General features: G+C 74.5%; 47 protein-coding genes and 1 pseudogene (2 of these 48 running past the window's edge). 15 read left to right on the top strand and 33 right to left on the bottom strand.

What is annotated here, in order from left to right; all coding sequences use genetic code 11:
- The 3 genes from IE265_RS10265 to IE265_RS10255 all read right to left on the bottom strand — a co-directional run.
- A protein-coding gene (locus tag IE265_RS10265; protein WP_190035112.1) for an ATP-binding protein crosses the window boundary here: on the bottom strand, positions 1–870 show its 5' portion. Its footprint begins 192 nt before the window's first position; 870 of the gene's 1,062 nt are visible here — the first part of the coding sequence; it begins with the start codon at positions 868–870; its stop codon lies off the left edge, out of view.
- A 241-nt stretch (positions 871–1,111) separates the two neighbouring features.
- Positions 1,112–3,211, bottom strand: a complete 2,100-nt coding sequence (locus IE265_RS10260) for a phage holin family protein (RefSeq protein ID WP_190035111.1) — start codon at positions 3,209–3,211, stop codon at positions 1,112–1,114.
- Positions 3,212–3,377: 166 nt separating this feature from the next.
- On the bottom strand, positions 3,378–3,803 hold the full coding sequence (locus IE265_RS10255) for a recombinase family protein (protein WP_190035110.1): 426 nt from the start codon (positions 3,801–3,803) through the stop codon (positions 3,378–3,380).
- Positions 3,804–3,887: 84 nt separating this feature from the next.
- Here IE265_RS10255 and IE265_RS10250 point away from each other — a divergent pair, with 84 nt between their 5' ends.
- Together IE265_RS10250 and IE265_RS10245 are read left to right on the top strand one after the other, a co-directional pair.
- The gene (locus IE265_RS10250) at positions 3,888–4,724 is read left to right on the top strand and encodes an MBL fold metallo-hydrolase (RefSeq protein WP_229916113.1); all 837 of its coding nucleotides are present in this window, start codon (positions 3,888–3,890) and stop codon (positions 4,722–4,724) included.
- On the top strand, positions 4,721–5,347 hold the full coding sequence (locus IE265_RS10245; protein WP_190035109.1) for a DedA family protein: 627 nt from the start codon (positions 4,721–4,723) through the stop codon (positions 5,345–5,347). Before IE265_RS10250 ends, IE265_RS10245 begins: the two co-directional genes overlap by 4 nt.
- Positions 5,348–5,465: 118 nt before the next feature.
- Here the strand turns inward: IE265_RS10245 and IE265_RS10240 are convergent, their stop codons facing one another.
- The 7 genes from IE265_RS10240 to IE265_RS10210 all read right to left on the bottom strand — a co-directional run bounded on the left by IE265_RS10240 (position 5,466) and on the right by IE265_RS10210 (position 13,300).
- Complete coding sequence (locus IE265_RS10240) at positions 5,466–6,668, bottom strand: MBL fold metallo-hydrolase (RefSeq protein WP_229916112.1); 1,203 nt, start codon at positions 6,666–6,668, stop codon at positions 5,466–5,468.
- The gene (locus IE265_RS10235) at positions 6,665–7,906 is read right to left on the bottom strand and encodes an aminotransferase class I/II-fold pyridoxal phosphate-dependent enzyme (protein WP_190035108.1); all 1,242 of its coding nucleotides are present in this window, start codon (positions 7,904–7,906) and stop codon (positions 6,665–6,667) included. Before IE265_RS10235 ends, IE265_RS10240 begins: the two co-directional genes overlap by 4 nt.
- A 150-nt stretch (positions 7,907–8,056) precedes the next feature.
- Positions 8,057–8,632 (bottom strand): hypothetical protein, encoded by a 576-nt coding sequence (locus tag IE265_RS10230; RefSeq protein ID WP_190035107.1) that lies wholly within the window; start codon positions 8,630–8,632, stop codon positions 8,057–8,059.
- 759 nt (positions 8,633–9,391) lie between these two features.
- Entirely contained in the window at positions 9,392–10,186 is a 795-nt protein-coding gene (locus tag IE265_RS10225; RefSeq protein ID WP_190035106.1) for an RNA polymerase sigma factor SigF, read from the bottom strand.
- A 313-nt stretch (positions 10,187–10,499) separates the two neighbouring features.
- The gene (locus IE265_RS10220; protein ID WP_190035105.1) at positions 10,500–10,751 is read right to left on the bottom strand and encodes a hypothetical protein; all 252 of its coding nucleotides are present in this window, start codon (positions 10,749–10,751) and stop codon (positions 10,500–10,502) included.
- 506 nt (positions 10,752–11,257) lie between these two features.
- On the bottom strand, positions 11,258–11,494 hold the full coding sequence (locus IE265_RS10215; RefSeq protein WP_190035104.1) for a DUF6158 family protein: 237 nt from the start codon (positions 11,492–11,494) through the stop codon (positions 11,258–11,260).
- A gap of 186 nt (positions 11,495–11,680) precedes the next feature.
- The gene (locus IE265_RS10210) at positions 11,681–13,300 is read right to left on the bottom strand and encodes an ABC-F family ATP-binding cassette domain-containing protein (RefSeq protein ID WP_190035103.1); all 1,620 of its coding nucleotides are present in this window, start codon (positions 13,298–13,300) and stop codon (positions 11,681–11,683) included.
- A gap of 249 nt (positions 13,301–13,549) precedes the next feature.
- Here IE265_RS10210 and IE265_RS10205 point away from each other — a divergent pair, with 249 nt between their 5' ends.
- The 3 genes from IE265_RS10205 to IE265_RS10195 all read left to right on the top strand — a co-directional run bounded on the left by IE265_RS10205 (position 13,550) and on the right by IE265_RS10195 (position 16,419).
- A complete protein-coding gene (locus IE265_RS10205) occupies positions 13,550–15,040 on the top strand; it encodes a bifunctional phosphatase PAP2/diacylglycerol kinase family protein (RefSeq protein ID WP_190035102.1) in 1,491 nt (496 codons plus the stop codon).
- 350 nt (positions 15,041–15,390) lie between these two features.
- On the top strand, positions 15,391–16,206 hold the full coding sequence (locus IE265_RS10200; protein WP_190035101.1) for a methyltransferase domain-containing protein: 816 nt from the start codon (positions 15,391–15,393) through the stop codon (positions 16,204–16,206).
- Between the two features lie 42 nt (positions 16,207–16,248).
- Entirely contained in the window at positions 16,249–16,419 is a 171-nt protein-coding gene (locus IE265_RS10195) for a hydrophobic protein (RefSeq protein ID WP_190035100.1), read from the top strand.
- A gap of 198 nt (positions 16,420–16,617) precedes the next feature.
- Here the strand turns inward: IE265_RS10195 and IE265_RS10190 are convergent, their stop codons facing one another.
- From IE265_RS10190 to IE265_RS39470, 3 genes and pseudogenes are all read right to left on the bottom strand, one after another.
- Positions 16,618–17,361, bottom strand: a complete 744-nt coding sequence (locus IE265_RS10190) for a GvpL/GvpF family gas vesicle protein (RefSeq protein WP_190035099.1) — start codon at positions 17,359–17,361, stop codon at positions 16,618–16,620.
- Positions 17,362–17,459: 98 nt separating this feature from the next.
- Positions 17,460–18,383 (bottom strand): non-homologous end-joining DNA ligase, encoded by a 924-nt coding sequence (gene ligD / locus IE265_RS10185; protein WP_190035098.1) that lies wholly within the window; start codon positions 18,381–18,383, stop codon positions 17,460–17,462.
- A 254-nt stretch (positions 18,384–18,637) separates the two neighbouring features.
- A pseudogene (locus IE265_RS39470) lies at positions 18,638–18,835 on the bottom strand (FAD-dependent oxidoreductase); the annotation flags it as partial.
- A 588-nt stretch (positions 18,836–19,423) separates the two neighbouring features.
- On the opposite strand from IE265_RS39470, the gene IE265_RS10175 reads away from it, so the two are divergent.
- Positions 19,424–19,777 (top strand): VOC family protein, encoded by a 354-nt coding sequence (locus tag IE265_RS10175; protein ID WP_190035096.1) that lies wholly within the window; start codon positions 19,424–19,426, stop codon positions 19,775–19,777.
- A 3-nt stretch (positions 19,778–19,780) separates the two neighbouring features.
- Here IE265_RS10175 and IE265_RS10170 read toward each other — a convergent pair whose 3' ends face one another.
- The 18 genes from IE265_RS10170 to IE265_RS10085 all read right to left on the bottom strand — a co-directional run bounded on the left by IE265_RS10170 (position 19,781) and on the right by IE265_RS10085 (position 43,097).
- Positions 19,781–21,763 carry a DUF5107 domain-containing protein gene (locus IE265_RS10170; protein WP_190035095.1) on the bottom strand — a complete coding sequence of 661 codons (1,983 nt, stop codon included), beginning with the start codon at positions 21,761–21,763 and terminating at the stop codon, positions 19,781–19,783.
- A gap of 40 nt (positions 21,764–21,803) precedes the next feature.
- Positions 21,804–22,712, bottom strand: coding sequence for an arginase family protein (locus tag IE265_RS10165; RefSeq protein WP_190035094.1), 909 nt, complete (start codon positions 22,710–22,712; stop codon positions 21,804–21,806).
- The gene (locus tag IE265_RS10160; protein WP_190035093.1) at positions 22,709–23,254 is read right to left on the bottom strand and encodes a GNAT family N-acetyltransferase; all 546 of its coding nucleotides are present in this window, start codon (positions 23,252–23,254) and stop codon (positions 22,709–22,711) included. The genes IE265_RS10165 and IE265_RS10160 overlap by 4 nt, the downstream gene beginning before the upstream one ends.
- Positions 23,255–23,318: 64 nt before the next feature.
- Positions 23,319–24,242: a S66 peptidase family protein gene (locus tag IE265_RS10155; RefSeq protein WP_190035092.1), complete on the bottom strand. Its 924-nt coding sequence runs from the start codon at positions 24,240–24,242 to the stop codon at positions 23,319–23,321.
- On the bottom strand, positions 24,239–26,218 hold the full coding sequence (locus tag IE265_RS10150; protein ID WP_190035091.1) for a prolyl oligopeptidase family serine peptidase: 1,980 nt from the start codon (positions 26,216–26,218) through the stop codon (positions 24,239–24,241). Before IE265_RS10150 ends, IE265_RS10155 begins: the two co-directional genes overlap by 4 nt.
- Positions 26,219–26,225: 7 nt before the next feature.
- Positions 26,226–27,545, bottom strand: a complete 1,320-nt coding sequence (locus IE265_RS10145) for a M20/M25/M40 family metallo-hydrolase (RefSeq protein WP_190035090.1) — start codon at positions 27,543–27,545, stop codon at positions 26,226–26,228.
- Positions 27,538–28,374 (bottom strand): M55 family metallopeptidase, encoded by an 837-nt coding sequence (locus IE265_RS10140; RefSeq protein WP_190035089.1) that lies wholly within the window; start codon positions 28,372–28,374, stop codon positions 27,538–27,540. Before IE265_RS10140 ends, IE265_RS10145 begins: the two co-directional genes overlap by 8 nt.
- A 46-nt stretch (positions 28,375–28,420) precedes the next feature.
- A complete protein-coding gene (locus IE265_RS10135; RefSeq protein WP_190035088.1) occupies positions 28,421–30,214 on the bottom strand; it encodes an immune inhibitor A domain-containing protein in 1,794 nt (597 codons plus the stop codon).
- A 90-nt stretch (positions 30,215–30,304) separates the two neighbouring features.
- Positions 30,305–30,982: a GntR family transcriptional regulator gene (locus tag IE265_RS10130; RefSeq protein ID WP_190035087.1), complete on the bottom strand. Its 678-nt coding sequence runs from the start codon at positions 30,980–30,982 to the stop codon at positions 30,305–30,307.
- 39 nt (positions 30,983–31,021) lie between these two features.
- Positions 31,022–32,023, bottom strand: a complete 1,002-nt coding sequence (locus tag IE265_RS10125) for a proline racemase family protein (protein ID WP_190035086.1) — start codon at positions 32,021–32,023, stop codon at positions 31,022–31,024.
- A 155-nt stretch (positions 32,024–32,178) separates the two neighbouring features.
- Complete coding sequence (locus IE265_RS10120) at positions 32,179–33,075, bottom strand: dihydrodipicolinate synthase family protein (protein WP_190035143.1); 897 nt, start codon at positions 33,073–33,075, stop codon at positions 32,179–32,181.
- Positions 33,066–34,634 carry an NAD(P)/FAD-dependent oxidoreductase gene (locus IE265_RS10115; RefSeq protein ID WP_190035085.1) on the bottom strand — a complete coding sequence of 523 codons (1,569 nt, stop codon included), beginning with the start codon at positions 34,632–34,634 and terminating at the stop codon, positions 33,066–33,068. Before IE265_RS10115 ends, IE265_RS10120 begins: the two co-directional genes overlap by 10 nt.
- The gene (locus IE265_RS10110; protein ID WP_190035084.1) at positions 34,627–34,935 is read right to left on the bottom strand and encodes a (2Fe-2S)-binding protein; all 309 of its coding nucleotides are present in this window, start codon (positions 34,933–34,935) and stop codon (positions 34,627–34,629) included. The genes IE265_RS10115 and IE265_RS10110 overlap by 8 nt, the downstream gene beginning before the upstream one ends.
- Positions 34,932–36,206, bottom strand: a complete 1,275-nt coding sequence (locus IE265_RS10105; RefSeq protein ID WP_190035083.1) for an NAD(P)/FAD-dependent oxidoreductase — start codon at positions 36,204–36,206, stop codon at positions 34,932–34,934. The genes IE265_RS10110 and IE265_RS10105 overlap by 4 nt, the downstream gene beginning before the upstream one ends.
- A gap of 195 nt (positions 36,207–36,401) precedes the next feature.
- Complete coding sequence (locus IE265_RS10100) at positions 36,402–37,124, bottom strand: class I SAM-dependent methyltransferase (RefSeq protein ID WP_190035082.1); 723 nt, start codon at positions 37,122–37,124, stop codon at positions 36,402–36,404.
- Between the two features lie 154 nt (positions 37,125–37,278).
- A complete protein-coding gene (locus IE265_RS10095) occupies positions 37,279–39,813 on the bottom strand; it encodes an ATP-binding SpoIIE family protein phosphatase (protein WP_190035081.1) in 2,535 nt (844 codons plus the stop codon).
- 181 nt (positions 39,814–39,994) lie between these two features.
- The gene (locus IE265_RS10090) at positions 39,995–42,424 is read right to left on the bottom strand and encodes an MFS transporter (RefSeq protein WP_373302923.1); all 2,430 of its coding nucleotides are present in this window, start codon (positions 42,422–42,424) and stop codon (positions 39,995–39,997) included.
- A gap of 229 nt (positions 42,425–42,653) precedes the next feature.
- Positions 42,654–43,097 carry an SRPBCC family protein gene (locus IE265_RS10085; protein WP_190035079.1) on the bottom strand — a complete coding sequence of 148 codons (444 nt, stop codon included), beginning with the start codon at positions 43,095–43,097 and terminating at the stop codon, positions 42,654–42,656.
- Positions 43,098–43,257: 160 nt separating this feature from the next.
- Between IE265_RS10085 and IE265_RS10080 the strand changes: the two genes are divergently transcribed.
- The 4 genes from IE265_RS10080 (at position 43,258) to IE265_RS10065 (ending at position 47,216) form a co-directional block, all read left to right on the top strand.
- A complete protein-coding gene (locus tag IE265_RS10080; RefSeq protein ID WP_190035078.1) occupies positions 43,258–44,295 on the top strand; it encodes an Rv2578c family radical SAM protein in 1,038 nt (345 codons plus the stop codon).
- 236 nt (positions 44,296–44,531) lie between these two features.
- Positions 44,532–46,115: an alpha/beta hydrolase gene (locus tag IE265_RS10075; RefSeq protein ID WP_190035077.1), complete on the top strand. Its 1,584-nt coding sequence runs from the start codon at positions 44,532–44,534 to the stop codon at positions 46,113–46,115.
- 64 nt (positions 46,116–46,179) lie between these two features.
- The gene (locus IE265_RS10070) at positions 46,180–46,578 is read left to right on the top strand and encodes a RidA family protein (RefSeq protein WP_190035076.1); all 399 of its coding nucleotides are present in this window, start codon (positions 46,180–46,182) and stop codon (positions 46,576–46,578) included.
- A gap of 107 nt (positions 46,579–46,685) precedes the next feature.
- The gene (locus IE265_RS10065; protein ID WP_190035075.1) at positions 46,686–47,216 is read left to right on the top strand and encodes a GNAT family N-acetyltransferase; all 531 of its coding nucleotides are present in this window, start codon (positions 46,686–46,688) and stop codon (positions 47,214–47,216) included.
- Here the strand turns inward: IE265_RS10065 and IE265_RS10060 are convergent.
- A complete protein-coding gene (locus tag IE265_RS10060) occupies positions 47,189–48,244 on the bottom strand; it encodes a sensor histidine kinase (protein WP_190035074.1) in 1,056 nt (351 codons plus the stop codon). The two genes, IE265_RS10065 and IE265_RS10060, sit on opposite strands and share 28 nt — an antisense overlap.
- A 510-nt stretch (positions 48,245–48,754) precedes the next feature.
- Here IE265_RS10060 and IE265_RS10055 point away from each other — a divergent pair.
- On the top strand, positions 48,755–49,387 hold the full coding sequence (locus IE265_RS10055; protein WP_190035073.1) for a response regulator transcription factor: 633 nt from the start codon (positions 48,755–48,757) through the stop codon (positions 49,385–49,387).
- Positions 49,388–49,808: 421 nt separating this feature from the next.
- Here IE265_RS10055 and IE265_RS10050 read toward each other — a convergent pair whose 3' ends face one another.
- Positions 49,809–50,402 carry an adenylosuccinate lyase gene (locus IE265_RS10050; protein ID WP_190035072.1) on the bottom strand — a complete coding sequence of 198 codons (594 nt, stop codon included), beginning with the start codon at positions 50,400–50,402 and terminating at the stop codon, positions 49,809–49,811.
- A gap of 374 nt (positions 50,403–50,776) precedes the next feature.
- Between IE265_RS10050 and IE265_RS10045 the strand changes: the two genes are divergently transcribed.
- The 4 genes from IE265_RS10045 to IE265_RS10030 form a co-directional block, all read left to right on the top strand.
- Positions 50,777–52,591, top strand: coding sequence for a 3-hydroxyacyl-CoA dehydrogenase family protein (locus IE265_RS10045; protein WP_190035071.1), 1,815 nt, complete (start codon positions 50,777–50,779; stop codon positions 52,589–52,591).
- Between the two features lie 241 nt (positions 52,592–52,832).
- On the top strand, positions 52,833–53,648 hold the full coding sequence (locus IE265_RS10040) for a TetR family transcriptional regulator (RefSeq protein WP_190035070.1): 816 nt from the start codon (positions 52,833–52,835) through the stop codon (positions 53,646–53,648).
- A gap of 523 nt (positions 53,649–54,171) precedes the next feature.
- On the top strand, positions 54,172–55,515 hold the full coding sequence (gene ccrA / locus IE265_RS10035; protein ID WP_190035142.1) for a crotonyl-CoA carboxylase/reductase: 1,344 nt from the start codon (positions 54,172–54,174) through the stop codon (positions 55,513–55,515).
- Positions 55,516–55,522: 7 nt separating this feature from the next.
- Positions 55,523–57,198, top strand: partial view of an ethylmalonyl-CoA mutase gene (locus IE265_RS10030; protein ID WP_190035069.1) — the 5' portion only. The gene runs 352 nt beyond the window's last position; 1,676 of the gene's 2,028 nt are visible here — the first part of the coding sequence; its start codon is at positions 55,523–55,525; its stop codon lies off the right edge, out of view.

Below are 57,198 nucleotides of genomic sequence, written 5' to 3'. Positions count from 1 at the left end.
CTTGCTCGCGGGCAGCTCCTTGACGAGGCGGCTCCGGAAGGACTCGGCGAGGTAGTGGAGCAGGTCCCGGTCCTCGACGCGGTGCGGCCAGCGGGCCTCGCCCCTGATGATGGCCTCGATCCCGAACCGGCTGCGGACGACCTTGACGTACCCGCAGAACGCGACGGCGTGCGCGGGCGTCAGGGTCCCGTGCGCGATCACGCGCAGCGTCGGCTCGTCGAGGGTCGGGCCGAAGGAGTGCAGCGCGTCGGAGAGCATGTGCCAGGAGCGGGGCGTGGAGAAGGCCTCCTCCGTCCTGGGCGGCTTGGACCACAGGTGGTCGGGGCGGTCGGTGAGGTGGTCGAGCACCCACGGGTGGATTCCGTTCGCGCCGGCCCACACCAGCCAGTCCTTCGGGGACGCCTCCAGGTGGACGTGCGCGAGCCGGTTGACCAGCGCGGAGGCGATCGGACGGGCCAGCGCGTTGTCCGTCGCGCGGTTGCCCGCGCCGATCACGATGGAGCCCTCCGGCAGCTCGTACGTGCCGATGCGGCGGTCCAGGATCAGCGAGTAGAAGGCCTTCTGGACGTCGGGCGTCGCCGCGTTCAGCTCGTCCAGGAACAGGCAGTACGGCTCGTCGCGGGCGATGGACTCCGGCGGGCAGAAGACCGAGCGCCCGTCCCTGATCTGCGGGACGCCGATCAGGTCCTCGGGCGCCAGCTGCGTACCCAGGAGACTCACGCACTCCAGCCCGAGCGACTCCGCGAACTCCCTGACGAGGGAGGACTTCCCGATGCCGGGGGCACCCCAGAGGAAGACCGGCCGCACGGTCGCGAGACCGAGCAGCAGTTCCGGAATCCGGGCGGGAGTGACGGTGACGGCGGCCTGCACGCAGAGGCTCCTCGACGACTGGTTCGACGGCGCACAGGTGTGCGATGTCCGTGCGGCCAGTGTGGGCGCCGCAGGCAGGCACCGCAGCCCATTTTCCGCCGCGCCGGGCCCGGTGTGCCCCCGGTGACCGGGGGTTTCGCCGCCGTGCGGTGACCGGAACGGGCCGCGGGCGACCCGTGGCGGAACCCGCCCGTGCGGCGACCGGAGGGACGGAACGGCCGCGCGGCGGCCCGGCGCCGGGTCAGGCCGCGTGGCGGTCGGGGTCGGCGTCGACCCCGATCGGGACCTGCGGGCCGTCGCACTCGCGCAACCACCGGCGCAGCACGCGGTGCACCTGCTCGGCGCCGACCAGCTCCGCCCCGTCCTCGACGGGCGGCGAGAACACGGCGGGCGCCATCAGGAACGGCCGGCCCTGCGCACCACCGAGCCCGCCGTGCGAGCCGATCTGCTCCTCGAACGCGAGGACTTCGCCCTCCTCGGGGTCGTACCAGGAGTTGACCATGATGTCCGCGGTGTGCCGGAAGCCGTGCGTGCGGCGCACTGCGTCGGCCGCGCCGGGGCCGAAGTCGGCCAGCGGGCCCGGGTCCTCGTCCAGCTTCTCCAGCGGGACCTCGACGCCGTGCGCGCCGAGCACCAGACCGCCGTGCTCCTCGCTGCGCACGAGCACGAACCCGACGCCCGGATGGTTGGCGAGGGTGGTCAGCAGCGCCGGATGGCGGGCGTCGATCTCCTCGCGGCTCATCCGGTGCGGGACGTCGGGGAAGGACACCAGCCCGAGGTTTCCGGAGGCGAGCACCACGGGTTCGGCGGGACCGTCCTTGGTCCGGTGGGACGGCAGGTACTCGGCCCCGCCCTCCTCGACCGGCCTGCGCAGCGCGGCGCGTACGGCCGCCCTGGCCTCCGCGCCGCTGTGCGTGCGCCGCGCCTTGCGCGGCACCGGCAACCCGCAGCCGGCGCGCACCAGTTCACCGAGCCCGAGTCCGTACCGGGTGCGGAAGGTCTCGCCGGGGCTCTGGCCGTGGTCGGACAGCAGCACGACGCGGTACGCGCGCGGGGCGTGCTCGGCGACCTTCGCGATCAGGGCGAGCGAGCGGTCCAGCCGCTGGAGCACCCTCTCCGCGTCGCGGCTGCGCGGTCCCGAGTGGTGCGCGACCTCGTCGTACGCCACCAGGTCCGCGTAGACCGCTGAGCGCCCGGCGAGCATGTCCCCGATCACCGCGGCGACGACGACGTCCCGCTCGACGACCGTCGCGAAGGCGCGGATGAACGGGTAGAGCCCGCCGCGCGCCACACGCGGGCGGCGCTTCTCGAGCCGGGCCCGGGTGGACTGGCCGATCTCCCGGCCGACCTCGGCGACGAACGACATCGCGGTACGGACCGCGTTCGCCGGGTCGGAGAAGTACGCGAAGTAGCCCGCCCGTGAGCGGTTCTCCCGACCCCGCCGGGCCGCCACCGAGAGCACCAGGGCGAGTTGGTCGGCCCCGCCGCTGAAGAGGTTGCCGCGGCTGGCGCCGTCCAGGCTGAGCAGGCCGCCGTCGCCGGTGCGCGCGACGGCCCGGCGCTGGAGTTCGGCGGCGCTGGTGGGGCGGTTGCAGACCATCACCTCGCCGCTGTCCTTCTCGTACCAGCGGAAGGCGGGCACGTCCTCGTTGGAGCCGTGCAGGATGCCGAGCTGGCTGGCGCCGGTCTGGCTGGACCAGTCGGTGCGCCAGGGGACGATCCGGTGCGTCGCGGGCACCGCCCGGCGGTCGGTGAGCCAGTCGGCGACCGTCGGCATCAGTCCCTGGCCGGCGACGGCGAGGAGGAGGTCGTGGCCGACGCCGTCGAGCTGCAGGAAGACCGTCCCGGGCGTCGAGGGCCCGGCTCCCGGCGGGGCCGCGGCCCGTCGGCGGTCCGACAGCCGGTAGAGCCTTCTGCGGTACGCGTCGTCGTCGCGGACCGCGAGCGCCGCTCCGGTGGCGGAGGCGACGGCCGACATCACGGCGGCGACCACCACGGCCGTCTCCGGTGCGGCCTCGCCCCGTCCCGAGGGAACGATGCGCAGGGCGAGGAGCAGGAACGAGCCGTTGAGGAAGAAGACGAGCACGCCGAGGACGAGCGCGGGCACGAGGAGCAGGGCCCTCACGAGCAGCGGCCACACGACGGCCGAGAGCACGCCGAACGCCCCTGCGCCGAGCGCCGCGGTGGTGGCGATCCGGGTCGCGCTGTCCCCGTCGGGCGACTGGAGCCTGAAGTCGGGCAGGATTCCGGCGAGCACCAGCAGGGTGACCGTGGACACGGCCCACACCGCGACGCTGCGCCAGACCACGCTGCCCAGCCTCCGCCATCGCGCTCCGCTCACGCCGCGCCCACCTCCACTCACCGCACCGCCGCCCTCCCAACCTTGTCACAGGGGGTGGAAGTGCCCGGAGCCGATCGGGGAGGGAGCGGACGGGGGGCGCGCACGCGACCGTGCGCGGCCGTCCGGAGCGGTGGCCGCCGGGGCGGACGGCCGGGGCCGGCGGTTGTCAGCGGCCGTCGTAACCCGCGGTCGGCATCGACAGGCGCCGGTGGACGCGGGCCTTCATCTGGGCGTCGTAGGCGGGTTCGGCGTGCTCGGCGGTCTCGACCCGGACGCCCCGTCTGGCGCACTCGGCGGTGAACTCGTCGACGGACGCCAGCGCCCGCTCCAGGACCCGTCGGCTCGGCGCGACGAACAGGTCGACCAGACCGGCCTCGACGTCGTCCCAGAGCGCGCTGTGGTCCGGCCGCAGCCCCCGTACGAGGAGTTCGCGGGTGACCACGTAGCCGTGCTCGGCGGCCCAGCGGGCGCACATGGCGTGCTGGCTGCGCGAGTCCACCAGGAAGGGGTCGTCGTCCAGCTCCTCCAACGGCGTCAGACTGGCGATCGCCGTCGCTCGGCGCATGCCGGAGGCACGGAGTGTGTCTCCCATGGTGTCCCCCTCACCTCCGGGTTTCGTCGCCGACCCTACTCCTGCCCGTAGGGTCGGGGGGAGTCGCGCGAGGGAGGCAAAGGAGTGCCGGTGGAGATCACTTGGTGGGGCCACGCCACCTGCACCGTCGAGGACTCGGGCGTACGCGTGCTCACCGACCCGCTCTTCGCGCGCCGGCTCGCGCACCTGCGCCGGCGCCGGGGGGCGCCGCCCCCGCCCGAGGCCGCGGTCGCGGACGTGGCCCTGGTCTCGCACCTGCACGCCGACCATCTGCACGTCCCCTCGCTGGCCCGGCTCGCCCCGGGAACCCGGCTGCTGCTGCCCAGGGGGGCGGCGCGGGCGGTGCCCGGCCTGCGCAGGCTCGGCCATCTGCGGCTCACCGAGGTGTCGGCCGACGACCGCACGCGGGTCGGTGACCTGGTCGTACGGAGCGTTCCCGCACGGCACGACGGGCGGCGGCTGCCGGTCGGGCCGCATCGCGCGCCCGCCCTCGGCTATGTGGTCGAGGGCGAGGCGCGGACCTACTTCGCCGGGGACACCGGGCTGTTCGAGTCGATGGCCGAGGAGGTGGGGGACGTCGACGTGGCGCTGCTGCCCGTCGGCGGCTGGGGGCCGTACCTCGGCGAGGGGCACCTGGACGCGGGACGGGCCGCGGAGGCGCTGGCGCGACTGCGGCCGGGCAGCGCGGTGCCGGTGCACTACGGCACGTACTGGCCGATCGGCATGGACGCCGTGCGCCCCCATGAGTTCCACTCCCCCGGCGAGGAGTTCGTACGTCTGGCCGCCGAACGCGCGCCCGGAGTGGCGGTGCACCGGCTGGACCACGGCGAGGGTGTGCGGCCGGAGATCGCGGGGTACCGGTCCCGGGAGGACGCACCGGCCGACCGGGGCGACGAGGAGCGGGAGGGCGGAGCCCGGTGAGACAGGTGCTCGCCGCCGCGGTCACGACCGTGCCGCCCGACTCCACCCAGCAGGCGGTCGGCTATCCCACGCTGTTCCTGCTCGTCCTGATCGGCGCGCTGGTTCCGGTGGTGCCGACGGGCGCGCTGGTGAGTTCGGCCGCCGTGGTGGCCTTCCACCGGGCGGCGCCCTTCTCGATGGCGCTGATCTTCGTCGTGGCGGCGCTCGCGGCGTTCCTCGGGGACGTCACGCTGTACTGGCTCGGCCGGCGGGGCATGGGCTCGAAGAACGGCTCGCGCTGGCTGGCGGCGATCCGCGACCGCGCGCCCGAGGACCGGCTGGCCCAGGCCCAGCAGAAGCTCGCCGACCACGACGTCGCCGTGCTCGTGCTCTCGCGGCTGGTCCCGGCCGGCCGCCTCCCGGTGATGCTGGCCTGCCTGCTGGCGAAGTGGCCGCTGCGGCGCTTCGCACGCGGTGACGTACCGGCCTGCCTCGCCTGGGCCGCGACGTACCAGCTCATCGGCGTACTCGGCGGCTCCCTGTTCGCGGAGCCGTGGGAGGGCGTGGTGGCCGTGGTCGCCCTGACGCTGGTGATCAGCGCCGCCCCCGGGGTGTGGCGCCGGATGCGGCGCTCCACCCCGTAGGCCCGCCCCGGGCGCGGCCGGTCCGCGGGGCCGGCTCGCGCGACCTGTCGTGTCCGCGGGCCCGGGTCGCGCCACCTGTCGCGCGCGTGCCCCGCGATGCCGCCGTCGGCGCCCGGCCTCACCGCCCGCCGAGCGCCCTGCCGTCACCGTCGAGCACGCGCGACGCGCCCACCGGCAGGTCCCACAGGTCCTCGCGGTCCAGCCCCGCCCCCTCCCAGGCCGCGCGCACCCGGTGCAGCGGTTCGAGGACGGGCTCGGCGGACAGGACGAAGGTGGCCCAGTGCATGGGCGCCATCCGCCGGGCTCCGAGGTCGCGAGCCGCGCGCACCGCCTCCTCCGGATCGCAGTGGACGTCACTGAGCCACCAGCGGGGGTGGTACGCGCCGATCGGCAGCAGCGCCAGGTCGATGCCGGGGTAGCGGGAGCCGATCCGGTCGAACCAGTGGCCGTACCCGGTGTCGCCCGCGAAGTACACCCGCTGCCCGTCGGGGTCGGTCAGCACCCAGCCACCCCACAGCGTGCGGCAGGTGTCGTGCAGGCTGCGCTTCGACCAGTGGTGGGCGGGGACGAAGTCGAGCCGCACACCGTCCAGTTCGACCGCCTCCCACCAGTCCAGCTCGGTGACGTGCGTGAAGCGGCGGCGCCGGAACCAGCGGCCGAGCCCGGCGGGCACGAACACCGGTGTGCCGCGCGGCAGTCTGCGCAGGGTCGGCGCGTCCAGATGGTCGTAGTGGTTGTGGCTGATGAGCACGGCGTCGACGCGCGGAAGCGCGCTCCAGGCCACGCCGACCGGGGTCATCCGGGCGGGGGTTCCCAGGATTCTGCGGGACCAGACGGGGTCGGTGAGCACGGTGAGGCCACCGATCCGGATCACCCAACTCGCGTGCCCGGCCCAGGTGACCGCGACCGTGCGTGTGTCGACACGCGGCAACGGGGCCGGTTCGTACGGCAGTCGGGGAATGTCGGCGAGCCCGGACGGGCCGGGCCGCAGGGCACCCTCCCTGGCGAACCGGGCGAAGCCCTTGAGCCCGGGCAGCGGAGCGGTCAGGCGATGGGTGAAGGAGCGCGGCCAGACCCGGCGTTCGGTGAGCGGGCGGGGCTCGGGGAGCGGTTCGAGGACGTCGGGCGCGGGCCGGGACACCGCGTGCCGGACCTCCGGCGCCGCCTCGGGCGGCCGTACCGCGGACGGGGGTCGTGTCGGCGGCCGGGGCGGGGCCGGACTCGCGGAGGTGGGCTGCGAGGAGGGCGGCGGGGCGGCCGCGGGCGGGGGGTTCGCGGCGGCCGCGGGGGTGGTCGTGGTCGACTCGGACTGCTGCGTCATCGAGGTGACTCCCATCGCCGGGCGTCGTCGTTGTCCCTCAGGTCGCCGAAGGCCGCTTCCAGCCGGCTCAACGCCCGTTCCACATGCGGCAATTCCAGGGGCTCGCGTGACATGAGAGACGCAGTGCGCTCCTCCTCGGTTGTGCCGAGGAACGCGGCGGTCGTGAGCCGTACACGCAGATGGGCGAGATCGTCCCCGAACCGGTGGCCGCCCGGCGCCGGCATGCCGAGCCGACGGGTGAGGAAGTCCTCCAGCTCCTGTGCGTCGCCGACACCTTGGGCCGTGAGCGCCGGGCGCAGCGGGTCGAGGTCCGCGTAGAGGTGGCGGCCCGCGCGCGGGGGTCTGGCGAGGGCTCCCGCGGCCACGAGGGTCCCGTGCGCGGCGGCCGCGACCCGCGCGTGCACCCGTACAGACGCGGCGATGTGGTCCGTGATCTCGTCGGGCTCCCCGAGCGCGTACGCGGCGGCGGCGGCGACCGGGGCGGCGATGCGGGCGCCGAGCGCGGTCAGCACGTCGAGGACGCGGTCGCGCAGTTCGCCGCCCGCGCCGTTGTCGGGGAAGCGGGCGATCGCGGCGGGCCAGCCGGGCGGCAGGAAGGACCCGGACAGGTCGGTCAGGACCGTGACCCGGTCGGGCAGCATCTCGGCGGGGCTCAGCAGGACGGTGTCGTGCGGCTCGTGCAGGGTGTCCCGCCAGGTCTCGTCGCTCACCACGTGCAGCCCCTCGCCCGCGGCGGCCTCCACCGCCTCGTGGACGAGTTCGGGAGGAGCGACGGTGGCGGTGGGGTCGTCCACGACGGACAGCACCAGCAGGCGCGGATCGCCCCCCTCGGCGCGCACCCGGCGGACGGTCTCCAGGAGCGCGTACGGGTCGGGCACGCCACCGCACTCGGCGGGCGTGCCCACATGGAAGACCGAGCGCCCCAGCAGGCGCGCCTGCGGCTCCCACCACGCGGCGCAGGGCCGGGGCAGCAGCACGTCTCCGCCGAGCGCGGCGCTCAGCGCGAGGAGGAGCGCGGGGCCGCCCGCGGCGGCGGCCGTCCGGTCGCGTCCTGCGGGCAGCCCCCGCCGGGCCCAGTAGCCGCGGGCGGCGTCGAGCAGCGCGGCGCCCCCGCCGGCCGGTTCGGTGTTCGCGCCGCGCGCCGCGGCGGCGAGGCCGGGGGGCACGGGCAGGCCCTGGCCGGGCGGCGGCGGTCCGTACCGGACGGGCCCGTGTCCCTCCGGGTCAGTCCTCCGCATCTGTACCTCCGCGCAGTGGTCCGTGGTTCCTACGGTGCCCGCCGTGTTCGTGGGATCCGGCTACCCCGTGATCCGCCGCGTCAACTCGGCGGCCGATCACGGCCGATGGCGGTCACGGCCCATGGCGGTCGCGGCCCATGGCGGTCGCGGTCACTGCTCGCGGCGGCGCAGTCTGTGGACGGCGGCGCCGAGCGCGCCCGCGATGAGGACGCCTCCGGTGACCAGCGCGACGGTGGAGTCGTTGAAGGCGCCGCCCTCACCGGCGCGCACACCGTGCTGGACGCCCGTGCCCCGGGAGTGCTCGCGGGTCACGGTGAAGGAGGCGCTCCACGGTTTGCCCTGGGCGCCGGGTGCCACGGGGCAGGCCCCGTCGACGGTCCACTCGGAGGTCCTGCCCGCGCTGTCCGGCCCGCCGGCCTCGAAGTCCGCGGCCGGGGCGATCCGGGCGGTACCGCTGTAGACCGGGCCGCCCGCGGTGTCCTCCTCGCCCTTGGCCCTGCGCAGTTGGACGGCACCGTGCTCGAAGGCCTTGGACTCGGCCTCGATCGTGTCCGGCGGGGTCCCGCCGCTCGGCTCGCAGAGGACGGAGACGGTCACGGTGCCGCCGGGGGCAACGATCCGCGGGGTCACCTCCGCCGAGGGGTTCGCCACCGCGACGCCGGCGGTGACCCCCAGGGCGACGGCGGTGAGGGCGGTCGCGGACAGGGCGCGGACGGTTCTGCGCATGGGCTCGGGCTCCTTCGGCCGGCGGCTGGGGACCCCCACGCCCGTACGGCGGCTGCGGAGGCGGGGCACGACCGACATGCCCCGCTGCCCATCAGAGCCCGGCCGCCGCCGGGGCGCGCGCGGCCGGGCACCATTCGTGCCATGCGGGCACCCGAGCGGGTGACGTCACGGGCCGGGCACCGGGCGGTCCGGCGGACCGGTCCGGCCGGCGGCCGTCCGAGCGGCGATCGCGCGGGGCGGGGCCTTCGTCGGGTGGACCGGGGCCCCGACCGCCACGCCCCCGTGGCTCCGGGGCGTGTGCGGCACGGGGTCCGGGGCCCCGCCCTCGCTGGTCCGGTGTGCTGAGGCGCGCGGCTCGGTGTCCGGGGCGCCGACCTCACCGGTCCGGTGTGCCGGGCGCCGCGGAGCGCCTGCGGCATCCGCACGCGTGCGCTGTGTCCGGGCTTCGGACACCGTCATCGGGTCCGGGCCCGACGCGGCGGCGCGGAGTCCGGGCGCCGCGCACCGGTGTCGCGCCCGGCCCGCGAGGACCCGCCGGGCGGCGGCCCGAACCGGGCGGCGGCTCGGACCGGGCGCAGGCCCGAACCGGGCGCAGGCCCGAACCGGGCGGCGGCCCCGACCAGCGGACCGGGGCTGGACCGGGCGGAGGACCGGCCCGACGGGCCGAGACCGCCCGGACCGGGCGGAGGACCGGACCGGGCGGAGGGCCCGACCCGGGGGAAGGCCGACCGGGCGGAAGCCCGACCGGCGGAGGTTCGTTCAGGCGGCGTCCTGCATCACCTGGTCCCGCAACCGGTCGCAGCAGCGGCTGAGCAGGCGGGAGACGTGCATCTGGGAGATGCCGAGCCGCTCGGCGATCCGGCTCTGGGTCATGTCGTCGAAGAACCGCATGTAGAGGATGGCCCGTTCACGCTCGGGCAGCGCCTCGATGCGGGGCCTGACCGCCTCGCGGTCCACGACGACGTCGAGCGCGGGGTCCGCCGTGCCGAGCGCGTCGCTCAGCGAGTAGCCGTCGTCGCTGCCGGACAGTTCGGCGTCGAGGGACAGGGCCGTGAAGCTCTCCAGTGCCTCCATGCCGGCGCGCACCTCGTCCTCGGTCATCCGCGCGTGCGCGGCGATCTCGGCGACGGTCGGCCGGCGGCCGGAGTCGGTCTGGGACAGCTCCTGGCAGGCGACGCGGACGCGGTTGCGCAGGTCCTGGACCCGGCGCGGCACGTGGAGGGTCCACATGTGGTCGCGGAAGTGCCGCTTGATCTCGCCCGTGACGGTCGGCACGGCGTAGCTCTCGAAGGCGCTGCCGCGCGCGGGGTCGTAGCGGTCGACGGCCTTGACCAGCCCGAGCGCGGCGACCTGCCGCAGGTCCTCGTGGCTCTCCCCGCGGCTGCGGAAGCGGCCGGCGAGCCGCTCGGCCATCGGGAGCCAGGCCTCGATGATCTCCTCGCGGAGCCTGTCGTGCGGCTGGCCGGGAGGCAGCTCGACGAGCCTGCGGAAGTCGGCGGCGGTGTCGGGGGCGTCGTCGTGCGGGTGGTTCCCAACGCTCGCGTGAGTGCGCATGAGGCGTGCAACTCCCTTGAGGTGTGCCGTGGTCGGACGGTCTGCCGTGAGAGGGCGCCCGGATCCGGAAAGGGGCCACCCGCGGCGGGGCGAGGACACCTCTCCCACGGACGTGCCTCCTGTCCGAAGCACTGTGCGTCGCCTGCCCCCGGCCATGCGGGCCAAACACCGCGGGTCCGGGCCGCGCGGCGGCGGGGCGGTACGGCGTACGTGCGGGCGGCCCTCCACGGCCCAGACGGTCAACTCCCGTGCTCCTGAGGGCCCGACCGCGTCGGTCCGGGGTCCGGAGTCCGGAGTCGCCGTGCGCCGCACGTCACCGTCGCGAGCGGTCGCGAGCCTTCCGTCGCGAACCACTGTCCGTCGCAGGCCACTCGCCGCGAGCCGTCCGGAACGCACCGAGCGCGACGCCCCCGGCCGGTTCGGGCGCCTCCACCGGGGGCACGACCGGGGGGCTCCACTCGTCCCTCGGCAGGGGTCGGTCCTCGTCCGGGAGCGGGAGGAGCCACTCCACGTGGCGGCCGAGGGCCAGGTCGCCGCCGAGCAGCAGCAGCACCGGGATGGTCACGGCGAATACCGCCGTCGTCCTGTCCTTCTCCAGGCCGGCCGGGGAGAGCGGGGTCCGGGTCTCCCGCTGGTACGGGACCGAACCCCCGCGTCGCCGTCCCGCGCACAACCGCACCCCGGACCGCCCTCGACCCCGGCGGCCACCCCCGCTCCCAGGGGCCCGTGCGACCGCACGGGCCCCTGGGAGCGGGGGTGGCCGGAGCAGCCCGCGCGCCGGACGGACGTTCCGGCCCCCAGGGTTCCGGGGCTTCCGGAAGCGCGAGCCGGGTCCGGGGTTCCGGGCCCTCGGGGAGGCACGGGCCGGGGTCCTCGGGGCATCCGGGAAGCGCGAGCCGGGTCCCGGGGTCCCGGGCAGGTGGGCCCGGCGGAAGGGGTGTCCTGGCGTGCCCAGGGCTCACCGGGTCGCCGGATCGCCGGGTCACTGGGGCACTGGGTCGCCGGATCGCCGGATCGCCGGATCGCCGGATCGCCGGATCGCCGGATCGCCGGATCGCCGGGGAGGGTGGATCAGGCGCCGTTGTCCGGCTGGCGCTCCCGCGCCCCCGCCCGCGTGCGGCCCATCGCGACCGGGCGGCGCGGATGGCGGCGCAGGTACTCACCCTCCAGTTGCGCCATCCGCAGGTTGTGCGTACGCAGGGCGTCGTTCGAACCGTGCAGCAGCGTGTCGTGGCGCGTGCGGTGGATCGTCTCCAGCTCTCTCATGAGCTGCTGGTCGTCCAGGAGGCCCGGGTCGACTCCGGTCATGGTGGTACCCCGATCGTCGTGGCCTTCGGCGCGGTCCGGGTACCCGCCCGGCGGGCGGTGTCCCGAGCGGCGTCCGGCAGGGAGCCGTGCGTCTCGCCCTTCTCCCACCACTCTACGAACATCCGGGGCGCCGGGCCCGCCTGCGGCGGACGGCCGCGGGACGGCCCGGCACACACGGGGCGGCGGCTACCGGGCCCGCTCCACCCTCCGCTCGTCCCAGACCGGCTCGGTCGTCTCCCGCACCCGTCCGTCGCTGCCGAACACCAGGTAGCGGTCGAAGGAGCGGGCGAACCACCGGTCGTGGGTGACGGACAGCACGGTGCCCTCGTACGCCTCCAGGCCCTCCTGGAGCGCCTCGGCGGACTCCAGGTCCAGGTTGTCGGTGGGCTCGTCGAGGAGGAGGGCCGTGGAGCCCTCCAGCTCCAGCAGCAGGATCTGGAAACGCGCCTGCTGGCCCCCGGAGAGCCGGTCGAACCGCTGCTCCGCCTGGTTGGTCAGCTCGTAGCGCCGCAGCCGGGACATCGCGGCCCCGCGGTCCTGGGAGTGCTCGCTCCACAGGATGTCGAGCAGGGCGCGCCCCATCAGCTCGGGATGGGCGTGGGTCTGCGCGAAGTGTCCCGCGACGACCCGGGCACCGAGCTTCCACTCCCCCGTGTGCGCGACGTCCCCGCCCGCGAGGAGCCGCAGGAAGTGCGACTTGCCGGAGCCGTTGGAGCCGAGCACGGCGACCCGCTCGCCGTAGAAGACCTCCAGGTCGAAGGGCTTCATCAGTCCGGTGAGCTCCAGCCCCTTGCAGGTCACGGCCCGTACGCCGGTGCGTCCGCCGTGCAGGCGCATCGTGATGTCCTGCTCGCGCGGCGGCTCGGGCGGCGGGCCGGCCTCCTCGAACTTGCGCAGCCTGGTCTGCGCCGCCTGGTAGCGCGAGGCCAGTTCATGGCTGATCGAGGCGGCCTGCCGCAGGTTCAGCACCAGCTTCTTGAGCTGGGCGTGCTTCTCGTCCCAGCGGCGCCGCAGCTCCTCGAAGCGCGCGAAGCGCTCGCGGCGGGCCTCGTGGTACGTGGCGAAGCCGCCGCCGTGCACCCAGGCGTCGGCGCCGGCGGGCCCCGGCTCCACGCTGACGATCTTCTCGGCGGAACGGGCGAGCAGTTCCCGGTCGTGGGAGACGAACAGGACCGTCTTGCGGGTCTCCCGCAGCCGTTCCTCGAGCCAGCGCTTGCCCGGGACGTCGAGGTAGTTGTCCGGCTCGTCGAGCAGCAGCACCTCGTCCGAGCCCCGCAGCAGCGCCTCCAGGACGAGCCGCTTCTGCTCTCCGCCGGAGAGCGTGCGCACCTCGCGGAACTGCGCCTTGTCGTACGGCACCCCGAGGGCGGCCGTGGTGCAGATGTCCCAGAGGGTCTCGGCCTCGTAGCCGCGCACCTCGGCCCAGTCCGAGAGCGCCTGCGCGTACTGGAGCTGGGCGGCCTCGTCGTCGACCGTCATGATGCCGTGCTCGGCGCGGTCGACGGCCTCGGCGGCCTCCCGGATGCGTGGCTGGGCGACCGAGACGAGCAGGTCGCGCACGGTCGACTCGTCCCGTACGGACCCCACGAACTGGCGCATCACTCCGAGTCCGCCGCTGACCGTGACGGTTCCGCCGTGCGGTTTCAGCTCGCCCGAGATCAGGCGCAGCAGTGTGGTCTTGCCCGCGCCGTTCGGTCCCACCAGGGCCACCACGGCCCCTTCGCCCACCCGGAACGACACATCGCCGAGGAGCGCCCTCCCGTCGGGGAGGTAGTACTCGAGGTGCGCGGCTTCCAGATGTCCCATGGGCCGCATTCTCCGGGGCGGGCGGGGCGGGCGGCAAACGGGTTACCCGGCGGGCCGCGGCACGCCCGGGCGACGCGGCTCCGCGGCGGGCCGCCCGCGCGCCGCGGCGGACCTGCCGCGACCCGGCCGCTCCGGCGGGCGGGGGCGTCCGGGACGCCCTGCCGGGTACCGGCGGCAAACGGGTTGTACCGGGGCCCCAGGGGCGTCCGGACGTGCGAGGTACCCGTCCGGCGGGGTAGACGAGGTGTCATGACCGCAGACGCAGACCTCAACGGCACCGAATCGGGCCGCGCCCTGCGCGGCCGGCTGATGGCCCTGGACCACCGCCTCTTCGAGGCGGTGGCCGCCCGGCACTTCCCGGGGGGCGACCGGTTGCTGCCGAGGCTCAGCCGCAGCGCGAACCACGGTGTGCTGTGGTTCGGCACGGCGGCGCTGCTCGCGGCGACGGGTTCGCCGCGGGCCCGCCGTGCCGCCGTCCGCGGTGTCGCCTCGCTCGCCCTGGCCTCGGCGACCATCAACACCGTCGGGAAGCGCTCGGTGCGGCGCCGGCGGCCGGTCCTGGACGCCGTGCCGGCCATCCGGAGGCTGAAGCGGCAGCCGATCACCACGTCGTTCCCCTCGGGGCACTCGGCGTCGGCGGCGGCCTTCGCGGCGGGTGTCGCCCTGGAGTCCCGCCCCCTGGGCGCGGCGGTGGCACCGTTGGCGGCCTCGGTGATCCTCTCGCGCGTCTACACGGGCGTGCACTACCCGGGCGACGTGGTGGTCGGGGCGGCGCTCGGGGTGGGTGCCGCGTTCGCCGTGCGGGGCCTGGTGCCGACCCGGGACGTGCTGCCGCTGCCGGGCCGCACCTGCGCGGACGTGCCCGCGCTGCCGGACGGGGACGGACTGGTCCTGGTGGCCGACCGGACGGCGGGCGGCGCCGGGCACGTCCGCGCCCTCACCGAGATCCTGCCGCGGGCGAAGGTCGTGGAGTGCGGGCCGCAGGACCTGGGGACCGAGCTGGAGAAGGCGGCCGCCCACGCCGCGGTGCTCGGGGTGTGCGGCGGCGACGGCACGGTGAACGCGGCCGCGGCGGTCGCCCTGCGCCACGGTCTCCCGCTGGCCGTGCTGCCCGGCGGCAGCCTCGGCAACTTCGCCCGGGACCTGGGCGTGGAGGACGCGCGCACCCTGGCGCGCGCGCTGGCGGCGGGCCAGGCGGTACGGGTGGACGTGGGCCGCTTCACTTCGGGCGACACCCGGGGGTACTTCCTCAACTCGTGCGGTCTGGGCGTCCATTCGGAACTGGCGGGCGAACGGAACCGCTGGTCGAAGCGGATCGGGGACCGGCCGGCCGGCCTGCTCGCCGCCGTGCGCGCCCTGCGCGCGGACCGGCACCAGGTGCAGGTCGAGATCAACGGCGTGCGGCGGCCGTTGTGGCTCCTGTTCGCCGGGAACGGCATGTACCGCCGTACGGGACCGGTGCCGGCCCGCCGGTTCGACCTCGCGGACGGACGGCTGGACGTACGGGTCGTGCACGGCGGCGGCGCGCCCGCCCTGAGGCTGCTGGCGGCGGCCGTCGCGGGACCGCTGACCCGCTCTCCGCTGCACGCGGCGGTCCGGGTGGACCGGCTCGAACTGGGCGGCCTGGAGCCGGGCACCCTTCTCGCGTACGACGGCGAAGTCGTCGCGCTGGAGGGCGGGGTGACGCTCGACAAGCTGCCGGAGGCGCTGACGGTGTACCGGCCGCTCGACTCCGACTGACCTCCGCCTGGCCTCCGACTGACCTCCGGCCGAGTCCGACCGGGACCCGGTCGCGCCCCCGGCCATGGCTCCGGCTGCCTCCGGCCCGGGTCCCGGTCTGACTCCGGGGCATGGCTCCGGGTCACGGCTCCGGGTCACGGCTCCGGCCGGGCACCGCCGTGTCCGCCACCCTCCGCCGACAGGTCCAACGGTTCGGCCGACGGCTCGTCAGTCCGCATTCCAAGACAGGTATCTCATCATTCGGCACGGCGGCGTACCGTGGCGTGCACGACCCGGGCAGCGGTTCCGCCCGGCCCGGGCGCGGGACCGCGAGGTCACGAGGTCACCAGGCCACGAGGAATGAGGACGCCATGTCGAAGGAGACCGCCGTCTACACCCACGGACACCACGAGTCCGTGCTGCGCTCGCACACCTGGCGCACGGCCGCCAACTCCGCGGCCCACCTCCTCGGTTCGCTGAAGCCGCACATGAAGGTCCTGGACATCGGCTGCGGGCCGGGGACCATCACCGCCGACCTGGCCGAGCTGGTTCCCGACGGGCATGTCACCGGCGTCGACCACGCGCCGGGCATCCTCGACCGGGCCCGCGCCACGGCGGACGACCGCGGGCTGGACAACGTCACCTTCGCGGTCGCCGACGTGCACGCGCTGGAGTACGCCGACGACACCTTCTGCGTCGTCCACGCCCATCAGGTGCTCCAGCACGTGGGCGACCCGGTGCAGGCGCTCCGCGAGATGTACCGGGTGACCAGGCCGGGCGGCCTCGTGGCGGTGCGCGACTCGGACTACGCGGCGATGACCTGGTACCCGCCGGTCCCGGGCATGGACGACTGGCTCGACCTGTACCGGCGCGTCGCCCGGGCGAACGGCGGTGAGCCGGACGCCGGACGCCGCCTCAAGTCCTGGGCCCTGGAGGCGGGCCTCACCGACATCACCGCCTCGTCGAGCACGTGGTGCTACTCCACCGCCGAGGAGCGGGCGTGGTGGAGCGGCCTGTGGGCGGACCGCACCGTCGAGTCCGCGTACGCGGAGCGCGCCACGGAGTCCGGCCACGCGACGGCCGGCGAGCTGGACGCCGTGGCCGCGGCCTGGCGGGAGTGGGGCCGGCGGGACGACGCCTGGTTCTCGGTCCTGCACGGAGAAATTCTGTGCCGCAAGCCGGCCTGAATCCGCGGCACCGGGAAACACGGACCGCAGGAGGTAATGCCCATGGTTCCCATCCTGCTCGTACTGCTTCTGGCGCTGGTCCTCTTCGGTGCCGGATTCGCGGTGAAACTGCTCTGGTGGATCGCCCTGGTGGTTCTCGTCGTGTGGCTGCTGGGCTTCCTGGTGCGCGGTACGTCCGCGAGTGGGACCAGGTCCCGCTGGTATCGCTGGTAGTCCCGCGACACCGCTCCACCCCGATTCCCGATCAGGCCGGGCGCCCGGAACTCCCCTGCCAAACCAGGGAGTTCCGGCACCGCTCCTGAACAGACCGGTCCGTGCGGCCCGTTGCCCCGACCGGGGGCAACGGGACGCGGCCCGTTGCGGGCGCGGGCGTCCCGCACCGCGCCCGGCCCACCCGCTCGCGAACCGCCGTCACGGCTCCTCCCCGGTGAACGAGTAGGCCGCCCAGGGTCCGCCGAGTTCGACGCGCACCCCCGGCTCCGCCGCCCTCGCCCGCTGCACGAGTTCCACGAACGCCTCCGACTCCGAACGCGGCACCAGGTAGGCGGCGTTCAGGACGGTCCGGCCCGGGGCGAGGGGCTGCGTGCCGCCGCCCGGGGTGCAGGTCAGGCCGGCCTCGGCCCGCCCGGAGAGCGTCTCGTGCAGCCCGCGCGCGAATTCCCCGGCACGCCGATCCCCGGCGTACGACCCTCCCCGGCCGCTCCCGCCGCCTTCCCCGCGGCCCGGTCCGCCGCTCCCGTGCCGCCCCTCCTGGTGTGGGGCCTCCCCGTACACCCGTACGCCCCATTCGACCCGCCCGTCGAGCCGGTCGAGCGTGCGCCGGAAGTCGTCCTCGCGCTTCTCCATCATGGCGCGCACCCCGCTGTCGTCCGGGAACACGGTGGCGACCCGGAGCGGCAGCGGCGAGGTGACGACGGTGAGCGCGTCGACGACGTTCCGGTGGGCCCTGGACGTCTCGGCGAACCACTCCGGGTCCTCCAGACGGGCGCGCAGCGGCCGCTCGGCGAACTCCTCCGGGGGCACCCGGCCGACGAGGGCGACCAGACCGTGGTGGGTCAGCTGCTTGGGCGGCACTCCCGCGACGCCCGTGAGCTGGGCGGGCAGCGGCGTGCCGAAGGGCCGGCAGACCGCGTAGACGTAGCGCAGACCGCTCATGGCGCCTCCTCCTCCGGTGGCGCGCGCCACGGCTCCCGTCCCGTGCGGGGCCGGAGCGCGGCACCGCGTTCTCCCGTACGGATCCAGTATTCGGGCATTCAGCGCCGACGGCCGCGCAGGGCGTCCAGCCGGCGCAGTGCCGGGCCGAGCGCGCGGGCGCGGGCCAGCCCGGACCAGGGGCGGGTACGGGCCTGGTCGACGGCGTCCTCGATGGTCCAGCGGCGGGGGCCGAGCGCGGGATCGTCGAGCTGGTCCCAGGAGAGGGGGACGGCGACCGGGGCGCCGGGGGCGGCACGGACGGAATAGGGGGCGACCGCCGTCTGGGCGTAGCCGTTGCGCTGGACGTCCAGGTAGAGCCGGTCCCCGCGGTCCTTCTTCCGGGCGGCCGTCGTGAAGCGGTCGGGGTGCTCCTCGACGAGTGTGTCGGCGAGGTCCCGGGCGAAGGCGCGCACGTCGTCGAATCCCTGCCGTCCGTCGAGCGGGACCACGACGTGCAGCCCGCGGGAGCCGGTGGTCATCAGGGCGGACGGCAGCCGCACCTCGTCGAGGAGCTCGCCGAACAACCGGGCGGCCTCCCGCACCGGCTCGAAGTCCTCGGTCGCCGGATCGAGGTCGAGGACCATCCGGTCCGGCCGGTCGAGCCGGCCGGTCCTGGACAGCCACCTGTGCAGGGTCAGGCAGGCCTGGTCGGCCAGGTACACGAGGGTCGCGGTGTCGTCGCACACGGGGTGCGTGACGGTGCCTCCCTCCTTGGGCACCTCGACGCGGCCGATCCACGCCGGATCGTGGTCCCGGACGTTCTTCTGCATGAACCGGGGCCCCTCGACGCCGTCGGGGTGGCGCTCCAGCATCAGCGGCCGCCCCCTGAGGTGCGGCAGCATGTACGGGGCGATCTCCCGGCAGTACGCGACGAGGTCCCCCTTCGTGTACTGCCCGGCCCCGCCGCCGCCGGGGAAGAGCACCTTGTCGGGCCGGTGCACCTGCACGGTGCGCCCTCCCGCGCGTACGGTCCGCATGGTCATTCCCTCCGTGTCCCCCGGTCGTCCGGAGCGTCGGGAGCCTCCGGGGCGTCCGCCGCGGGAGGCTCGGCCCGTCCCGGCACGCGGGCCGGTTCGGGCGAGGCCGTGCCCAGGGGCACGGACCAGCCCCGGACCAGCCCCAACTGGACGGCCTGGCGCGGCAGTACGGCGTCCAGCAGCCAGTCGGCGGCGACCCGCACGCGGTTCCCGGGCATCGCGGCCAGGTGGTGGCCGCGGGTGACGGCCCCGGCGGCCGGGCCGGACAGGGACACGGTGACGCGGCGCGGCTCCAGGACACCGGCGGCGACCTGGGGCAGCACGGGCAGGTACAGGAAGTGGTCCGTCGGGTTCAGCAGTACGACGTCGGCCTTGCCGCGGGCCGTCCGGGACAGGGTCCGTGCGGTCCGGTATCCGGCGAATCCTGCGCCGATGATCACGACACGGGGTCGGCTCATGGTGCTCCTCCGGCGGAGTGTCTCGTACGGGCTTTTCGCGTCCCCCCGGCTGGGGCGCCCAAACGTCGGGTCCCCCGCCGGGGCGCCCGGGCCGGGGCGTGCCACCTGGGGCGCGCCCGTCCGGACGGACACGCCCTCCCGGCCGGACCCGCCCGCGGCGCGCGGTCCGGCGCGCGCGGTCCAGCGCGCGTGGTCCAGCGCGCGTGGTCCAGCGCGCGTGGTCCAGCGCGCGTGGTCCAGCGCGCGTGGTCCAGCGCGCGTGGTCCAGCGCGCGTGGTCCGGCGCGCGCGGCACCGGACGGCGGGAGCGCCACCCGGCGCCACCGCCGCACGGCCCGTCGGCCCGGTCGCCCGTCGCACGGGTGGCCCGTCGGCCCGCTCCGGGACGGGACCGGCGGGCTCCGGGGCGGCGGCCCTTGAGCGACGGACTCCATGGGCGGCGGACTTCGACGCCGGGCGGGCTCCAGGAGCCGCGGGCCCGGGGCCGACCCGGACGACGGGCCTCATCCGCACGGCGGAAGCGGGATCCGCGCGCACGATCCGAGGGAAAGGATCTCCTTCGCGGCCGTCCCCAACTAGGCTCGTCCGTATGGACATTCTGGGAGCCACGCTGCGCATCTGCGTCGACGACCTGGAGACCGCGGTCCCCTTCTACGAGAAGCTGGCGGGCGGCCCGGCACTCCGCTTCGAGCGGGGCGGCGTGTCCGTCGCCGCGGTCGGCTGCTTCCTGCTGATGAGCGGACCGGAGTCGGAGCTGGAAGTGCTCCGCAAGGTCGCGGCGACCATCGCGGTGAAGAACGTCGACGAGGCCCACCGGGTGCTCACCGAATCGGGCGCCGCCGTGCTCGCGGGCCCGGTCGCGACACCGGTCGGCCGCAATCTGATCGCGATGCACCCCGACGGGTCCGTCTACGAGTACGTGGACCGGAGCCCGTCGGCCTGACGGTCACGCCCCGCCGCCGCCCGATGGCCGCATCCGGAAGTCGTAGCGCTCCGGCAGCGGCTCGTCGGTGATCCGGGACCACAGCGCTCCGACGGCCTCGGCGCCCTCGCGCAGGTCGGCGACCTCGAAGCCCGCGTCGAACACGGCGCGCGCCGCGTCCCGGTCGCCCTCCGCGAGCAGCAGCTCCGCCTCGATCAGGCGGAACCTGCCACGTCGGCGGGTCGCCGGGCGCAGCCGCTCCCACACGGATCGCGCCGGTGCCGTGCGCCCCACCGCGAGCAGTGCGGCGACGGCCTCCCTGCCCAGTGCGGCGGTGGCGGCGGTCCAGGCCTCGCCGTCGTCGCGGCGCTCCCGGCACAGGTCGTCGAAGGCGTCCGTGTAGCGGTCGGCGGCGCGTTCCCGGTGGCCCGCCTCCAGGTCGGCGACCGCGAGGCAGCGCAGCAGCGGCCACTGGGACGGGGCGAGGCCCAGTGCCCGCTCCCAGCTGCGCACGGCCTGGGCCCGGTCGCCCGCGTGCCACTGGGCGACTCCGAGGTGGTACTCGGTGTGCGGGTGCGCGGGCGCGGTCTCCAGGAGGTCGCGCCAGTGCGGCGCGACGAGCGTCTCCCCGGGAGGCCCCGCCCTGCGGGGCTCGGGCAGGGAGCCGGAGCGGAGCAGGTCCTGCCACGGCGCCTGGGCGTCCCCGAGGGCCGATTCGTCGAAGGGGGTGCCGGGAAGGCTGTGCCCGGCGCGCAGCACTTCGAGCGCGCCCCATCCGGAGCCGGTCGCGAGCAGTTCGCCCGGCTCCGTGTCGGCGGCGGTCCGCCACGCCTTGTACGCCTCCTCGAACCCGGCGCGCGGCAGCCGCCGTTCGAGCCGTTCCTCGACGTCGGAGCAGGCGGCGGCCCAGTCCGTGCCGTGCACCGTCCCGGCGTCGGCCGTGAGCGGACCGTACGCCTCCAGCCACGCCACCTCGCTCTCCCCCTCGAGCCGCACGTGCTCCAACTGCGTGCGGGCGAGCCCGGCCTGGATCTCGCAGTACCCCTCGGTGCCGGGTTCGGTGAGCCACTGCTGCCAGCGGCGGCCGCCGCTGCCGGTGCCCCACACGAACAGCTTGCGTCCGCGCAGCACGTCGGTCGACGTCTGCACCAGGCCCCGCCCGTCCGCGTCCACGGCGGCCATCCAGCGGCGCCGGCCGTCCGGCAGTTCGTAGAAGTGGTCGGCGGGGTACTCGCTGCGCCGGGGGTACGTCCGGTCGGTCCCCCCGTGCACCGGGACCGGTACCCTGCGCAGCCGTCGCTCGGGGCCGAAGTGCCAGGCCTCGTCGGCGGGCGCGAGCACCCTGCGGTCCTCGGGGACGGCGGTGTTGGACCACCAGTACAGGGGTACCGCCCGCTCGTGCGGATTGCGGACGCGGACGCCCGCGTACAGGAAGTCCGAGCCGTCGGGCAGCCACAGGTCGACCTGGAACGGCAGGTCGCGCAGCCGTTCCCACTCCCACAGGCGCAGCATGTCCCCGCCGTCGGGTGCGGTGACGCGCGCGGCGTGCACGGGTGCGCAGGCCAGGGTCGAGTGCCCGGTGGCGCCGGTGTTCCATTCGATGCCGCCGGAGAACCAGGCCCCGTTGAGCGCGAAGTCCGCGGGCTGGAACACCGGGTTGCGGTACAGGAGTTCGCGGTCGCCCGGCTTGTGGACCAGTGAGACGACCCGGCCGCCGTATCCGGGCAGGACGGTCGCGCGCAGCCGGTCGTTCTCGATGACGAGGGTGTCGACGGCCCGTGGTGCGCGGCTCCTGCCGTATCCGTCCCTGAGCCGCTCCGGCAGCAGGCTGCGCAGTCGCCCGTACCCGATCTGGCGGGCCATGTCCCGGGGCAGGCCCTCGCCGTCGCGTTCGTCCGGCCGGTGGATCTCGTCGGGCGGGCACAGCGGGGGCAGTGGGTTGTCCGGGCCCACGTCCGCGACCGGCAGGGTCAGCACGTCACGTCGGATGGTCGTCACGTCGCCCATGGAACAGGCTGTGCGACTCCCCGGCCAGGGGCACTCCGGGTCAGGATTGGGCAAAGGCCGCGACGACGATGTCCGCGAGCAGGGCGCCCGCGGTGCCCTCCGGGTCCAGATCCGGGTCGTAGATGGTGACGTTGAAGCCCACGCAGCGCGGGGAGCCCACCAACGGCCGCAGCAGGGCGACGAGTTCGTCGGGCATCAGGCCGTCCGGGTCGGGGCTGTCGACGGCGGGCATGACGGACGGGTCGAGCACGTCGGCGTCCAAGTGCACCCAGAATCCGTCGAGTTCCTTCGCGTCGAAGCTCTGCGCGGTCGTCCGGCCCAGCGTGTCGGCGCCCCATTCGCGCAGGTCGCCGACCGTCACCGTGGGGATCTTCAGCTCGGCGAGTTCGGCCCGGTCCTCCTCGAAGCAGTCGCGGATGCCGAAGAACCGCACGTCCTCGTCGCGCAGATAGGGCTTCAGCCCTTCGAGGTCGGTGAGGTCGTCCTGGCCGCGGCCCGTCGCCAGGGCCACCTCCTCGCCGCCCGCCGCGCCGATCCGCTCCGAGTTGCCGGGGTGCCGGAAGTCCGCCGAGGCGTCGACGGCCACGAGTCCGTACCGTCCGAGGCGCCGCAGGGCCAGTGAGGCGCCGAGCTGGATCGAGCAGTCGCCGCCGAGGACGACGGGCAGGTCTCCGGCGCGGACATGGCGCTCGACGCGGTCGGCGAGCCTGACGGTGTAGGCGGCGAGCGCCCCGGCGTTGAAGACTCCGTCGCCCTCCTGCCAGTCGCCGCGGTCGTAGCGGGGCGGGACGACCACGCCGCCCTCCAGTGCGCCGAGGCGCTGGACCACGCGTTGTTCGCGCAGGGCCCCGGCGAGTTTGCAGCAGCCGGGCACCGTGCCCGGCGCGGGCGGACGCAGTCCCAGGTTCGAGGGGGCGTCCAGGACCACGAGGCTGCGTACGGGACTCATGAGGGCACCATATCGGCGGTGACGGCCCAGCGTTCGTGATCGCGCCAGGCCCCGTCGATGAAGAGGAACGCCGGCGAGAAGCCCTCCAGCCGGAAGCCGCAGCGGCGGGCCAGCGCGATCGAGGCGGCGTTGCCCGGCTGCACGTTGATCTCCAGCCGGTGCAGCCCGAGCGGGCCGAACGCGTGCCGCACGACCAGGTCCAGCCCTTCGCGCATCAGACCGCGTCCGGCGGCGTGGGCGAAGGCGCCGTAGCCGAGCGCCCCGCAGCGGAAGGCGCCCCCGACGATGTTGTTGATGTTGATGTACCCGGCGATGCCCGCGCCGTCCGTCTCGCAGACGAGGAACCCCGCCTTCGTCGGATCGTCGATCAGCCGCCCCGCGTACGAGGCGTAGGCGGCGGGGCTGTCGGGCGGGAACAGCCACGGCTGGTGCAGGCCCTTGCTCTCACGCACCCGCGCGGTGAACTCGGCGCCGTCCGCGTGGGTGAAGGGGCGAATGCCCGCGCGAGGGCCTTCGGCGAGGTATTCGGCGGTACCGGACATGACGTCACGGTACGCCCCCGGCCGCCTCCCCGGCCTCGCCGCATGGACGCCCGCCCCCGCGCCGCTACGCGAGCGCCGGCGCCTCCAGCGTCAACGTGCCCGCCTCCGCGTCCAGTTCCGCGCGCACGCCGAACGGGACGGTCAGCGCCCCGTCGCAGTGACCGAACCCGAACTCCTCGGCGATCGGCACGCCGAGTCCGCCGAGCCGGTCGAGGAGCAGCGCCCGGACCTTCTCGTACGGGCCGCATCGGTCCCACGAGCCGAGCAGGATGCCGCAGACCCCGTCGAACCGGCCCGCCCGCAGGAGCTGGGTGAGGGAGCGGTCCAGGCGGTACGTGTCCTCGCCGACGTCCTCCAGGCACAGGAGGCCACCGGGTTCCGGGGGCCGGGCGTACGGGGTGCCGATGTCGGTGGCGAGGAGGGCCAGGCAGCCGCCGAGGAGTACGCCCCGGGCCCGGCCGGGCACCAGGGCCCGGCCGTCGGAGACGAGGGTGCGCACGGACTCCGGCTCGAGGAGGGTCGCCCGCAGGTGTTCCTGGGCGCGCGCGTTCTTGACGAAGTCGAGGCCCGCGACCATCGGTCCGTGCAGGGTCACGAGGCCCAGCCGTGCGGCGAACGCCTCGTGCAGTGACGTGATGTCGCTGAAGCCGAGGAACACCTTGGGTCCGGCGGCGCGCAGCGCGTCCCAGTCGAGCAGGTCGACCATGCGCTGCACGCCGTAGCCGCCGCGGGCGCACAGCACGGCGTCCACGGACGGGTCGCACCACGCGGCCTGGAGGTCCGCGGCCCTGTTCCGGTCCGTGCCGGCCAGGTACTCGAACTCCTCGTGCCTGTCCAGGACATGGGGCGCGACGACGGGGTCCAGGTCCCAGCCGCGCAGGATGTCCAGGCCCGCCGCGAGCCGTTCCTCGGGGATCGGCCCGCTGGGGGCGACCACGGCGACCCGGGAGCCCGCACGCAGCCTGGGGGGCCGGACGAGTTCTCTCACTTGCCGAGCTCCAGGGTCGCGACACCGGGTGGATTGAGGCCGAAGACCTGTGCGTACAGGGAGAGTTCGGCCTCCAGGGCCCGGATCATCGTGTCGGCCCGCCGGAAGCCGTGGCCCTCGCCCTCGAAGGCGATGTAGGCGTGCGGCACCCGCCGTTCCCGCTCCTCGACCCGGGCCAGGAAGCGCTCGCACTGGGCGGGCGGGCAGATCACGTCGTCGAGCCCCTGGAGGAGGAGGAAGGGCGCGGTGACCCGGTCGGCGTGCTCGCTGGGCGAGCGTTCGGCGTACCGTCCGGGGACCTCGGCCAGCGGGCCGACGAGGCTCTCCAGGTACTGGGACTCGAAGTCGTGGGTCTCCCCCGTCCCCCAGCCCGCGAGGTCGAGGATGGGGTAGATGATGGTCCCGCAGGCGTACACGTCGGTGCTCGCCAGGGAGGCGGCGGCCGTCCAGCCGCCCGCGCTGCCGCCCCGGATCGCGAGCCTGTCGCGGTCGGCGGTGCCCTCCTCGGCGAGGGCGAGGGCGACGGCCGCGCAGTCCTCGACGTCCACCACGCCCCACTGCTCCCGCAGCCGGTTGCGGTACTCGCGGCCGTGGCCGGTGGAACCGCCGTAGTTGACCTCGGCGACGCCGATGCCGCGGGAGGTGAAGTAGGCGATCTCCAGGTCCAGTACGAGCGGGGCGCAGCTCGTGGGGCCGCCGTGCGCCCAGACGACGTACGGGGGGAGTTCGTCGTCGGGGGCGATGTGGCCGGGGTGGTGCGGGGGGTAGATGTGGGCGTGGACCTCGCGGCCCGCGGGGCCGGTGAACGTGCGGATCTGCGGTTCCGGGTAGTGGGCGGGGTCCACCGGGTCGTCGTGCGCGGCGCCGACCACCCGGGCGCGGCCGGTGCGGGCGTCCAGTTCGACGACCTCGTAGGCGCTGCGCGGGCTCGCGGCCACGGCGACGACCCGGCTGCCGTCGGCGGCGAGGGTGGCCGCGAACTCCGTCCAGGGTCCGGCGGCGTCGACGACCTCGCCGGTCTCCGGGTCGAGGATGCCGAGCGCCGTGGTGCCGCGGCCGTGCACGACCGCGATCAGCCCGCTGTCGAGCGGTGCGAACCAGCGGCGCCCGATCGTCCACAGCGGCCCGCCGAACTCCTCCTCGCGCGGGCACAGCGGCTCGCCGTCCCGGTAGAGGTTCCACCAGCCGGTGCGGTCGCTGACGTGGAGCAGGGACCCGTCGGCCGACCAGTCGGCCTGGGCGATGGACTCGTCCGGGCCGCCGGCCGCCTTCCGCGCTCCCCTCAGCGTTCCGTCGGGGGCGACGTCGGCGACCATCAGCTCGGTGCCGTCCCACGGCATCCGCGGGTGGTCCCACACGAGCCAGGCGGCCCGTTCGCCGTCGGGCGAGAGCCGCGGGCCGGTGACGAACCGGTTCTGCCCGTCGGTGAGTTCGCGCACCGCGTCGCGGTCGTCGGCGGCCGAGCCGTCCAGCGGCACGGCGGCGACGACCCGGCGCACGTCGGTGGGCCCGTCGCCGGTGAACTCCTCCAGGACGCACCAGACCTCGCCGCGCTCGGGGCGCACCTGCGGGTCCACCCAGCGCAGTCCGTCGCCGACGGGCGACACGGGTGTGAGGGGGCGCGGCAGGGCGTCCGGGACGGCGGGCTCGTACGCGTACAGGCGCTGGTCGGCGAAGTCGACGAAGACGACGAGCGGGCCGTTCCCGCCCATCGTCCCGTCCCAGGGCCGGCCGCCGTACTCGATGACGCGGCTGCGGACGTTCCAGGGGGCCGGCAGCACCGACTCCTCGGTGCCGTCTGGCCGGCGGCGCACCAGGGTGCGGCGGCCGGCCTCGGTGGGCCGGGGTTCGGTCCACCACGCCTCCTCGCCCACGAAGCCGACGTGGTCGGGGTGCCCGTCGTGAGCGGCGGCGAGCGCCGCGTCGATGGGCGAGGGCCAGGAACCGTAGGCCAGGGTCTGCACGATGTCCCCCATTTCTTCCCTAGGCCGTGCGCAGAAAGCGGTCGAGGACGCGGACGCCGAAGTGGAGCGCCTCGACCGGCACCCGCTCGTCCACTCCGTGGAACAGGGCCTGGTAGTCGAAGCCCGCGGGCAGCTTGAGCGGCGCGAACCCGTATCCGGTGATGCCGAGGCGTGAGAACTGCTTGGCGTCGGTGCCGCCCGACATGCAGTACGGCACGACGTGCCCGCCCGGCGCGAACTCCGCGACGGCGGCACGCATGCCGGCGAACGTGGGCGAGTCGACGGGTGCCGTGAGGGCGACCTCGCGGTGCTGGAACTCCCAGTCCACGTCGGGTCCGGTGAGCTGGTCGAGGGTCGCGCGGAACTCGTCCTCGGTACCGGGCAGGAAGCGTCCGTCGACGTGCGCGACGGCCTCGCCGGGGATCACGTTGATCTTGTAGCCGGCGTCGAGCATCGTGGGGTTGGCGCTGTTGCGCACGGTGGCCTCGACGAGGGCGGCCGCGGGGCCGATCTTGGCGAGGAGGGTGTCCACGTCGTCGAGGTCGGGCTCGACGCCGTACAGCGCGGCGAGTTCGGTGAGTGCCGCGCCGACGGTCGGAGTGAGCCGCACGGGCCACTCGTGGGCGCCGATCCGCGCGATCGCGGCGGCGAGCCGGGTCACGGCGTTGGCGCGGTTGACCTTGGAGCCGTGGCCGGCCCGGCCGTGCGCCGTGAGCTTGAGCCAGCCCGTGCCCCGCTCACCGGCCGCGACGGGGTAGATCTCGCGGCCCGTGCCGTCGTGGAAGGTGAACGCCCCGGACTCGCTGATGCCCTCGGTGCAGCCCTCGAAGAGGCCGGGGTGCTTGTCGGCGAGGAAGCCCGAGCCGTCCTCGGCGCTGGCCTCCTCGTCGGCGGTGAAGGCGATGACGAGGTCGCGGCGGGGGCGCACTCCGGTGCGCGCCCAGTGCCGGACGACCGAGAGGATCATCGCGTCCATGTTCTTCATGTCGACGGCGCCCCGGCCCCAGACGACGCCGTCGCGGACCTCGCCGGAGAACGGGTGCACGCTCCAGTCCTCGGCCTGCGCCGGTACGACGTCCAGGTGGCCGTGGACGAGCAGCGCGTCGGCGGACGGGTCGGTGCCCTCCAGCCGCGCGACGACGTTCGTGCGTCCCTCGGTGCGCTCCAGGAGCGTCGGCTCCAGGCCCGCCTCGGCCAGCAGGGCGGCGGCGTACTCGGCGGCCGGACGCTCCCGGCAGTCGCCGCCTCCGCGGTTCGTCGTGTCGATCCGGATGAGGTCCGAGGTGAACCGGACGACCTCGTCCAGGGCCTGCTGGTCGGGGGTGTGCTGGTCAGCCATAGGTCTCCTCCACGGCGGCCGAGACGATCGTGGTGACCGCCTTGAAGGTGCGGATGCCTTCGTACATGGTCGGGCTGGTGTAGGCGATCCTGCGCTCGCCGGTGCGCTCGACGCCCGGGACGACGGTGGCCGCCATCGCGAGGTGCTCGGCGTCGAACTCCAGGGCCACGGTGAACGGCCCGGCCGCGACGGGCTCGTGCCGTACCGCGAGGCCGGTCGCCTCCTTGGCCGCGGCGCGGATGTCGGCGGCCGTGCGGGCGGGGGTGCGGCACACCGCCGCGTACCGCGACACATGGTCCTTGACGGCGACCTTCAGTGCCTCGGGCGCGTAGCCGAGCGCGTCCTCGCAGGCCACGTCGTCGCCGGTGACGAGCACGACGGGGACGCCGTACTCGGCGACGACCAGGGCGTTCAGCAGGCCCTCGCTGGCGCGTACGTCGTCGACCCAGACGCCGGTGATCGAGTTGGCGAGGTAGGTGTGGGCGAGGACGCCCTCCATGCCCGCCCCGGCGTGGTAGCCGATGAAGGCGATGCCGTCGACGTCGCCGTGCTGCACGCCCTCCACCATGGAGAGCGACTTGTGCCGTCCCGTGAGCATCTGGGCGCGTTCGTCCAGTTGCTCCAGGAGGAGATTGCGCATGGTCCAGTGGGCCTCGTTGACGAGGACCTCGTCGGCACCGCCGTCGAGGAAGCCGAGGACCGCCGCGTTGACGTCCGAGGTGAACATCGCGCGGCACCGCTCCCACTGCGGTGTGCCCGGCAGCACGTCGGCCGGCCAGGTCACACCGGTGGCGCCCTCCATGTCGGCGCTGATGAGGATCTTTGCCATGCTCCAGTTGTATCGCAGTCCGTCTGCGCCCCACAGGGGTGGGCCCTCAGCCGGACGAACCGACCGAAACCTTCACCCGGCCGTCGGGGTACTCGCGGTCCACGGTGATCGTGGTCCCGGAGTCGGCGTCGTGGCTGGAGCCGTAGGGGGCGGCGGCGTGGTGGTGGGTCCTGCCGCGGTCGTCGAAGACCGGGACGCCCGGCCGGGACGGGACGGTCGTGCGCACCCCGCCGACGTGGAGGACGAGCGGGGCGGTGGGCCTGCGGCCGAAGGGCGCGTCGTACGCCTGGAGGCGGTTGCGGAGCACGGCTCCCGAGGGGCCGCGGAAGGGCTCGGCGTGCGCGTCGACGGGAAGGATCAGGCCGTGGCCGCCGTTGGCCCTGGTCCGGTTGTCGCGGTACCTGGTGTTCCAGTACCAGATCAGGACGCCGGTCCCGTAGCCGAGGCGTTCCTTCAGCCGGGGTTTCGATCCCGCCCAACCCAGGTGGAAGGGACCGGACTTGAGGTGGACGTCGTCCCCCGTGTACTGGCGGTTCTCGACGACGTACGAGCGGCTGTTGCCGTCCGCGTCCGCCGGGAGCCGCACCACGAGTGCCTCGCTGCCCGGGGTCGCGGAGTTCACGGACAGCGGGTTCAGGGTGACCGTGGCCGCGGTGCCCGCCTCGACGGCCTCGTGGTCGAGCCAGCCGAGCTGGAGCTTCGCCCAGGCGCCCAGGTCCCCCGGGTGCCGGGCGAGTTCGTGCTCGTCGGAGAGCAGCGAACCCTGGGACATCGCCGACCAGAACCCGGTGGAGTTCTCGCCCCCCGAGGTGTCGTACAGGTCGGGCAGTCCGAGGTCGTGGCCGTACTCGTGGGCCAGGGTGCCCAGCCCGCGGTTCTCGTTGGTCATCGTGTAGTCGTTGACCCAGATCCCCGAGCCGCCGACGGGGCTGCCCCCGTCGTGGTTGCCGTTGGCGGGGCCGAGCCGGCCCGCACCGCTCTGGAGGTGGCTGACCGTGCCCCGGTGGGAGCCGAGGGTGTCGGTGCCGCGCGCCCCGCCGCCGTTGGCCTGCGACTCGCCCGCGAACATCATCATGACCCGGTCCAGGTAGCCGTCGGGCTCGTTGAAGACGCCGTCCCCGTCGAAGTCGTTGCGGTCCCATCTGTCGTACGTGGAGAGGTACTCGGCCAGCCGGCGGGCGCTCCACCCGTCGGCCCGCCGGTCCTCGTACCACTGGTCGAGGCCGTCGGTGACGAGCCGTCTGTTGCAGTAGTACGTCGAGACGGCCGCCCCGTTCCTCGTGCAGGAGTCGGTGCCGTAGTACGCGAGCCGGTGGCCGACACGCGTCCAGGCGTGCACGGTCCCGGTGATCGAGTAGGCGCCGCTGGACTGGCGCCGGTAGTAGGACTTGAGGGAGCCGCGCCACCTGCCGAAGATCTGCCGCCGGTAGTAGTCCCTGCTGTAGTCCCGCGTCCACACGGTGGTGTTGTCGGTGGAGCGGTCGGGCCGCGGGATGTCGTTGTGCCGCTGGTCGGGGAACTCGACCGGCAGGACGAAGACACGGTCCGTGGTGCGTCGCGTCTCGGCGTACCGGCCCGCCCGGTACTCGATGCGCTGCGAGGAGCCCCGCGTCTCGGGGACCGCGCGGCCTGCGGCCACCTGCGCGACCGCCAGCGCGCGCGCCCGGCTGCTGCGCCGACCGGCCGCGCTGAGCAGGTCGTGGCCGGGCGCCCGCGCGGCCGAGGGCGCGGTGGACGCGCGGACCGCGGACGCCGCGGTGGAGTTGCCCGGCGGCAGGACGGCGAGTGCGGCCAGCACCGCCACAACTGCGGCCTGCGTTCTGCGGATGCGCTTGCTCACCGTGCGTTCTCCTCCGGGCTCCTGGGGCGAACTCAGGAGAGCACGCGGGCGCGCGGGGGCGGGGTTGCCCGGCAGCGTGTCGCGGTTCGCTCACCCGGCCGCCCACAACCCCCGCACGTGTCCCAGGTGTCGGGTCATCACGGCCCGTACGGCGCTCTCGTCGCGGGCCGCCAGCGCGTCGAGGATCTCCAGGTGCTCCTCGGCCGAGGCCTCCAGGCGGCCGGCCTCCACCAGTGCGTGCAGCCCGTAGAGCCGCGAGCGCTTGCGCAGGTCGCCGACCACCGCGACCAGGTGCTCGTTGCCCGCGAGCGCCAGCAGTCCGAGGTGGAAGCGGATGTCCGCCTCGACGTAGGCGATGAGGTCCCCGTCGGCGGCGGCCGTGACGATCTCCCGTGCCACCGGCCGCAGTTGCTCCAGCGCGGCCGGCTCCGCGGTGGTCGCGAGGGCGGCCGTGGTGGGGATCTCGATGAGTGAGCGGATGTGGGTGTACTCGTCGAGCTGCCGCTCGGACACCGCCGTCACCCGGAAGCCCTTGTTGGGCACGGTGTCCACCAGGCCCTCCTTGGCGAGGTCGAGCATGGCCTCGCGGACGGGTGTCGCGGAGACCCCGAAGCGCCCGGCCAGACCGGGCGCCGAGTACACCTCGCCCGGGCGCAGTTCGCCGGCGATCAGTGCGGCCCGCAGGGCGTCCGCGACTCGCTCACGGTAACTGGGCTTCTTGCCGCCCAGCGTGGGCAGGGCGGGGGCGCCGGGGCGCTGGGCGGGCATCGGTCGGGCTCCTTCGGGGTCACGCGGTGGCGGCGGGGTCTACAGGACGAAGCCCGCGGGGAACGGGTCCTCGGGGTCGAGAAGGTACTGCGCGGTGCCGGTCACCCAGGCCCGTCCGGTGAAACTGGGCAGCACGGCGGGCGATCCGGCGACCTCGGTGGTGCCGAGGAGCCGTCCCGTGAAGTGGGTCCCGATGAAGGACTCGTTCAAGAACTCGGTGTGCAGGGGCAGTTCGCCGCGCGCGTGCAGTTGCGCCATGCGCGCGCTGGTGCCCGTGCCGCAGGGCGAGCGGTCGAACCAGCCGGGGTGGATGGCCATCGCGTGCCGTGAGTGGCGGGGCGTCGACCCGGGTGCGAGCAGCTGCACGTGGTGGCAGCCCCGGATGGACGGGTCCTCCGGGTGGACCGGCTCCCCCTGGGCGTTGACGGCCTCCATCAGTGAGAGCCCCGCGGCGAGGATGTCGTCCTTGCGCGCCCGGTCGAAGGGCAGCCCGAACGCGTCGAGCGGCAGGATCGCGTAGAAGTTCCCGCCGTACGCGAGGTCGTAGGTGACGGTCCGGCCGTCGGCCAGCTCGATCTTCCGGTCGAGCGCGACGGCGAAGGACGGCACGTTGCGCAGGGTGACCGCCCTGGCCGCGCCGTTCTCGACGGCCACCTCCGCGACGACGACTCCGGCCGGGGTGTCGAGACGGATGGTGGTCACCGGTTCGACCACCTCGACCATGCCGGTCTCCACCAGGACGGTCGCGACACCGATGGTGCCGTGGCCGCACATCGGGAGGTAGCCCGACACCTCGATGTAGATGACGCCGAAGTCGCAGTCGGGCCGGGTCGGCGGCTGGAGGACCGCACCGCTCATCGCCGCGTGGCCGCGCGGCTCGTTCATCAGCAACTGCTTGATGTCGTCCCGGTGTTCGCGGAAGTACAGGCGCCGCTCGTTCATGGTGGCGCCGGGGACCGTGCCGATCCCGCCGGTGATCACGCGGGTCGGCATGCCCTCGGTGTGCGAGTCGACGGCGTGCAGGACGAGTGTGCTGCGCATGGTCTCCCTCTCGTCGTTCGGGGTCTCGCTGCGGTCGGTGGGCCAAGCGCGCCGGACGGCGTGCGGGCGGGCGGCCTTCGGGTACGGCCGACCGCCAACGGGCCGGCGCCGGGCGGGGCGGTCCTCCCGCTACCCGGCGCCGGGCGGTGCGGCCGTCAGGCGAGTCCGGCGGCGACGGCCCGTTCGGTGGCCTCGCGCACCTCCCGCTCCTGCTCGGGCAGGAGCGGCACCCGGGGCGCCCGTACCGGACCGCCGCGGCGTCCCACGACGTCCATCGACAGTTTGATGGCCTGTACGAACTCGGTCCTGGAGTCCCAGCGCAGCAGCGGGTGGAGCTGCCGGTAGAGCTTGCCCGCCGTCTCCAGGTCCCCCGCCACGGCGGCCCGGTACAGCGCGACGCCCGCCGCGGGCAGCGCGTTGGGGTAGCCGGCCACCCAGCCCTTGGCGCCGGCCACCGCCAGCTCCAGCAGCACGTCGTCGGCGCCGATCAGCAGGTCGAGTTCCGGGGCCAGTTCGGCGATGCGGTACGCGCGGCGCACATCGCCGGAGAACTCCTTGACCGCGTGGATCAGGCCTTCGCCGTGCAGCCTGGCCAGCAGTTCCGGGACCAGGTCGACCTTGGTGTCGATCGGGTTGTTGTACGCCACGACCGGGAGGCCCGCCGCGGCGACCTCCGCGTAGTGGGCGAGGACGGAACGCTCGTCGGCCCGGTAGGCGTTGGGCGGCAGCAGCATCACGGAGGCACACCCCGCGTCACGCGCCTGCTCCGCCCAGCGCCGGGCCTCCGCCGAGCCGTACGCGGCGACGCCCGGCATCACGCGTTCCCCGCCGATCGCGGCGACCGCGGTCCTCACCACGTCGGCCCGCTCCCGCTCGGTCAGCACCTGGTACTCGCCGAGCGAGCCGTTCGGCACGACACCGTCGCAGCCGTTCCCGACGAGCCAGGCGCAGTGCTCGGCGTACGCGTCGTGGTCGACGGAGAGGTCGTCGCGGAGCGGGAGGGCGGTGGCGACGAGGACACCGCGCCAGGGGCGGAGGTCGGTCATGGTGATTCCCATCCGGTCGAGGGGCTGTGACGTGTCGGTCGGGGAGCCCGGTCCGACACGGGGGCCGACGCCGGCCCTGAATGCGGTGCCGGGTCCGACGGCGGGGCCGGGTCCGGGGCCGAGGCCGGGTCCGGGGCCGGGTGCGGGGCCAGGTCCGAGGGCGGGGCCGGGGCCGGGTCGCGTGCCAGGACGCCGAGCGGTACGGGGTGGGCGAACGGGCGTCGTGGGGCGGCCTCGGGACAGCCGGCGAGCCCGGCCACGGCGGGGCCGCACATCCGGCCCTGGCACCAGCCCATCCCCGCGCGGGTCAGCAGCTTCACCGTACGGACGTCCCCCGCGCCGAGTTCGCCGACGGCCTCGCGGACCGCGGCGGCCGGCACCTCCTCGCAGCGGCACACGACGGTGTCGTCGGTGACCTGCTCGGCCCACCGGGCGGGCGGGGCGCAGACGCTGTCGACGGCGGCGAAGAACGCGCGCAGGGCGGCCCGTTCCCGGGCGGGGGCCGCGTACGAGCGGGGGTCGGGCGTCCGCGCGTGCAGCCGGGCGGCGACGGACAGGCCGGCGATCCTGCCCTCGGCGAGGGCGAGCGCCGCGCCGCCGATGCCGGTGGCCTCGCCCGCCGCCCAGACGCCGGGCACGTCGGTGCGCTGCTCGTCGTCCACGGCGACGGCCACCCCGTCGAGCCGGCAGCCGAGGGCCTCGGCGAGGTCGGTGTGCGGGAGCATGCCGTGTCCGACGGCCAGGGTGTCGCAGGCGACGCGCCGCTCCGTGCCCGGCCGGACCCGGCCGTCGCGGTCCAGGGCGGCGACGGTGACGGCTTCGAGATGCCGGCTGCCGTGGGCCGCGACGACGGTGTGCCGCGGCCGGACCGCGATCCGGTGCCGGGCCAGTTCGGCCGCGTAGCGCGCGCCCTCGACGAGCTTCGCGGGACGGGCGGCGAACACCCGGACGTGGCGCAGGAGGTCCCGGGGGTCGGCCCATTCCACGAGGGCGGCGACCCTCGCTCCGGCGGCGGCGAGCCCGGCGGCCACCGGCAGCAGCAGGGGCCCGGTCCCGGCCACCACGGCGGTACGTCCCGGCAGCACGAGCCCGCCCTTGAGCATCGCCTGGGCGCCGCCCGCGCTGAGCACACCGGGCAGGGTCCAGCCGGGGAACGGCAGCACCCTCTCGTGGCCGCCCGTCGCCAGCAGCAGCGCGTCGGCGCGCACGGCGACGGACTCCTCCTGCGCGGGACCGAGCAGGGCGTGGACGACGGCGGAGCCGGACTCGCGCTCCACGGACCAGACATGATGGTCCGTCAGCAGGGTGACGGCGCCGGACGCGATGTGCCGCGCCAGGCCGTCGCGCAGGCGTTCCCAGGTGCGCCACTGGTGGTGCAGGGCCTCGGGCCGGCGGGCGCCGAGGGCCGCGGCGGGCTGCCGGTAGAACTGGCCGCCCGGCTCCCGGGCGGAGTCGACGAGGGTGACCCGCACGCCGCGCGCGGCGGCGGCGAGCGCGGCCGTCAGCCCGGCGGGGCCCGCGCCGACCACCGCGAGGTGCGGCCGTCCGCCCGTCCGGTCAGTCATGGTGGCCGGTCCCCTCCTGGGTGCGGATCACGTCTCCGGGCTCCGCCGGCAGCAGGCAGGCCCTTTGGTTCGGGCGGCCGTTGACGGTCACCAGGCAGTCGAAGCAGACGCCGATGCCGCAGAAGACGCCCCGCGGTTCGCCGCCCGCCCGGGTCGTGCGCCAGGACGTGACGCCCGCCGACCACAGCGCGGCGGCGATCGTCCGGCCCGGCAGGACCGCGAGCTCGCGGCCGTCGAAGGTGACGGTGAAGGCGGGGCCCGGCTCCGCGCCGGCGAGTTCCAGCGGAGTGCGGCGCGTCACGGCGTGTCCTCGGGTCGGTGGAACTCCCCGGGCCTGCCCGGCGACTCCCGGAGCCGCTCGCCGGGCAGGCCCGCAGGGCCCTCCGCGGAGCGGTCCGGAGAGCCCCCGGGAGGGCTGTCGGGAAAGCGGTCGGGGCGGAACGGCGCGAGATCCAGGTCGGGCGCGCGTCCGATCAGCACCTGCGCCAGCAAGTGGCCCGTACCGGTGGCGAGTCCGATCCCCGCGCCCTCGTGCCCGCAGGCGTGCAGGAGCCCGGGCACACGCGGGTCGGGGCCGATCACGGGCAGGTGGTCGGGCAGGTACGGCCGGAAGCCCAGGTAGGCGCGCATGGCCCTGACGCCTTCCAGGAAGGGGAACAGCCGGGTCGCCCCGGCCGCGAGCGCCCGCGCCACGGGCAGCGAGAAGGAGCGGTCGAACCCGACCCGCTCCCGGCTCGCCCCGATCAGTACCGGGCCGCCCGCCGTGCCCTCGACCACCGGTGAGGTCTGCAGCGCCGCCGAGTCGCTGGCCACGTCGGCCACGTAGTCGGCGGCGTACACCTTGTGCCGCACCGTGGGCGGCAGCGGTTCGGTGACGAGGACGAAGCCGCGCCGGGGCAGCACCGGCAGGAACACCCCGGCGAGCGCCGCCAGTTCGCCGCCCCAGGTGCCGGCCGCGTTGACGACCGCCGGCGCGTGGACGTCGCCCCGCGGCGTGCGCACGCCGCGTACCGACCCCGACGCCGTGCGCAGCACGCCGGTGACCGTGCTGCCGGTCAGCAGGGAGGCACCGGCCAGCCGGGCCAGCCGTACGAGGTGGGCGGCTGCCAGCGTGGGCATCACCTGGGCGTCCTGCGGATAGAGGACACCGCCCGCGAGGCCCCTGGCGAGGTGCGGCTCCAGTTCGTGGAGGTCACCGGCGGCCACGGGAGCGGCCGCCACGCCCGCGGCGCGCTGCCCTTCGGCGAAGCCCTCCAGCGCCGTCAGTCCCCGCGGGTCCGAGGCGACCACGAGGCCGCCCTTGCGTTCGTACTCGACGGCGCGGGCCACCCCGGGCTCCGCCGCGATGCCGTCCCACAGCCGGGCCGAGAACAGGGCGAGGTCGAGTTCGGGACCCGGTTCCTTGTCCGAGACGAGCAGGTTCCCCTCGCCCGCGCCGGTCGTCCCGCCGGCCACGGGACCGCGGTCCACGAGGACGACGCGCAGGCCCGCCCGGACCGCGTAGAGGGCGCTCGCAGCCCCCACCATCCCGGCCCCGACGACCACGACATCGCAGGTCAGCGGCTTGGTCACGTCAGTACTATGTCACATACCTCTGTGCGCGCCAAGGGTGCCGGACCCGTTCGCGCACGGCTCCCGGCGCCCGCTCCGGCGCGGGCCCGAGCCCCCGCCCGGCCGGGGCGGACGGGCCCCGCCCCGAGGGGCGGGGCCCGGCGAACCGGTCGCGTAGACCGCCGCGGGCCCGTCCAGGACGGGCCCGCCCGGGACTCAGACGCGGCCCGCCACGAGCCACTTCGACGGAAGCTCGACGCGTGTGCCGTCGGCCAGGAACTCCGTCGTGGCGAGCGGCAGGTCGCCGCCGGCGAGGACCGTGAGCCCCGCGGCCCGCAGGAACTCCGGAACCGCCGCGTCGGCCACCTCGCCGGGTGCGATGCCGTGGCGCAGGACCGGCGCGAGCTTGGCGGGCGGCCCGCCGGGACCCCCGGCGAGTTCGCGCAGCCGGAGCCCGGCCGCCTCGGCGAGTTCGACCAGGAGGACCCGCCCCCGGTCGCCCACGAGCGCGGCGATGCCGTCGACGAGCGCCTGCCGGTCGCCGGGCTCGCACTGGTGCAGGACACCGCGCATGTACACGTTGGCGTCGCCGAGTTCGGCGTGCAGCGACTCCGCCTCCGTGCGGTCGGCCGCGTCGGCCAGGCGGTAGGAGGCCTGGCCCGCGGGGTCCGCCCGGCCCGCGTGGTCGAGGGCGGCGGCGGACAGGTCGACCCCGATGACCCTGGGGTAGCGGTCGGCGAGGAAGCGGGTCTGGGTGCCGTTTCCGCAGCCCAGGTCCACGAGGGGCAGCCCGGGGGCCGCGAGGTGCTTCTCGAACAGCGGCAGGTGGACGCCCGCGGTGAGCGCCGGCTCCGCGTCCCAGAGCACTGCCCCCTGCTCACCCGGGGCCTCCCGCCAGAAACCCTCCCAGGCTTCCCTGTACCCAGTCGTCACGCTCATTGCCGGCTCCCCAGGATGCGACCGCGGACCGCCCGGAACTGACGGGCAGTCCGGTCTATCGCGCCCGGGGCGGAGCGACAAGCATGCGGCGCGTACCTTCACGGCTCGTTCGCCGGCCGTGCGCCGGTCCGCGCCCCGCACGCCCCTCGTACGGTCAGCGCAGGGGCACGGTCAGTTCGAACCACACCGTCTTGCCGGAACCCGTGCGACTGGCGCCCCACTCGCGCGCCAGCGTGCTCACCACGCGCATGCCCCGACCGCGTTCGTCGAGCGGACCCGCGCTGAGCAGTGTCGGCAGGGTGTGGTCGTCGTCGTCCACCTCGCACAGCAGCGTGTCACCCCGCACCAGCCGCAGTTCGACCGGGCGGGCGTGGGAGTGGTTCACCGCGTTGGTGACGAGTTCGCCGACCATCAGTTCGGCGTGGTCGGCCAGCGAGGGCAGGTCCCAGACGTGGAGCTGTTCGCGGACCGCGGCGCGCGCCCTGCCGACCTCGGCGGGGTCGAGCCCGATCCGCCACAGGGCCACGTCCTCGGGCTCGATGCCGTTGAGCCGGGCCATCAGGAGCGCCACGTCGTCCTTGCGCCCGCCCCGGGTGTTGAGCGCCCGGATGATGGTGTCGCAGGCGTCGTCCATGGACGCGGCCGGGTGCGCGGCGGACTCGCACAGCGTGGCGAGCCCGACCCCGATGTCCTCGCCCCGCACCTCGACCAGGCCGTCGGTGCACATCACGAGCCGGTCGCCGGGCGCCACCCGGACACGTACGGACTCGAAGGGGACCCCGCCCACCCCGACGGGCGCGCCCGTCGGCAGCTCCAGCAGATCGCTGCGGCCGTCCTCGGCGCGCACCAGCACCGGCGGGATGTGGCCCGCGTTGGCGATCTCCAGCTCGCTCGCGATGGGGTCGTAGATCGCGTACAGGCAGGTCGCGAGGTAGTGCTCGCCCAGGCGCTGGGCCAAGTCGTCGAGATTGCGCAGCAGTTGGGCGGGCGGCAGGTCCAGGGCGGCCATGGTCTGCACGGCGGTGCGCAACTGGCCCATCATCGCCGCCGAGTTGAGCCCGTGGCCCATGACGTCGCCGACCACGAGCGCGGTCCTGGACCCGGGCAGCTTGACCGAGTCGAACCAGTCGCCGCCGACCCTGCCCAGCAGGGTGCCCGGCAGGTAGCGGGTCGCGATGTCGCAGCCCGACATCCTCGGGGCGATCTGCGGCAGCATGCTGTCCTGGAGGGTCTCGGCGACGCTCTCCTGGTACGTGTACATGCGGGCGTTGTCGAGCACGAGCCCGGCGCGCGCGGCGAGTTCGGCCCCGGTGACCCGGTCCATGTCGTTGAACTCGACGCGCTCCGGGTGCCTGAGCAGGATCATGAAGCCCAGGACCACGTTGCGGGCCTTCAGGGGCACGACCAGCATCGACCGGTGCGTGATCAGGGGCCGGATGTCGCGCTTCTCGAACTGCGCGGCGATCATGTGGCCCATCTGCTCGCTGATGCGCGGCACGAGGACGGGCTCGCCGGTGGTCATGCACTGGAAGAACGGGGTGTGCGCGGGGAACGGCATGGCCTCGCCGACCGGTACGACGTCGTCCCAGCGGCCCGGTTCGTCCGTGTGCTCCAGTGCCACCCGGTGCCACATCGTGGTCGTGTCGGGGACTCCGTCGGGGAAGCCCTCACCCGCGACCACCTGCTCGCGCAGATAGGTGCCGGCCACGTCGGTGAAGCGCGGGACGACGGCCCGGCTGACCTCGACGATCGTGCGGGACAGGTCGAGGGAGGTGCCGATGCGGCCGCTGACCTCGTTCAGGAACTCCAGCCGCTCGCGCACCGCCGCGTACTCGAGGTCCTCGGCCTCGGCGTCCTGCGGCGGCGGTTCGCCGGCGGCCGTCGCGGCTGCCGCGCGGGCCTGCCTGAGCCTGCGTTCCGCGCGGCGCGGCACACCCCAGTCGGGGGTCACGGGCACCAGGTCGTTCTGGCTGAACTCCAGCACGGGGTAGCCCAGTTCGAGTACCTGGGCGACGATCCTGGCGCTCTCCCCGACGCTCATGCTGGGCAGGATGTCGGGCAGCCTGCGGGCCAGTTCCTCGGCTCCGGGGAAGTCGGTGTGCAGGGCGAAGCCGGGTGCGATGCGCTCGGCCGCCGCGCTCCCGGAGGCGCCCTCCTCGCGCAGCCCGCCCGCGTCGGCGGCGAGCACGAGCAGCCGCTCCGGGCCGGGGCCCACGAGCGGGTACGCCCACCACAGCACGTCGACGCGGTCGACCCGGTCGCCGGGTGCCGCCGAGAGCCGGGCGCGGCCGGCCGCCGGGTAGGACAGCCCTCCGTCGAGGGACGACTCCAGGTCGGGGCCGAGTCCGTCGTAGGCGCCGTACGCGTGGGGCGTGGCGGTGTCCTCGGACAGGGCGCCGGAGACGGGCAGCAGGTCCATGGCGGGGCGCCCGACCGCGTCCTCCTTGCCGATGCCGAACAGCCGCCGCGCGCCCCGGCTCCAGTGGGAGACCAGGCCGTCCCGGTCGGCCACCACCACGGCGAGCGGGATGCGTCCCACGGCGACACCGTTCGGGCCGTTCACGCCCGAGCCGCCTTCCGGCACGTCCGGGCGGCCGCGGCCGATGCCACGATCGGCGTCACGGCCGGTACCGCGATCCGGGGTACGGCCGGCGTCGCGGCCGGTGTCACGGTCCGCGTCACGGTCCATGGCCCAGGCCCTCTCTCCGCACGGTCCGCAAGATCTGTCGCGCCGTCACCACGGTACGTCCGCGCCCGGTCGCCATGTGTGGCATTGCGGGAATTACCCCGGGCGCACCCCGGCGCGTACCGCGTTCGGCACCACGAGCGGGCGCGGCGCCGCACGGCGGACGCGAGTCGCCGGACAGTCCCTAGTGCCCCAGCCGGAGGTCGCGTTCGGTGCGTCCGCCCCCGGCGACCTGGAGGACCGTGGCCACCGGCGGGTATCCCGCGGCGATCACCGTGTACTCCCCCGACGGCAGGTCGACGAACCGGAACGCCCCGTCGCCCGCGGTCGTCACGGTGGCCACGACATTCCCGGCGGCGTCGAGCAGCGTCACCCGGGCGTCCTCGACCGGCCTCCCCCCGATGGCCCGTACGGTGCCCCGGAGCACGGCGCCGCCCGACAGCTCGATGTCCTGGCGGGTCTCCCGCGCGGCCCGCACGCCGACGGGCACGGCGGCCGGCCGGAGGGCGGGCGCGCTGGCGGCGAGGGTGTACTCGCCCGCTGCCAGCTCCGCGACGGCGTAGGCGCCCTCGCGGCCGCTGCGGGTCGCGGTCACCACCTCGCCGTGCACGTCGGTCAGCGTGACAATCGCGTCCCGCACCGGTGCGCCGTCCGCCGTCACCACCCGCCCCGCCAGTCGCCCGGCGCCGCCCAGCACCAGGTCCAGCGCGACGGGCCCTTCCCCTACCGTGATCCCGACGGCCTGCGGCTGGTGTCCGCCCGCCGCGGCGATCAGGACGTACGCGCCCGGCCCCGGCGTGGCCAGCCCGTACCGTCCGTCCTCGCCGCTGGTGGCGCGCCCGGTCTGGCGGCCCACGACGTCGATCAGGGTGAGCGCCGCGCGCGGCACGGCCGTGCCGTCGGGGTGCCGGACGGCGCCCCACACGGCGGCGCCTGCGCCGTGCGGCGAACGGGCCCGCGGGACAGGGGAGTCGACGGGGCCGGGCACCGGGTCGGCGGCGGGGGTGTCGTGGGGCACCGGGTCGGCGGCGGGGGTGTCGTGGGGCACCGGCGGTTCCTCCTTGAGGAAGCAGGCGACGAGCAGCCCCAGCACGAGCACCGGCACCAGGTGGAGGAAGACCCGTGGCACGGCGTCGGCGTACGCCGCCACGTAGCCGTCGCGGAGTTCGGCGGGCAGCGCGTGGACGAGTCGCGGGGTGAGGGAACCGGGGTCGGGCGCCCCGGCCCGAGCGGGCCCCCCGGGGGCCCGGACGTCGGCGAGCCGGGAGGCGAGGACGGCACCGCAGGCCGCGGCGCCGACACCGCCCCCGAGCTGCCGGAAGCAGTCGCCCACGGCCGTCGCGGTCGGGAGGTCGTGGGGGCGTACCGACTTCTGCACCGCGAGGACCAGCACCGGCATGACGAGGCCGAGTCCGGCGCCGAGGAGGGCGGTCCAGAGTCCGAAGTGCAGCCGGGGCGTGCCCGGTTCGAGCCGCGACAGGAGCCACATGCCGGCGGCCGCGAGGGCGCAGCCCAGGACCGGGTACGGCCGGTGGCGGCCGGTGCGGCGGATGAGCCGGCCCGCGACGACGGAGGCGCCGACGATGCCGCCCGTCATCGGGAGCATCAGGAGGCCGGCCCCGGTGGCGCTGACGCCCTCGACCATCTGCAGGTGGGTCGGCAGGTACCCGGCGGTGGCGAACAGGGCGGCCCCGACGGCCGCCCCCACGACGGCGGTGACGTTGAAGGCCCGGTCCCGGAACAGCCGCGGCGGGAGGAGGGGTCGGGGCGCGAGGCGCCCGACGACGAGGAGGAGCGCCGCGGCCGCGACGGCTCCCGCGCCGAGCCCGAGGACGACGCGGGAGCCCCACGCGTACTCGGTCCCGCCCCAGGCGGCGAGCAGCACCAGGCAGGTCGGCACGGCCGACAGCAGGAGGGCGCCCGGGACGTCGGGCCGGGCCCTGGCGGCGGGGGCGGGCGGCTTCGGCGCGAAGGTCACGACGGCGAGGGCGACGAGGCCGAGGGGCACGTTGACGTGGAAGCACCAGCGCCAGGAGAGGTGGTCGGTGAAGTACCCGCCCAGCAGCGGTCCCGCGAAGGACGCGACGCCGAACACGGCACCGATCAGACCCGTGGCGCGGACCCGTTCCCGGGGCGGCACGATGTCGGCGGCGACCGCCTGGACACCGATCATGAGTCCGCCCGCGCCGACGCCCTGGAGCGCGCGGAAGGCGATCAACTGGTCCATGGTGGCGGCCCGTCCGGCGAGCGCGGACCCGGCGACGAGGGCGACGATCGCGAACTGGAGGACGCCCCTGCGGCCGTACGGATCGACGAGCCGGGCGTAGACGGGCAGTGCCGAGGCCGACGCGAGCAGGGGGGCGGTGATCACCCAGGACATCCGGTCGGCTCCGTGGAGTTCCCCGGCGATCACGGGGAGCGCGGTGGCCACGGTCATCTGGTCCAGCGCGGCGAGCAGCATGACCGGCAGCAGCCCGGCTGCCACGACCAGGCGTGCCCGGCGTGCGCCGGGCGCCTCGAACCGCCCGCGCTCCGGCGGCTCCTGGAGGGTGACGTGCTCGTGGTCCGGGGTCCGCCGACCCCGTTCGCCGCCGACCGGAGTCGTCCCGCCCACGTACCGCTCCCCTCGTCGCGCCTGCGGGGCCCATTTTTCGCATTGCGCGACAACGGGGAGCAAGCGCGACGAGTCGCCCTTCATCGGGCGGAGTTGGACGAAACGGCCGGTGGGAGACCTGCGACGGGCGGAGGGGCGCCGTCGAGAACCACTCGATACGGTGAGCGCCGCGGCCGCGCGCGGACGTCACCCTCCGCGCGCCCGCCGGATCAGCGGAATCGCCCGGTGACTACTTCTCCACCTCGGCGGCGAGCTTCGCGAGCACCTCGTCGTGGATCCTGCCGAGGCCCTTCGGGGCGAAGGTCCGCTCGAAGAAGCCGCCGATGCCGCCGGCGCCGTCCCAGACCGTGCTCACGACGACCCTGGACCTGCCCTCACCGGCGGGGGTGACGCGCCACGTGGTCACCATCGAGGAGTTGCGGTCCTTCTCGACGAGTTCGCCGTCGGTGGGCTCGCTGACCTCCAGCAGGCAGTCACGGACTCGCTTGCTGGTGGCCTGGAGCTTCCAGTGCACGAGGGTGCCCTCGCCGTCGCCGCCCTCGCGCACCTCGTACTCGCTGTAGTGCTCCGTCAGGAGCTTGGGGCGCGTGCCGCTGTAGTCGGCCAGCGCATCGAACACGTCGTCCGGCTGACCCGCTACGACTCGTTCCGTGGTGGCCTCGACCTGCGCCATTGCGTTCCTCCAGCACTCGGGATCTCGGGCGTCAGCGCTCAGCCAACCATCAGGCGCCCGAGCCGCCCAAATCGGGGTCCCCGGAGGGCATCGAAAATGAGTTCGCACGATCAAGGGAACATGTGTTCTATTCTGTGTCCAGTGCTACCGAGGAGGCGTCATGCGCTGGGAGAACCTCACAGCGGAGTCCGACGGCAACCCGTCCGGGAACGCCGCGCTGTTCGGCGCGGACGCGGTGATCACGCGAACGATCGACACGCCCGAGTTCCGTGGGATCACGTTCCACGAGATCCGGGCCCGCACGATCGTGAACCGCGTGCCGGGGGCCTCGCGGATGCCCTTCGAGTGGACCGTGAACCCCTACCGCGGCTGCTCACACGCGTGCGTCTACTGCTTCGCGCGCAAGACCCACAGCTATCTGGACCTCGACACGGGGCTCGGCTTCGACAGCCAGATCGTGGTCAAGGTGAACGCCCCGGACCTGCTGCGGCGCCAACTGGGCTCGCGGCGCTGGCAGGGCGAGCACATCGCGATGGGCACCAACGTGGACTGCTACCAGCGCGCCGAGGGCCGCTACCGGCTCATGCCCGGCATCATCGCCGCCCTGCGCGACCACGCGAACCCCTTCTCCATCCTCACCAAGGGCACCCTGATCCTGCGCGACCTCGACCTGCTGAAGGAGGCCGCCGCCGTCACCGAGGTCGGGATCTCCGTCTCGGTGGGCTTCACCGACCACGAGCTGTGGCGGACCGTGGAGCCCGGCACACCCGCCCCGGAGCGCCGCCTCGACGTCGTACGCGCCCTGAGCGGACACGGCATCGACTGCGGGGTCCTGATGGCCCCCGTGATCCCCTTCCTCGGCGACGAGCCCTCCCAACTGCGGGCGACGGTACGGGCGATCGCCGCATCCGGCGCGACCTCGGTGACCCCGCTCGTGCTGCATCTGCGGCCCGGCGCGCGCGAGTGGTTCATGAGCTGGCTGGAGCACCACCACCCGCACCTGGTGCGCCGCTACGAACGGCTGTACGCGGAGGGCGCGTACGCCCCGAGGTGGTACCAGCGCCGGATCACCCGCCAGGTCCACGAACTGGCCGAGGAGTACGGCATCGGCCCCACGCGCCCGGGGATGCCCCGCAGGCTCCCGGCACCCGCCCCCGAGCCGGACGTCGCGGCACCGACCCAGCTCACCCTGCTCTGACCCGCGCCCGCGCCGCTCCCGTCACCGGCCTGCACCCGCCTCCCGGCCGGCACCCCCCTCCCGGCAGCCGGCCTCCCGGCCGCCCTGGGCCCGCCGCCCCTTCCCGGCATCCGGCCCCATCCCTGGCCCGATGGGGTCAACTCTCGCCATAACCGGCCCTTCCGGGCACGGGCTCCGGAACGATACGGCGAAGGCCGTGGCGTGCACGGCCGGACACCTCCGTACCGGGAGCCACGATGAAGAATCGCGCAGCTGCTCTGTGCGGTGCCGCCGCCGTGATGGCCGGAATGCTCACCGCCGTCCCGGCCGACGCGAGCGCGGGCCCCGCGCCGCGCACCGCCCGGACCGCCGACGCGGCGAAACCGGCCTGGAAGAAGTGCGGCACCTCGAAGTACCCGACCCTCCAGTGCGCGTCCCTGAAGGTTCCGCTCGACCACGCGAACCCGCGCGGCAGGCTGATCACGCTCGCGCTCACCAGGGTCCCGCACACCTCGAAGAAGGCCTACCAGGGCCCTCTGCTGGTCAATCCGGGCGGTCCCGGCGGCAGCGGCCGGAGCCTGGCCGGGTTCGTCGCGGCCTCGCTGCCGAAGGCGGTGGCCTCGCAGTACGACGTCGTCGGCTTCGACCCGCGCGGCGTCGGCGCCAGCAAGCCCGCGCTGAACTGCAGGCCGGGCCACTTCTCGCCCGTGCGGCCCGACTCCGTGCCGAGCACCCCCGCGCTGGCCCGGGCCAACCTCGACCGGGCCAGGGCGTTCGCCGAGGCCTGCGGACGCAAGCACCGGGACCTGCTGCCGTACATCGACACGGTCGACGCCGTGCGCGACATGGACGCCATCCGGCGCGCGCTCGGCGCCCGCTCGATCAACTACTTCGGCTACTCGTACGGGACCTACCTCGGCGCCGTGTACGCCAAGCTCTACCCCGACCGGGTGCGGCGCATGGCGCTCGACTCCGTGGTCGACCCCACCGGCGTCTGGTACGAGGACAACCTCGCGCAGGACCACGCGTTCAACTCCCGCCACCGCGCGTTCATGGCCTGGGTCGCCCGGCACGACAGGACCTACCGCCTCGGCACCGATCCCGAGAGGATCGAGGCCGCCTGGTACGCGATGCGCGCGGCGCTGGCGAAGAAGCCCGCCGACAAGACCGTCGGCGCCTCGGAGCTCGAGGACACCTTCATGCCGGGCGGCTACTACAACGGCTACTGGCCGCATCTCGCCGAGGCGTTCGCCGCCTTCGTGAACGACAAGGACGACGACCCCCTCGTCGCGGCGTACCGGAACTTCGCCGCCGTGGACGCCTCGGGCGACAACGGCTACAGCGTCTACACGTCCGTGCAGTGCCGTGACGCGGACTGGCCGCGCGACTGGAACCGCTGGCGCCGGGACAACTGGGCCGTGCACGAGAAGTCCCCGTTCATGACCTGGAACAACGCCTGGTACAACGCGCCGTGCGCGTTCTGGCCGACGGACACCCTGGAGCCGGTGGACGTCTCCAACCACTCGGTGCCGCCGGTGCTGCTCCTCCAGGCGACGGACGACGCGGCGACGCCTTACGAGGGCGCCGTCACCCTGCACCACCTGCTGGCCGGTTCCGCCCTGGTGGTCGAGGAGGGCGGCGGGAACCACGGCATCACCCTGAGCGGGAACGCCTGCCTCGACAAGCACCTGGCCGCCTACCTGGGCTCCGGCAAGGTGCCGCGCGGCGGCGCGGAGGCCGACGCGGTCTGCGGGGCGAGGCCCGAACCGAAGCCGCTGAGCACCAAGGCCCCCGCCTCGCGCGGCGCGACGCTGCACGGGCTGCTCGGCTTCCGGGGCTGAGCCCCGGGGCGCCCCCGGCGGATGCCGCCGGGGGCGCCCCCGTGCCGTGGTCCACCATGGGCCCATGACCGCACTGACCCGCATCCCCGCTCCCGACGGGGTCGCCCCAGCCACCGCGTACACGCATGTCGTCCTCGGCACCGGCCGCTTCGTCGCCGTCTCGGGCCAGCTCCCGCTCGACGAGGACGGCACGCTCGTCGGGGCGGGCGACCCGGCCGCGCAGGCCCGGCAGGTCTTCGAGAACCTGCGGCGCTGCCTGGCCGCGGCCGGCGCCTCGTTCGACGACGTGGTCAAACTGACCTTCTTCGTCACGGACATGGCGTTCATGCCCGCCGTCCGAGCGGCCCGGGACGAGCACATCGCACCTGACCGGCTGCCCGCCGCCTCGGCCGTGCAGGTCGCCGCGCTGGTCCGGCCGGAGTTCCTGATGGAGATCGAGGCGTACGCGCTGCTGCCGGACTGAGCGGCCGGCCGGGCCCCCGGGCGTCCGCGAGCCACCGCGGCCGGCCCCGGAGTCCGGCGAGCCACCTCGTCGGGGAGCCGCCCGGAACCTGCCCTTAGGGTTCCGGCATGGACGAGCGTCTGCACATCCGCGGGATGACCCTGGCCGACTGCGGCCGTGTGGCCGAGATCCGGGTACGGGGCTGGCAGGCGGCGTACCGGGGCATGATGCCGCAGGCTCATCTCGACGGCCTCGACGTGGCCGAGGAGGTCCCACGCCGGCGGGCCCACTTCGAGCGGGCCGGCGACGGCGTGGTGAACCTGGTCGCCGAGTGGGACGGCGAGGTCGTCGGCTGGGCGTGCCACGGTCCGTACCGGGACGGCGGACTCCGCACGCGGGACGCCGAGCTGTACGCGATCTACGTGGCCCCGGACCGGTTCGGCCACGGTGCCGGAAGCGCGCTGCTCAGGGAGTCCACCGCGCGCTGCGCCGCCGCACGGCATCCCCGGATGCTGCTGTGGGTGCTGGAGCGGAACAGCGGCGCGCGCCGCTTCTACGAGCGCGCCGGATTCGCCGCGGACGGCGCGTCGGAGCCCTTCGAGGTGGGCGGCGTCGAGGTGCCCGAGGTGCGTTACGCGCGGGTGCTGGGCGGCTCCTGAGGGACGTCGGCGTGTTCCGCGCCGGCCCCGGGAAGGCTCACGCAGAACACGGCGCCGCCCGCCCGGCCCGGTTCGTACCAGGCGTCACCGCCGTTGGCGCGGGCGAGACTGCCCGCGATCCACAGGCCGAGCCCGGTGCCCTCGGTCGCCGCCGCGGCGGCGGGCTCGCGGCGGTAGCGCTCGAACAGGTGCGGGACGAAGGAGACGGGCACTCCGGGGCCGTGGTCCGCGACCCTCACTTCGACGCGCCCGCCGGTGCCGCGCGCCGTGACCACGACGGGCTCCCGGCCGTGGACGAGCGCGTTCTCCAGGTAGTTGGTGAAGATCTCGGCGAAGCCCACGGGGTCGGCCCGCGCCACCAGGTGTCCCGGCACGTCGAGCGTGAGGTCCCGTGCGCGGGTGTCCGACTCGGCGAGCCGTTCCAGGAGGAAGTCCCGCACCCGCAGCGTCTCGGGCACCCCCTGCTGCCAGGCGCCGTCGATCCGCGCGGCGGTGAGGAGTTTGCGGACCAGGGCCTGGAGCCGGGCCGTGCGCTCGGCGATCCGGGCGACCAGGTCGGCACGCCGTTCGTCGGTCATACCGGGCGGCGGCTGCCCGAGGACGTGCACCAGGGCGCTCAGCGCGGCTAGGGGGTTGTGCAGTTGGTGCGCCGCGACCGCGGCCACCACGCTCTGCTGCACCAACGCGGCCCGCAGTGCTTGTTCCTCCCGCGGTACCGGGCCCGCGGGGTCCGCGTCGCGCAACACGGCCACGTAGAGGGGGCGTCCGGCGAGACGGGTTCGGGCCACCCGTACGGCGACCCGTGTGCTGCGCCCGTCCGGCAGGGCGAGAGCGATCTCGGTGTCCGCGCCGTCGACCAGGGGCAACGCCAGTACGGAGCCGACCAGTTCGTCCGTGGGCCGCTCCAGCAGCGCGGCGGCCGCCGGGTTGCAGGCGCGCACCAGGCCGTCCGGGTCGAGTGCGACGACGCCGTCGGGCGCGGCGCCGAGCACGGCCTCGGACAGCTCGCGGGGGCCGTCGTCAGTCATCACGGCCGTCCGGGCGGCCGATCAGCCGGCCCGTCGAACCGGTCCCGCCCATGTGCCCGCGCTCCCCTCGTCCTTGTCCCCCGCCGGTGGGGCCGAACGCGCCACCGCCCGGGCGGCGTACGGGCGGGAGCGCGGCGCGCGCCACGGCGGATCCCGTCGGGGGCCCGGTGCGTGTCCGCCCGCCCGGGGTCGCGCGACCGGCGGCCCGGGTCCCGGGGCGGTCGGGCGGGCCGGGGACGCCCGGAGCCCCGTGCGGTGGTCGGCCGCCGGGCTCCCGGGTCGCGCGGCCCGGCGGCGGAGCCCGTCCGTCCAGGGCCCCAGGTGGCTCGCCGCGTACCGGCCGTACCCGGCGTTCCGATCTCAACTGTGGACCTTGGTAAGGGTGTTGGGCCATAGACGCGGAACATATTTCGGTACCGGCCCAATCCCGCGGGCCCGTACGGCACTACGCTCGACGGGCACCGCCACGACCGGCCCGGGGAGCCGGCGTCCGGAGGGGGAGGATCCGGGATGATCCGCGTGCTCGTGGTCGAGGACCAGCGCGCGCTGGCCGACGCCCTGGCCATCGCCATCGCGGCACAGCCCGACCTGGAGTGCGGCGACGCGGTGGGCACGGTCGACGAGGCGTTGCGGGAGGCGGCCCGTCGGCCGCCCGCCGTCGTGCTGATGGACATCCATCTGCCGGGCCGGGACGGCATCGAGGGCACGCGGCTGCTGAAGGCCGCGCTTCCGGCGGCCCGGGTGGTGGTCCTCACGGCGGACGCGACGCCCGACCAGTTGCGGCGCGCGGTGGCGGCGGGGGCCTCGGCGTTCCTCGCCAAGCACAGCGCGTTCGGGGACATCCTCACGGCGATCCGCACGACGGCCCACGGCAAGCTCCTGGTGGAGGGTTCGGCGCTGGCGGCCGGGCCCGCGCGGGGGACCGGGGACAGGTGCGGGCTGACCCGCCGCGAGCGGGAGGTGCTCGCCCTGCTCGCGCAGGGGCACGGTCTCAAGACGATCGCCGAGCGGCTGGTGCTCAGCCGGCACACGGTCCGCGGACACGTGAAGAGCGTCCTGCTGAAGCTGGGCGCGCACAGCCAGTTGGAGGCCGTGGTGACGGCGATCCGCCTGGGAATCCTGCCGGGGCCGACCGGCGGGTGACCCGGGGCGACCCGGCGCCGGGTCGCCCGCCGGTCGGCCGGGCCCCGCCCATGTCGTGTCCGCCGGTTCCCGCGGTCCCGCGAATCGGCCCATCTGAGGGGGGCGTCCGCCCCGCCTGGGGGATGCCCGGGCAGTCCTCCGGTGCCTATCGTGCGGATCGTGCGACCGTCCCGGCGGCGGCACGGACCGCCGCGCGACGACGACCCGAGGCTGTCGCGACCGGCCGGGGGTCGCGCGGACCGGGGCCGCCGGGGAGCAGGGCCCGGGCACACCCGCGCGGACTACGGCAGCGCCGGTCCGCGCCGGTCGTCCCCCTGCCGGTCGTCCGTCTCCCGCCGGACGAACCCCCGGCGGCCCCTCTCCCACCCGTCCCGGGGATCGACGGCCGGGGGGCGAATCGGGTGCAGCGGCGGCGGAGCACTCAGCCCCCGGGCGTGCGGGGCGCGGGCAGCCGCCTGAGCGCGCCGGCCGCCGCCCTGGCCAGTTCCGGGCGGGCCAGCGCCTCGTTCAGCACGGGGCGGGCGCGTTCGTCGCCCAGCGCGCCGAGTCCCTCCACGCAGGCGAGGGCGACCCGGCGGTACGGGTCGTGCGGGCGGAATCTGCGGGCCAGCGTGGTGATGAGCGCGGGGACGGACTCGGGCGCGCGCAGGTCGGTCAGCAGACGTACCGGATGGAGGGCGTAGGCGACCCTCAGCTCGTTGGTGGCCAGGGCTGCCGCCGCGCGGGCGGTGCGCGGGTCCCCGAGCCGGCCGAGGGCGTACGCGGCGGACGCGCAGCGCTGCGGGTCACGGTGGTTGAGGAGCAGGACGAGCGCCTCGAAGGCCCTGCGGTCCCCGGCGAGTCCGAGCCGGAAGGCGGCCACCTCACGTGCCCACAGGGGCTGTTCGGGGGCGGTCAGTACGGCGGCGAGCTCGTCGGGATCCTCGGTGGAGCTGAGCCTCTCGTACGGGGCGGACGCCTCCGGGCCCGCCTCCTGCCGTAAGCGCCGAGTGAGCGATCGCAACTCTTCGTCCATGACGTCGAAGCCTAGGGGCTGCGTCCGGCGGCGACGTACATCACTTCGGCCGAGGGCTGGCGCGCTCGTTACTCGCGGGTTAAGCTCAATCGAGCGAGTCACCCACTCGTGGACTCATCTCGTGGCGGCCTGGTGACGCAGCCGCCGCGAGTGCTTGTCGGTTCGGTACCTCGTGTACCTCTCAGTACGGCACGGCCCCGGGACAGGGCCGGTCGGGTTCTCCTCACCGCTTCGCAGGCCAGTGCACCGCCCCCGCGAACGGCCCGGGCGTGTGCGCTCCGTAGCCCGGATACACCCGCAACCTCCGCACCGCGTACGCCTGTCGGCGTATCCGGGTGCGTCCCTCAGTCGTCACTCATTCCTGGAGTCCCGCGATGGCCGCTCCCCTGTCAGACCCCTCTCCTTCGTCAGCCTCCCCGCTCAGGACCGTCGCCGTCGTCGGCCTCGGCACGATGGGGACCGGCATCGCCGAGGTCCTCGCCCGCGCCGGCCGCGAGGTCGTCGGCATCGACGTCAGCGAACTCGCCGGTGCCCGGGCGACCGCCTCCCTGGAGGCCTCCACCGCCCGCGCCGTGCAGCGCGGCCGGCTCACCGAGCAGGAGCGGGGCGAGACCCTCACCCGCTTCCGCACCTTCACCGACCTGCAGGCCGCGGCGGACGTGGACCTGGTGATCGAGGTCGCCCCGGAGTCGTACGACATCAAGCACCAGATCTTCCGCGAGCTGGACGGGATCGTGCGGCCGGGGACCATCCTGGCGACCGGCACGAACGCCCTGTCCGTGACCCGGCTGGCCGCCGACTCGGCGCGCCCCGAGCGGGTCCTCGGCCTGCACTTCTTCAACCCGGCCCCCGCGATGAAGCTCGTCGAGGTGGTCTCCTCGGTGCTCACCGCCCCCGCGGCCGTCGCCGCCGTGACCGACCTCGCCCTCGAACTCGGCAAGGAGCCGGTCGCGGTGGGCGACCGCCCCGGATTCGTCGCCGACGGCCTCCTCTTCGGCTACCTCAACCAGGCAGCCGCGATGTACGAGGCGAAGTACGCGAGCCGCGAGGACATCGACGCGGCGATGCGGCTGGGCTGCGGGCTGCCGATGGGGCCGCTCGCGCTCCTCGACCTGATCGGCATCGACACCGCGCGCACGGTCCTGGAGGCCATGTACTCCGAGTCCCAGGACCGGCTGCACGCCCCCTCCCCCGTGCTCAAGCAGCTCAGCGAGGCGGGGCTGACCGGCCGGAAGTCGGGGCGCGGCTTCTACACCTACGAGGCCGCCGGCAGCCCGACCGTCGTGCCGGACGCCCTCACCCCGTCCGCCCGGAGCGCCGGTGCGGAGGGCCGGACCGTCCGGTCCGTCGGTGTCGCGGGCTCCGGCACGATGGCCTCCGGCATCGCCGAGGTCTTCGCCAAGTCCGGGTACGACGTCGTGCTCGCGGCCCGCTCCGACGAGAAGGCGCAGGCCGCCAAGGCGCGCATCGGCAAGTCCCTCTCGCGTTCCGTGGACAAGGGGCGGATGACGGCCGAGGCGGCGGCCGAGACGCTGGGCCGGATCACCCCGGCGGGTTCGTACGACGCCTTCTCCGACGTCGATCTGGCGCTGGAGGCCGTCGCCGAGGACCTGGACGTCAAGCAGCAGCTCTTCGCCGTGTTCGACAAGGTCTGCAAGCCGGGCGCGATCCTGGCGACCACCACCTCGTCGCTGCCCGTCGTCGCCTGCGCCCGCGCCACCTCGCGTCCCGAGGACGTGATCGGCATGCACTTCTTCAACCCGGCCCCCGCGATGAAGCTCGTCGAGGTCGTGCGGACCGTGCTGACGGCCGACGACGTGCACGCCACGGTCCGCGAGGTGTGCGCGAAGGTCCGCAAGCACCCGGTGGACTGCGGCGACCGCGCGGGCTTCATCGTGAACGCGCTGCTGTTCCCCTACCTCAACAACGCGATCAAGATGGTCGAGGAGCACTACGCCTCGCTCGACGACATCGACGCGGCGATGAAGCTCGGCGGCGGCTACCCGATGGGCCCGTTCGAGCTGCTCGACGTGGTCGGCCTGGACGTCTCGCTCGCCATCGAGAAGGTCCTGCACCGCGAGTTCCGCGACCCGGGCCTCGCCCCGGCTCCGCTGCTGGAGCACCTGGTGGCCGCGGGCTGCCTCGGCCGCAAGACGGGCCGCGGCTTCCGCGAATATGCGCGGCGCTGAGCGACGCGAGGACGGCTCGGACGGCCGGCCCGGCGGCGGGCCCGACGGCAGATCCGGCCCCGGGCCCCTCGGTGGGTCCGGGGCCCCGCCCCCGGGCCGCCCCGGCGGCCGGGAGGCGGACCGGGCGGACTGGGGCGGTCTGCTGGACCCGGCCACGGGACCAGTGCCCGCCCTCGCCCCGGCGCCCGCGGGGATCCCCGCTCATGAGCGCTCCGCTGCACAGATGCAGTACGTTCGGGGCATGTCCCAGCCCGCCAAGTCCTCCCGTACACCAGCCACGTCAGACGCGCCGGAGAGCGCGGCGGGCAGCCGCGCGGCCGCGCAACGGCTCAAGATGCGCCGAGAGCTGGCGGCCGCCGCGATGGAGCTCTTCGCGACGAAGGGGTACGAGGCCACGACCGTCGACGAGATCGCGGCGGCGGCCGGGGTCGCCCGGCGCACCTTCTTCCGCCACTTCCGCTCCAAGGAGGAGGCGATCTTCCCGGACCACGACGACACCCTGATCCGGGCCGAGGCGGTACTGAAGGCGGCTCCCGCGCACGAGCACCCGCTGGACACGGTGTGCCGCGGCATCAAGGAAGTCATGAAGATGTACGCGGCCCGCCCGGAGATCTCGGTGTCGCGCTACAAGCTCACGCGCGAGGTGCCGACGCTGCGGGAGGCGGAGATCGCGTCCGTGGCCCGCTACGAGCGGCTGTTCACCCGCTATCTGCTGGGCCACTTCGACGAGCACGCCCACGACGACGACTCCAACGACGACCCGCTGCTCGCCGAGGTCGCCGCGTCGGCCGTGGTCACGGCCCACAACCACGTCCTGCGGCGGTGGCTGCGGGCCGGGGCCCAGGGGGACGTCGAGGCGCAGCTGGACCACGCGTTCTCGATCGTGCGGAAGACCTTCGGCACGGGCATCGGGGCCGGGCGGGACACGGCGCCCCGGCCGGCGCCCGCGTCCACCGCCTCGGTGGAGGGCGAGGTGCTGGTCACCGTGGCGCGCGTGGACGCTCCGCTGGACCAGGTGATGCGCACGATCGAGCAGGCGCTCAAGGAACGGTCGTAGCCCCTTCCCTCTCCGCCCCGGGCTCCAGGCCTCCGGTCCCGGGCTCCAGGCCTCCGGTCCCGAGGCCGCGGACCCTGACCGCTCACTCGTGACCGCTCACCCCTGACTCCTCACCCCGGGCCGTTCCCTCCCCTCCCACCGCCGGACGGGCTCATCGCGAGCGCGTCCGGCTTACTTATGCCCGAATCAGGGCATTATCGTCCTTCACCTGATCGATCATCGCTCACGTGTTACGTAAAGATTTCACCTGAGCGCAACTTCTGGCACTGCGTGCCTTGCCACGTGACACGGCGTGCCATACGTTGAAGGAGTCCGGGCGGCCGGCGTGCAGAGACCCTTCGTACGCCGGCTGTCCCCGCAAACCTTCGGTCTGCGCGCCCGGACGCCTGCGTCACAGGCAACCTTCCGCGCCACAAAGCGCTGCCGAGCTCCACCCTCCGCCGAACCGACGGCACACCCCACCACCCGCAGCATCCACCCCGACGTAACCCTCAGCGTTCCTCGGACGCGCATCGCCGGAGGCATCACCGTGAAGGAAATCCTGGACGCGATTCAGTCGCGGACCGCCACGTCCGCCGACTACGCCGCACTCCCCCTCCCCGAGTCCTACCGCGCGATCACCGTGCACAAGGACGAGGCGGAGATGTTCGCCGGGCTCAGCAGCCGCGACAAGGACCCCCGCAAGTCGATCCACCTGGACGACGTCCCGGTGCCGGAGCTCGGCCCCGGCGAGGCCCTGGTGGCCGTCATGGCGTCCTCCGTGAACTACAACTCGGTCTGGACGTCGATCTTCGAGCCGGTGTCGACGTTCAACTTCCTGGAGCGCTACGGGCGGCTCAGCGACCTGAGCAAGCGCCACGACCTGCCGTACCACATCATCGGTTCGGACCTCGCGGGCGTCGTCCTGCGCACCGGCCCGGGTGTCAACTCCTGGAAGCCCGGTGACGAGGTCGTCGCCCACTGCCTCTCCGTCGAGCTGGAGTCCTCCGACGGGCACAACGACACGATGCTCGACCCCGAGCAGCGCATCTGGGGCTTCGAGACCAACTTCGGCGGGCTCGCCGAGATCGCGCTCGTCAAGTCCAACCAGCTCATGCCCAAGCCGGACCACCTGAGCTGGGAGGAGGCCGCCGCCCCCGGACTGGTGAACTCCACCGCCTACCGGCAGCTCGTCTCCCGCAACGGCGCCGGCATGAAGCAGGGCGACAACGTCCTGATCTGGGGCGCGAGCGGCGGACTCGGCTCGTACGCCACGCAGTTCGCGCTCGCCGGCGGGGCCAACCCGATCTGCGTCGTCTCCAGCGAGCAGAAGGCGGACATCTGCCGCTCGATGGGCGCCGAGGCGATCATCGACCGCAACGCCGAGGGCTACAAGTTCTGGAAGGACGAGAACACCCAGGACCCGAGGGAGTGGAAGCGCTTCGGCAAGCGCATCCGCGAGTTCACCGGCGGCGAGGACATCGACATCGTCTTCGAGCACCCGGGCCGCGAGACCTTCGGCGCCAGTGTCTACGTCACCCGCAAGGGCGGCACCATCACCACCTGCGCCTCGACCTCGGGCTACATGCACGAGTACGACAACCGCTACCTGTGGATGTCCCTGAAGCGGATCATCGGCTCGCACTTCGCGAACTACCGCGAGGCGTGGGAGGCCAACCGCCTCGTCGCCAAGGGAAAGATCCACCCCACGCTCTCCAAGGTCTACTCCCTGGAGGAGACCGGGCAGGCCGCCCACGACGTGCACCGCAACCTCCACCAGGGCAAGGTCGGCGTCCTCGCGCTGGCGCCCCGGGAGGGCCTGGGCGTGCGCGACGAGGAGAAGCGCGCGCAGCACATCGACGCCATCAACCGCTTCCGGAACGTCTGAGGCCCCCATGACTGAGCGCCAGAAGGACCGGCCGTGGCTGATGCGCACGTACGCCGGCCACTCCACGGCAGAGGCGTCCAACGAGCTGTACCGGCGCAACCTCGCGAAGGGTCAGACCGGCCTGTCGGTCGCCTTCGACCTGCCGACCCAGACCGGGTACGACCCCGACCACGTCCTCGCCCGCGGCGAGGTCGGCCGGGTCGGGGTGCCGGTCTCGCACGTCGGTGACATGCGCCGGCTGTTCCAGGACATCCCCCTGGAGCAGATGAACACCTCGATGACCATCAACGCCACCGCCATGTGGCTGCTGGCGCTCTACCAGGTCGTCGCCGAGGAGCAGGGCGCCGACATCACCAAGCTCCAGGGGACCACGCAGAACGACATCGTGAAGGAGTACCTGTCACGGGGGACGCACGTCTTCCCGCCGGTGCCCTCGCTCCGTCTGACGACGGACATGATCTGCTACACGGTCAACAACATCCCGAAGTGGAACCCGATCAACATCTGCAGCTACCACCTGCAGGAGGCTGGGGCCACCCCGGTCCAGGAGATCGCGTACGCGATGTCCACCGCGATCGCCGTCCTGGACGCGGTGTTCGCGTCCGGCCAGATCGCCGAGGACCAGAAGGGCGACGTCGTCGCGCGCATCTCCTTCTTCGTGAACGCGGGCGTCCGCTTCGTCGAGGAGATGTGCAAGATGCGGGCGTTCGGCCGCATCTGGGACCGGATCACGCGTGAGCGGTACGGGATCGAGAACCCGAAGCACCGGCGCTTCCGGTACGGCGTCCAGGTCAACTCCCTGGGGCTGACCGAGGCTCAGCCGGAGAACAACGTCCAGCGCATCGTGCTGGAGATGCTGGCCGTCACGCTCTCGAAGGACGCACGCGCGCGTGCCGTGCAGCTCCCCGCGTGGAACGAGGCCCTCGGGCTGCCCCGGCCCTGGGACCAGCAGTGGTCGCTGCGGCTGCAGCAGGTGCTCGCCTACGAGAGCGACCTGCTGGAGTACGCGGACATCTTCGAGGGCTCCCACGTCGTCGAGGCCAAGACGGCGGCCCTCGTCGAGGAGTCCCTCGCCGAGATCGACCGCATCCAGGAGATGGGCGGCGCGATGGCCGCCGTCGAGTCGGGCTACCTGAAGTCGCAGCTCGTCTCGTCGCACGCCGAGCGCCGCGCCCGGATCGAGTCCGGGCAGGAGAAGATCGTCGGCGTCAACATCTTCGAGTCGACGGAGCCGAACCCGCTCACCGCCGACCTGGACGCGGCCATCCAGACCGTCGACCCGGCGGTCGAGGCCCGCGTGGTCGCGGCGCTCAAGGACTGGCGCGACACCCGCTACCAGCCGCCCTTCAACCACCCGCGCCCCTGCAAGGCGCTGGAGCGTCTGAAGGAGGCGGCGAAGGGCACCGGCAACCTCATGGAGGCCACCCTGGAGTGCGCCCGCGCCGGCGTCACCACCGGCGAGTGGTCCGGGGCCCTGCGCGAGGTGTTCGGCGAGTTCCGCGCCCCCACCGGCGTCTCGTCCGCGCCCGTCGCGGTGAGCGCCGAGGAGGGCACGGCCATGGCGCTGGTCCGCCGCAAGGTGGAGCTGACGGCCAAGGACCTCGGGGTGGGCAAGATCCGCTTCCTGGTGGGCAAGCCCGGTCTCGACGGACACTCCAACGGGGCCGAGCAGATCGCCGTGCG

The organism is Streptomyces fructofermentans (assembly GCF_014651055.1).
GTDB classification, from domain to species: Bacteria; Actinomycetota; Actinomycetes; order Streptomycetales; family Streptomycetaceae; genus Streptomyces; species Streptomyces fructofermentans.
Note: the sequence above shows the minus strand (reverse complement) of the source record. Positions and strands in the feature narration are given on the sequence as shown.

Bases quoted from the DNA above. Each gene is read 5' to 3' on its own strand.
- IE265_RS10255 (WP_190035110.1), bottom strand. From the start codon at position 3,803: ATGGGAGACACACTCCGTGCCTCCGGCATGCGCCGAGCGACGGCGATC.
- IE265_RS10240 (WP_229916112.1), bottom strand. From the start codon at position 6,668: ATGACGCAGCAGTCCGAGTCGACCACGACCACCCCCGCGGCCGCCGCG.
- IE265_RS10235 (WP_190035108.1), bottom strand. From the start codon at position 7,906: ATGCGGAGGACTGACCCGGAGGGACACGGGCCCGTCCGGTACGGACCG.
- IE265_RS10230 (WP_190035107.1), bottom strand. From the start codon at position 8,632: ATGCGCAGAACCGTCCGCGCCCTGTCCGCGACCGCCCTCACCGCCGTC.
- IE265_RS10225 (WP_190035106.1), bottom strand. From the start codon at position 10,186: ATGCGCACTCACGCGAGCGTTGGGAACCACCCGCACGACGACGCCCCC.
- IE265_RS10215 (WP_190035104.1), bottom strand. From the start codon at position 11,494: ATGACCGGAGTCGACCCGGGCCTCCTGGACGACCAGCAGCTCATGAGA.
- IE265_RS10210 (WP_190035103.1), bottom strand. From the start codon at position 13,300: ATGGGACATCTGGAAGCCGCGCACCTCGAGTACTACCTCCCCGACGGG.
- IE265_RS10205 (WP_190035102.1), top strand. From the start codon at position 13,550: ATGACCGCAGACGCAGACCTCAACGGCACCGAATCGGGCCGCGCCCTG.
- IE265_RS10200 (WP_190035101.1), top strand. From the start codon at position 15,391: ATGTCGAAGGAGACCGCCGTCTACACCCACGGACACCACGAGTCCGTG.
- IE265_RS10195 (WP_190035100.1), top strand. From the start codon at position 16,249: ATGGTTCCCATCCTGCTCGTACTGCTTCTGGCGCTGGTCCTCTTCGGT.
- IE265_RS10190 (WP_190035099.1), bottom strand. From the start codon at position 17,361: ATGAGCGGTCTGCGCTACGTCTACGCGGTCTGCCGGCCCTTCGGCACG.
- ligD (WP_190035098.1), bottom strand. From the start codon at position 18,383: ATGACCATGCGGACCGTACGCGCGGGAGGGCGCACCGTGCAGGTGCAC.
- IE265_RS10175 (WP_190035096.1), top strand. From the start codon at position 19,424: ATGGACATTCTGGGAGCCACGCTGCGCATCTGCGTCGACGACCTGGAG.
- IE265_RS10170 (WP_190035095.1), bottom strand. From the start codon at position 21,763: ATGGGCGACGTGACGACCATCCGACGTGACGTGCTGACCCTGCCGGTC.
- IE265_RS10165 (WP_190035094.1), bottom strand. From the start codon at position 22,712: ATGAGTCCCGTACGCAGCCTCGTGGTCCTGGACGCCCCCTCGAACCTG.
- IE265_RS10160 (WP_190035093.1), bottom strand. From the start codon at position 23,254: ATGTCCGGTACCGCCGAATACCTCGCCGAAGGCCCTCGCGCGGGCATT.
- IE265_RS10150 (WP_190035091.1), bottom strand. From the start codon at position 26,218: ATGGGGGACATCGTGCAGACCCTGGCCTACGGTTCCTGGCCCTCGCCC.
- IE265_RS10145 (WP_190035090.1), bottom strand. From the start codon at position 27,545: ATGGCTGACCAGCACACCCCCGACCAGCAGGCCCTGGACGAGGTCGTC.
- IE265_RS10140 (WP_190035089.1), bottom strand. From the start codon at position 28,374: ATGGCAAAGATCCTCATCAGCGCCGACATGGAGGGCGCCACCGGTGTG.
- IE265_RS10130 (WP_190035087.1), bottom strand. From the start codon at position 30,982: ATGCCCGCCCAGCGCCCCGGCGCCCCCGCCCTGCCCACGCTGGGCGGC.
- IE265_RS10125 (WP_190035086.1), bottom strand. From the start codon at position 32,023: ATGCGCAGCACACTCGTCCTGCACGCCGTCGACTCGCACACCGAGGGC.
- IE265_RS10115 (WP_190035085.1), bottom strand. From the start codon at position 34,634: ATGACTGACCGGACGGGCGGACGGCCGCACCTCGCGGTGGTCGGCGCG.
- IE265_RS10100 (WP_190035082.1), bottom strand. From the start codon at position 37,124: ATGAGCGTGACGACTGGGTACAGGGAAGCCTGGGAGGGTTTCTGGCGG.
- IE265_RS10095 (WP_190035081.1), bottom strand. From the start codon at position 39,813: ATGGACCGTGACGCGGACCGTGACACCGGCCGCGACGCCGGCCGTACC.
- IE265_RS10085 (WP_190035079.1), bottom strand. From the start codon at position 43,097: ATGGCGCAGGTCGAGGCCACCACGGAACGAGTCGTAGCGGGTCAGCCG.
- IE265_RS10080 (WP_190035078.1), top strand. From the start codon at position 43,258: ATGCGCTGGGAGAACCTCACAGCGGAGTCCGACGGCAACCCGTCCGGG.
- IE265_RS10075 (WP_190035077.1), top strand. From the start codon at position 44,532: ATGAAGAATCGCGCAGCTGCTCTGTGCGGTGCCGCCGCCGTGATGGCC.
- IE265_RS10070 (WP_190035076.1), top strand. From the start codon at position 46,180: ATGACCGCACTGACCCGCATCCCCGCTCCCGACGGGGTCGCCCCAGCC.
- IE265_RS10065 (WP_190035075.1), top strand. From the start codon at position 46,686: ATGGACGAGCGTCTGCACATCCGCGGGATGACCCTGGCCGACTGCGGC.
- IE265_RS10060 (WP_190035074.1), bottom strand. From the start codon at position 48,244: ATGACTGACGACGGCCCCCGCGAGCTGTCCGAGGCCGTGCTCGGCGCC.
- IE265_RS10055 (WP_190035073.1), top strand. From the start codon at position 48,755: ATGATCCGCGTGCTCGTGGTCGAGGACCAGCGCGCGCTGGCCGACGCC.
- IE265_RS10050 (WP_190035072.1), bottom strand. From the start codon at position 50,402: ATGGACGAAGAGTTGCGATCGCTCACTCGGCGCTTACGGCAGGAGGCG.
- IE265_RS10045 (WP_190035071.1), top strand. From the start codon at position 50,777: ATGGCCGCTCCCCTGTCAGACCCCTCTCCTTCGTCAGCCTCCCCGCTC.
- IE265_RS10040 (WP_190035070.1), top strand. From the start codon at position 52,833: ATGTCCCAGCCCGCCAAGTCCTCCCGTACACCAGCCACGTCAGACGCG.